At 67.9% G+C, this 57671-nt stretch carries 49 protein-coding genes (2 of these 49 only partly in view); 36 read left to right on the top strand and 13 right to left on the bottom strand.

Annotated elements, in window-relative coordinates; all coding sequences use genetic code 11:
* From brxL to BJ993_RS25150, 8 genes are all read right to left on the bottom strand, one after another.
* Window positions 1-1302 carry the 5' portion of a BREX system Lon protease-like protein BrxL gene (gene brxL / locus BJ993_RS25185; RefSeq protein WP_179652941.1) on the bottom strand. The gene continues 855 nt to the left of window position 1, outside the view, so 1302 of the gene's 2157 nt are visible here — the first part of the coding sequence; it begins with the start codon at window positions 1300-1302; its stop codon lies off the left edge, out of view.
* Between the two features lie 11 nt (window positions 1303-1313).
* Complete coding sequence (pglZ, locus tag BJ993_RS25180) at window positions 1314-3812, bottom strand: BREX-1 system phosphatase PglZ type A (protein ID WP_179652939.1); 2499 nt, start codon at window positions 3810-3812, stop codon at window positions 1314-1316.
* Window positions 3809-7288, bottom strand: a complete 3480-nt coding sequence (gene pglX, locus BJ993_RS25175) for a BREX-1 system adenine-specific DNA-methyltransferase PglX (protein WP_179652937.1) — start codon at window positions 7286-7288, stop codon at window positions 3809-3811. Before pglX ends, pglZ begins: the two co-directional genes overlap by 4 nt.
* A complete protein-coding gene (gene brxC, locus BJ993_RS25170) occupies window positions 7288-10752 on the bottom strand; it encodes a BREX system P-loop protein BrxC (protein WP_179652935.1) in 3465 nt (1154 codons plus the stop codon). Before brxC ends, pglX begins: the two co-directional genes overlap by 1 nt.
* Window positions 10753-10756: 4 nt before the next feature.
* A complete protein-coding gene (locus BJ993_RS25165; protein WP_179652933.1) occupies window positions 10757-11359 on the bottom strand; it encodes a DUF1788 domain-containing protein in 603 nt (200 codons plus the stop codon).
* Complete coding sequence (locus BJ993_RS25160; RefSeq protein ID WP_308645721.1) at window positions 11359-11967, bottom strand: DUF1819 family protein; 609 nt, start codon at window positions 11965-11967, stop codon at window positions 11359-11361. The genes BJ993_RS25165 and BJ993_RS25160 overlap by 1 nt, the downstream gene beginning before the upstream one ends.
* Window positions 11968-12064: 97 nt before the next feature.
* On the bottom strand, window positions 12065-12265 hold the full coding sequence (locus tag BJ993_RS25155; RefSeq protein WP_179652929.1) for a helix-turn-helix domain-containing protein: 201 nt from the start codon (window positions 12263-12265) through the stop codon (window positions 12065-12067).
* A 117-nt stretch (window positions 12266-12382) separates the two neighbouring features.
* Window positions 12383-13675: a DUF1173 domain-containing protein gene (locus BJ993_RS25150; RefSeq protein WP_179652927.1), complete on the bottom strand. Its 1293-nt coding sequence runs from the start codon at window positions 13673-13675 to the stop codon at window positions 12383-12385.
* Window positions 13676-13865: 190 nt separating this feature from the next.
* Here BJ993_RS25150 and BJ993_RS25145 point away from each other — a divergent pair, with 190 nt between their 5' ends.
* From BJ993_RS25145 to BJ993_RS25445, 11 genes are all read left to right on the top strand, one after another.
* A complete protein-coding gene (locus BJ993_RS25145) occupies window positions 13866-19652 on the top strand; it encodes a helicase-like domain-containing protein (RefSeq protein ID WP_179652925.1) in 5787 nt (1928 codons plus the stop codon).
* Window positions 19653-19806: 154 nt separating this feature from the next.
* Complete coding sequence (locus BJ993_RS25140; RefSeq protein ID WP_179652923.1) at window positions 19807-20145, top strand: hypothetical protein; 339 nt, start codon at window positions 19807-19809, stop codon at window positions 20143-20145.
* Window positions 20146-20234: 89 nt separating this feature from the next.
* Window positions 20235-20714, top strand: coding sequence for a hypothetical protein (locus BJ993_RS25135; protein WP_179652921.1), 480 nt, complete (start codon window positions 20235-20237; stop codon window positions 20712-20714).
* Window positions 20715-20829: 115 nt separating this feature from the next.
* On the top strand, window positions 20830-22233 hold the full coding sequence (locus tag BJ993_RS25130; RefSeq protein WP_179652919.1) for a hypothetical protein: 1404 nt from the start codon (window positions 20830-20832) through the stop codon (window positions 22231-22233).
* A gap of 146 nt (window positions 22234-22379) precedes the next feature.
* A complete protein-coding gene (locus BJ993_RS25125; protein ID WP_179652917.1) occupies window positions 22380-23288 on the top strand; it encodes a hypothetical protein in 909 nt (302 codons plus the stop codon).
* Window positions 23289-23337: 49 nt separating this feature from the next.
* On the top strand, window positions 23338-23772 hold the full coding sequence (locus tag BJ993_RS25120) for a hypothetical protein (protein WP_179652915.1): 435 nt from the start codon (window positions 23338-23340) through the stop codon (window positions 23770-23772).
* Between the two features lie 195 nt (window positions 23773-23967).
* Window positions 23968-24267: a helix-turn-helix domain-containing protein gene (locus tag BJ993_RS25115; protein ID WP_506329643.1), complete on the top strand. Its 300-nt coding sequence runs from the start codon at window positions 23968-23970 to the stop codon at window positions 24265-24267.
* The gene (locus BJ993_RS25110; protein WP_179652911.1) at window positions 24267-25610 is read left to right on the top strand and encodes a type II toxin-antitoxin system HipA family toxin; all 1344 of its coding nucleotides are present in this window, start codon (window positions 24267-24269) and stop codon (window positions 25608-25610) included. Before BJ993_RS25115 ends, BJ993_RS25110 begins: the two co-directional genes overlap by 1 nt.
* A gap of 578 nt (window positions 25611-26188) precedes the next feature.
* The gene (locus BJ993_RS25105; protein WP_179652909.1) at window positions 26189-27136 is read left to right on the top strand and encodes a ParA family protein; all 948 of its coding nucleotides are present in this window, start codon (window positions 26189-26191) and stop codon (window positions 27134-27136) included.
* A complete protein-coding gene (locus tag BJ993_RS25100) occupies window positions 27133-27741 on the top strand; it encodes a hypothetical protein (RefSeq protein WP_179652907.1) in 609 nt (202 codons plus the stop codon). Before BJ993_RS25105 ends, BJ993_RS25100 begins: the two co-directional genes overlap by 4 nt.
* Before the next feature lie 502 nt (window positions 27742-28243).
* Window positions 28244-28591, top strand: a complete 348-nt coding sequence (locus BJ993_RS25445; RefSeq protein ID WP_218865381.1) for a hypothetical protein — start codon at window positions 28244-28246, stop codon at window positions 28589-28591.
* Between the two features lie 88 nt (window positions 28592-28679).
* On the opposite strand, the gene BJ993_RS25090 is transcribed toward BJ993_RS25445, so the two are convergent.
* From BJ993_RS25090 to BJ993_RS25080, 3 genes are all read right to left on the bottom strand, one after another.
* On the bottom strand, window positions 28680-29978 hold the full coding sequence (locus BJ993_RS25090; RefSeq protein ID WP_179652903.1) for an ATP-binding protein: 1299 nt from the start codon (window positions 29976-29978) through the stop codon (window positions 28680-28682).
* Between the two features lie 95 nt (window positions 29979-30073).
* Entirely contained in the window at window positions 30074-32344 is a 2271-nt protein-coding gene (locus BJ993_RS25085) for a hypothetical protein (RefSeq protein ID WP_257027734.1), read from the bottom strand.
* A 471-nt stretch (window positions 32345-32815) separates the two neighbouring features.
* Window positions 32816-33223, bottom strand: coding sequence for a hypothetical protein (locus BJ993_RS25080; RefSeq protein ID WP_179652900.1), 408 nt, complete (start codon window positions 33221-33223; stop codon window positions 32816-32818).
* Window positions 33224-33484: 261 nt separating this feature from the next.
* On the opposite strand from BJ993_RS25080, the gene BJ993_RS25075 reads away from it, so the two are divergent.
* Window positions 33485-33919 (top strand): hypothetical protein, encoded by a 435-nt coding sequence (locus BJ993_RS25075; RefSeq protein ID WP_179652898.1) that lies wholly within the window; start codon window positions 33485-33487, stop codon window positions 33917-33919.
* Window positions 33920-34001: 82 nt separating this feature from the next.
* Here the strand turns inward: BJ993_RS25075 and BJ993_RS25070 are convergent, their stop codons facing one another.
* Window positions 34002-34346 (bottom strand): ArsR/SmtB family transcription factor, encoded by a 345-nt coding sequence (locus tag BJ993_RS25070; RefSeq protein WP_179652896.1) that lies wholly within the window; start codon window positions 34344-34346, stop codon window positions 34002-34004.
* Window positions 34347-34757: 411 nt separating this feature from the next.
* Between BJ993_RS25070 and BJ993_RS25065 the strand changes: the two genes are divergently transcribed.
* The 22 genes from BJ993_RS25065 to BJ993_RS24960 all read left to right on the top strand — a co-directional run bounded on the left by BJ993_RS25065 (window position 34758) and on the right by BJ993_RS24960 (window position 55586).
* Window positions 34758-35522 carry a hypothetical protein gene (locus tag BJ993_RS25065; RefSeq protein WP_179652894.1) on the top strand — a complete coding sequence of 255 codons (765 nt, stop codon included), beginning with the start codon at window positions 34758-34760 and terminating at the stop codon, window positions 35520-35522.
* A complete protein-coding gene (locus BJ993_RS25060; protein ID WP_179652892.1) occupies window positions 35501-36472 on the top strand; it encodes a hypothetical protein in 972 nt (323 codons plus the stop codon). The genes BJ993_RS25065 and BJ993_RS25060 overlap by 22 nt, the downstream gene beginning before the upstream one ends.
* A 3-nt stretch (window positions 36473-36475) precedes the next feature.
* Window positions 36476-37255, top strand: a complete 780-nt coding sequence (locus BJ993_RS25055) for an SAF domain-containing protein (protein ID WP_179652890.1) — start codon at window positions 36476-36478, stop codon at window positions 37253-37255.
* A complete protein-coding gene (locus BJ993_RS25050; RefSeq protein WP_179652888.1) occupies window positions 37255-38088 on the top strand; it encodes a hypothetical protein in 834 nt (277 codons plus the stop codon). The genes BJ993_RS25055 and BJ993_RS25050 overlap by 1 nt, the downstream gene beginning before the upstream one ends.
* Window positions 38088-39584 carry a TadA family conjugal transfer-associated ATPase gene (locus BJ993_RS25045; protein ID WP_218865389.1) on the top strand — a complete coding sequence of 499 codons (1497 nt, stop codon included), beginning with the start codon at window positions 38088-38090 and terminating at the stop codon, window positions 39582-39584. Before BJ993_RS25050 ends, BJ993_RS25045 begins: the two co-directional genes overlap by 1 nt.
* Window positions 39584-40459, top strand: coding sequence for a type II secretion system F family protein (locus BJ993_RS25040; RefSeq protein WP_179652884.1), 876 nt, complete (start codon window positions 39584-39586; stop codon window positions 40457-40459). Before BJ993_RS25045 ends, BJ993_RS25040 begins: the two co-directional genes overlap by 1 nt.
* 5 nt (window positions 40460-40464) lie before the next feature.
* On the top strand, window positions 40465-41364 hold the full coding sequence (locus BJ993_RS25035; RefSeq protein WP_218865388.1) for a type II secretion system F family protein: 900 nt from the start codon (window positions 40465-40467) through the stop codon (window positions 41362-41364).
* A 37-nt stretch (window positions 41365-41401) separates the two neighbouring features.
* A complete protein-coding gene (locus tag BJ993_RS25030) occupies window positions 41402-41599 on the top strand; it encodes a hypothetical protein (RefSeq protein WP_179652880.1) in 198 nt (65 codons plus the stop codon).
* Window positions 41600-41646: 47 nt separating this feature from the next.
* Entirely contained in the window at window positions 41647-42060 is a 414-nt protein-coding gene (locus BJ993_RS25025) for a TadE family protein (protein WP_179652878.1), read from the top strand.
* A complete protein-coding gene (locus tag BJ993_RS25020) occupies window positions 42057-42767 on the top strand; it encodes a TadE/TadG family type IV pilus assembly protein (RefSeq protein WP_218865380.1) in 711 nt (236 codons plus the stop codon). The genes BJ993_RS25025 and BJ993_RS25020 overlap by 4 nt, the downstream gene beginning before the upstream one ends.
* Window positions 42764-43189 carry a pilus assembly protein TadG-related protein gene (locus tag BJ993_RS25015; RefSeq protein ID WP_179652876.1) on the top strand — a complete coding sequence of 142 codons (426 nt, stop codon included), beginning with the start codon at window positions 42764-42766 and terminating at the stop codon, window positions 43187-43189. Before BJ993_RS25020 ends, BJ993_RS25015 begins: the two co-directional genes overlap by 4 nt.
* Window positions 43190-43214: 25 nt before the next feature.
* The gene (locus BJ993_RS25010; RefSeq protein ID WP_179652874.1) at window positions 43215-46454 is read left to right on the top strand and encodes a LysM peptidoglycan-binding domain-containing protein; all 3240 of its coding nucleotides are present in this window, start codon (window positions 43215-43217) and stop codon (window positions 46452-46454) included.
* Between the two features lie 320 nt (window positions 46455-46774).
* The gene (locus BJ993_RS25005; protein ID WP_179652866.1) at window positions 46775-47662 is read left to right on the top strand and encodes a hypothetical protein; all 888 of its coding nucleotides are present in this window, start codon (window positions 46775-46777) and stop codon (window positions 47660-47662) included.
* Window positions 47663-47737: 75 nt separating this feature from the next.
* Entirely contained in the window at window positions 47738-47989 is a 252-nt protein-coding gene (locus BJ993_RS25000; protein ID WP_179652864.1) for a hypothetical protein, read from the top strand.
* Window positions 47986-48906: a hypothetical protein gene (locus tag BJ993_RS24995; protein WP_179652862.1), complete on the top strand. Its 921-nt coding sequence runs from the start codon at window positions 47986-47988 to the stop codon at window positions 48904-48906. The genes BJ993_RS25000 and BJ993_RS24995 overlap by 4 nt, the downstream gene beginning before the upstream one ends.
* 18 nt (window positions 48907-48924) lie before the next feature.
* Window positions 48925-49254 carry a hypothetical protein gene (locus tag BJ993_RS24990; RefSeq protein WP_179652860.1) on the top strand — a complete coding sequence of 110 codons (330 nt, stop codon included), beginning with the start codon at window positions 48925-48927 and terminating at the stop codon, window positions 49252-49254.
* Between the two features lies 1 nt (window position 49255).
* A complete protein-coding gene (locus BJ993_RS24985) occupies window positions 49256-50074 on the top strand; it encodes a hypothetical protein (protein ID WP_179652858.1) in 819 nt (272 codons plus the stop codon).
* Window positions 50071-51447: a TrbL/VirB6 family protein gene (locus BJ993_RS24980; protein ID WP_179652856.1), complete on the top strand. Its 1377-nt coding sequence runs from the start codon at window positions 50071-50073 to the stop codon at window positions 51445-51447. Before BJ993_RS24985 ends, BJ993_RS24980 begins: the two co-directional genes overlap by 4 nt.
* Entirely contained in the window at window positions 51444-52979 is a 1536-nt protein-coding gene (locus BJ993_RS24975) for an SCO6880 family protein (RefSeq protein ID WP_179652854.1), read from the top strand. Before BJ993_RS24980 ends, BJ993_RS24975 begins: the two co-directional genes overlap by 4 nt.
* A 123-nt stretch (window positions 52980-53102) precedes the next feature.
* Window positions 53103-53513, top strand: a complete 411-nt coding sequence (locus BJ993_RS24970; protein WP_179652852.1) for a hypothetical protein — start codon at window positions 53103-53105, stop codon at window positions 53511-53513.
* A 172-nt stretch (window positions 53514-53685) separates the two neighbouring features.
* A complete protein-coding gene (locus BJ993_RS24965; protein WP_179652850.1) occupies window positions 53686-54048 on the top strand; it encodes a hypothetical protein in 363 nt (120 codons plus the stop codon).
* Between the two features lie 2 nt (window positions 54049-54050).
* Window positions 54051-55586: a putative type IV secretion/conjugal transfer ATPase gene (locus tag BJ993_RS24960; protein ID WP_179652848.1), complete on the top strand. Its 1536-nt coding sequence runs from the start codon at window positions 54051-54053 to the stop codon at window positions 55584-55586.
* Here the strand turns inward: BJ993_RS24960 and BJ993_RS24955 are convergent.
* Complete coding sequence (locus tag BJ993_RS24955; protein ID WP_179652846.1) at window positions 55583-55891, bottom strand: hypothetical protein; 309 nt, start codon at window positions 55889-55891, stop codon at window positions 55583-55585. The two genes, BJ993_RS24960 and BJ993_RS24955, sit on opposite strands and share 4 nt — an antisense overlap.
* Before the next feature lie 431 nt (window positions 55892-56322).
* On the opposite strand from BJ993_RS24955, the gene BJ993_RS24950 reads away from it, so the two are divergent.
* Both BJ993_RS24950 and BJ993_RS24945 read left to right on the top strand, forming a co-directional pair.
* A complete protein-coding gene (locus tag BJ993_RS24950; protein ID WP_179652844.1) occupies window positions 56323-56925 on the top strand; it encodes a TetR/AcrR family transcriptional regulator in 603 nt (200 codons plus the stop codon).
* Window positions 56926-56961: 36 nt separating this feature from the next.
* Window positions 56962-57671 carry the beginning of an MMPL family transporter gene (locus tag BJ993_RS24945; protein WP_179652842.1) on the top strand. Its footprint extends 1630 nt past the window's final position, so only the first 710 of its 2340 coding nucleotides appear in the window; the start codon lies at window positions 56962-56964; its stop codon lies off the right edge, out of view.

The following is a 57671-nucleotide window of genomic DNA, read 5'->3' as shown; positions in this document are numbered from 1 at the left end:
GGTCGAGATGTCTGAACCCAGCGTGAAGTGCTCCTGGTAGCGGTCGGAGTAGTCCGCGTTGCGCATCGACTTCAGGACTTCGGCGATGTAGTCGACGACGAAGCCGTAGCCCTCGGAGAACATCTCTCCGCGGATGGTGTCGACCTCCCAGCCCGGGATGAAGTGGTGGAGGCGGTCGAGGTACGCCGCGTCGTGATAGCTCTCGGGCAACTCGTCGAACAGGTCGGAGTGCTTGAGCATGTGCGGCACGTTGTGGGACGTGTTGCCGACGAAGACCATCGACGCTTCCGCGCCGAGCGTCTCCACACCACGCGAGAACGACTTGTTCGCCATGTAGTTCTTCATGATGTCGACGAGCGCCTTGTCAGTGCGCTTCTTCTTGCCGGCGAACTCGTCGAACGCGACAACGTCCCAGTAGCCGACCAGGCCGATGCGACCGTTGGAGTTGTTCACGAAGAGCTTGGGGACGGTGACCTCTCCCCCTGAGATCAGCATGCCGTGGGGGGAGAATTCCGAGAAAATGTGTGACTTGCCGGTGCCCTTGGGGCCGAGCTCGACGAGGTTGTAGTTGCGCTCGACGAACGGGATCAGGCGGACGAGCTGGATGAGCTTGGCGCGACGGCCGAACAGGGCAGGGTTGAAACCGATCGACTGGATCAGCAGGTCGATCCACTCGTCGGTGGTGAACTCACGGCGCGAGGTGGCGTAGCTGTCGAAGTCGAAGTTCGAGAGTTGAATCGGCTTCAGCGAGCCGAGTTGCCAGGGCACGACGCGGGCGTCGTCGAAGTGGAAGTAGTCGATGTCGCAGATGCACCAGACGCCGCCGACGAGGAGCTTGGGGTGAGCGTTGATCGTGGCCGACTCCACGATGACTCCCTTGATGCCGAGGTTGGAGAACTCTGCCTCGTACCGATCGTCCTTGTCGTTGAGAGAGACAGAGACCTTGTCGATGATCTTGTAGCGCCCGCGTTCCTTGATCGTGGACTTCACCAGCTCGGACTGGTTCCGTTGGACGTAGTGGTCGGCGAGGATCTTGCGCACGGAGTCGATGCCGGCCTGGATGGTGGCTTCGTCATCGGAGGCCGCGTACTGACCGAGGAGGTACTCCAAGACGTAGGAGGGCACGATCGCGTTGCCCTTGACTGCCTTGACGAGGTCCTTGCGGACCACGAGGCCGGCGAAGTGCTGGTTGATCTTCTTGTCGAGCGCGGACTGCTCGGGGGTCTGGTCTGCCGTCTGCCCCTCGATCGTGCCGTCGAGGAGGTCGGCGGCGATCACGTTGAGATCGGTCTCTTCAGTCATGTCGGCCGCCCTTAGAAGTCGAAGTCCGAGGTGAAGGAGCGCTTGAGGGTGAACATCGCCTTCTCGTACACGCGCCAGCGGGTTGTGTTCGGAATGAGCTCCTCGAGGCGGAGCTCGACGGCGCGGTTGTTGTAGTCGTTGGCGTCCTTGTTGAGCAGCAGTTGGACGCTTTGGTACCGGTCACGCTGCTCGGGCGAGGAGGAGTCGAAGGTCAGCTGGGGCGGCGGGTCGTTGGAGATCAGCGTCTCCCCCACGTACAGCCCCGCGCGCAGCACGCGGGCCTGCACCTTGTCGCTGACGGGCTCGGACTGGAACAACTTCACGACCAGCTGGCCAGTGGTGATCTTGTCGGTGTCGGGCAGCACCTTGACGTTGACCAAGCGGGTGTCGCTCTTGCGCTTCTTGTTGATCGCGAGCACCGGTACGACGATCTCCTGGAGGGTCGCACCGCCGTGGACGAATCGTGTTCCGCCGCCGGCAAGCCTGAGGCGGTGGATCGACTTGGGGATCTGGACCTCGACGTCGCCGTCGAGATTCAGCTGCTCAGCGGTGAACGTGGCGAAGGCGTCGTCGACCTTCAGCCCGTGACCGAGCACGTAGCGTTTGTTGGCGACGAGGATCTTGTCGCCGTGGGCCTTCTCGGAGAGGAAGAACTGCTCGGGCAGCGCCTCGTCTTGGAAGAGGAAGCCGTGGTCGGCGGTCACGAAGATGTTGGTGGCGTTGGCGTTCGCGGTCTTCTTGACGAGGTCCACCAGCTCGGCCAGTGCGAGCTCGGCGCCTTCGAAGACCCGGCGCTCGGTGCCGGGCTTGTCGCCGATCGCGTCGATGACGTCGTGGTAGATGTACAGAACCCGGTTGCTCTTGAACATCTCCCGCCGCTCGTCGGCGGTCAGGGCCCGGAAGGTCTCGGCTTGGATTGCGCTGCCGCCCACGGTCTCAAGCACCTTCGAGCGCGGACCTACGCCGTTGGTGGGCAGTCCGTCGGCGAGCACTGTCTTGCCGTCTGTGGAGTGCTTCAGAATGCGGTGCGGCAGGAGTGCGGCCATGCCGAGTTGGGTGTAGCTCGGCAGGACGCCGAGGACGGCCGCGAGGTCGGCGTTGAACCGGTCCTCCTGGCGGATGCGGGAGCGTAGCTCGTCGGCGACCTCGTATCGGAGGGCGTCGGAGACGATGACCACGGCCTTCTTGTCCTCGCGGAGCAGTTGTTCGACATAGTCGCCGTAGAACGACCGCTGGGAGCGCAGGACGACCGACTGCCAATTGGTTGCTTCGTCGACCTGCTTCTGCCAGGCGTTGCCGAGCTCGTAGACGAACTTGTTGGTGTACGTCTTCTCGACAAGGTCTCGCAACGCGTCGAGTGGGTTCGGTCCCTCGAAGGAGCGGCGGGCGTAGGTGAACTGGCGGTAGAGCTGGTCGATGCGGAACCAGTCGGTTCGGTAGCGCTCAAGTCCCTCGTCGAAGTCCGAAATCGTGAAATCGATCGTGCTCAGCTGCGACAGCAGGTCGGCGGCTGCGTCGATCGCCGCATACAGCTGGCGGTAACCGTCGACCCACACACTGCTCTGGCGGGCCCGGACGACATCGGCCACCTCACGAGCGGTGACGGTTTGTTCCGTCACCGCTCGAGCAAGGTCCGCGATGATCTTGCGGTCGGTCTCCTCGAACAGGTCATCCGCGACGAGGTCGCGGAACGTCGCGTTCTCGATGCTCGCCGTGTAGTCGAGGTCTGCCGACGCCTGCTTGGCCAGGGTCGACATCGCGGCTTGGCTGCGACGGTCGTTGCGGAAGCTGGCGAAGTCGAGCTGGATGTTCTGAAGTCCGCCGGGGCGATCGGACTTGAAACCGCCGAGAGCCGCGCGGAACATCCACAAAACGAAGTCGTCGACACTCGGTGCGGTCGACTCGTATCCATAGATCGAAGCCGCACCGAGCCAGAGAAAGTCCGCGAGTTCGAGATCGACCAGGGCGTGGTACTTCGATTGCTGGCCCTTGGATTTCTCGACCAAGAGCGTCCGCATGATCTCAAGGAGGCTGTGCTCCTTTTGCCCGAGCACCACCGCGGACATCTTGGCGCGAAGGCGGGCCTCGTCATCTTCGGGCGTGAGCAGACCCTTGAGGGTCTCCACGCGCTTCCCCGCGTTGAAGAACTTCTCATGCCGCGCCACGACCGCGTCGATGCCTTCGGCGGTCAGACCGAGCTCTTCCGAGACCAGGGAGCTCCGGTCTGCGGTGAAAACGCCGTACGCGAGTTCGAGATCCAAGAGCCAGTTCCCGATGCCCGTCGGCAGCGGACCCGACCGGTAGATCAAGAACTTGTCAGCGGGCTGCTCGTGCAGCAGTCGGTATTTGACGGCGTACTCGTCGTTTGCGACCCGCAGCGTCGTGACACCCGGCAGACCGAGGATGTCGACGACGGAGGCGTATTGACCCTTCGGGTCGTGCCAGAACACGACTCGGCGGTCAACGAAGCGGCGCTCCAGGTGTGGCTTGATGTTGGCGACGTCAGTCATTCGATCGCCTCCAAGCCGGCGATCTTCTTCAACGCGCTTCCCAGCTTGGGATAGTTCGTCTTCACTCCCTCGTCGAGGTCGATGGCGACGTTCTGCGAGGCCAGCGGATAGAGCACATCGTGCTCGTACTCATCGAGCTCCAGCAGCACCTTTCGGAGCCGATCGGCGTCCTTGGCGTTGTTGGACCGCTCGGCGTGTTCCAGGCTCGCCTTGATCTTCGCCTGATACTCACGGAGGTACTCGTTCAGAACCGTCGAGGCGGTCGACGGCGTGTAGCGGTGCATGTAAACCAGCGCGTTGAACGACCCCTTAGGGCTTGAGAATAGCCAGTAGATCGGGCGCTTCTTGTATCGCTGGACGTGGTCCTTGTAGAAGGACTTCACGAAGTAGTCGCGCAGGCTTTTCACGCCGAGCGACTCGGTTACGAACCGCAGGTTCTCCTCGAAGTGCAGCTCGCCAAACGCCGCGCGCAAGAACTGGCGGAACCGCTCCACGATGTCGTCTTCGAACCAATCACCATCGACGACCGGGATGACGTTGTCGGCGTCGGGTGTGAACGTCGGAGACGGGACCTTCGCGAGGTAGTCCTGCAATGTCGCGCCATGGTCGGCGAGGATCAGACCTGGCTTGTCTAGGCTATAGCGCCCAAACATGCAGCCGACGGCATAGGAGACGAGATCCACAGCAGCTGCTCTCTCGAATGCGCGACGCGCGTCTCCCTGGTTCGCGAGGTTGTCGAATCGGAACCACGGATTGTTGATCAGGGAAACACGGTTGATCGACACCGTCGACGAGACCTCGCCGCCGAGTCCGTACGCCTTAGCGACGACCTCATTGAGCTCAGACTCAGTTCTCTGCATCTCCTCTGTCAGGGAGACCCATGCATCGAGCTCGCCAGCGACCAAGTGGCGTAGTGATCCCTGACCGCGCCGGACAATCCAGCCAGGAGCCTCGAACCCCATCGCTGTCTCTTGGGAGTTCCAGTCCTCCTGTGCGATCTCAACAAGTCTGGCAACCAGGGGCTCGAGCGACTCGGCTAAGCCGATGTCGATCGGAACCTTCGCGATCGAGCCCACCTCGTAGTGGATAGTCGGAGCCAGGACCTCCAACGCCTTCGCCGCAACCGCGGAGTTCAAGATGCCTAGGGACGCCAAGCGAGCCCGCTCGCTTCCGAACAAGCTCTGCCCGACATGTCCGAAGATCACGCCTGGGTCGACCGCGCGGAAGGCTGGCGCGCCGGAGCTCACGTTCGACCATGTCACCGCGGGCTGAAAGTAGTAGTCCAGATTCTGGGGCCGTGCCCGAACACGGCCGTTCTCGCCCGTTGTGGTGCGAATCTCGTGTCCGTCGCGCTCCCAGTTCACGACATGCTCAATGTTTCCGTACCAACGCCTGAAGGCGCCGCCCTTATTGAAGGGAAACCACGTGCATCCGGAGGACGCTGCCTCGGCACGGCTGGGGAGTCCGACACCGCGGTTGCTCGACGCGACTTCATACCAGTACCTCAGGAATCGAGCATCGTTGGCAGTGGCGAGACCCTGCTTCGGGGTAGCCACCTTGGACAGGGGCGGCAGATTCTCGAATGTTGCAAGGAACGCTTCACTGAGCCAGTAGGCGATCGGAGCTCCAGGCACCTCAAGGAAGGCCTGCTGATCGGCGCGATACGAGCCGCGGTCCGACTGAAGAAACAGGCGTCGAATCGTCTCGACCGAGCGAACATCCACGTGTTCTTCGAAGAGCCGACGGTAGACACCGTGATGGCCCTGGACATGCGGCGTGTTGCGTGAGACGAAGGCGACCGATCCGAAATCCGAGCCAAAGATCCCTCGGCCGAGGTGCAACAACGACTCGATGCTCTGCGTGCGTAGGAGGGAGCGACGAAGACCCTCGAACGAGGTCAGGAACATCCAGGAAGGGAGGTTGATCATTCCCCAGTAGCCACCACGCGACGTCAACGCAGCGGCTCGCTCCATGAATGCGGTCATAAGGTCGAACTTGCTCAGGGGATAGTTCTCAGCCAGCCAACTAGACAGGCCGTCACTGATGTTGTTCGACCCCATGTACGGCGGGTTCGCCACGACCGCCGAGTAGCGGCTCGCGAGATACTTTGCCTGCTTGACGACCCGACGTGCCCATTCGATCGAGTCGGCCCTAAGCATGTCCCCGCCGTGCTCTAGTTCCTCCAGGTGGCGCTCGAGTCGATCCGCCAGAGCAGGATCCGGGCGGGTGAGCGAACCCCGCGTGTCGGCCTCGGCGAACTGATTCCAGAAGAGGGCCTCCTCATGCCGGGACCCGTTCTTCGTCACCAGGAAGTCCAGCTCATCAGGCCCGAACGAGATCGGTTCGATGATGCAGATGTTCGGCTCGACCAACTTGGTGAAGAAGGTGCGTTGCTTAGCGCGTGCCTTCATCGTGAGGGCGAAGGCGGCGAGGGCCCCAGCGCGTGGGTCGATCTCGGTGCCATGGAGGTTGTGCGCCAGGATCAGCCCTGGGATCTCCGCTGGGCCGTAACCCTCCTCCTCATAGATTGCGTATAGGAGGTCGAAGGCGTAGGTGAGCATGTGGCCCGAACCGCAGGCCGGGTCGATCACTCGTAGCTCTTCGGGCTTGGCGATCTTGAGGAAGTCGGTCTCCTCATCGACTGGGGCGACGTAATAGTCCATCTGGCTAACCAGGTCCGACGAGGGTCGGTTGAGCATCCACAGGCGGCCCAGCGTGTTTTCAACGAGGTAGCGGACGATCCAGTGCGGTGTGAAGAGCTGCGTGGCGGCAGGGATCTGGTCGGCGCCGGCCTTCATGTTCTTCTTGAACCCGGCGAAGACCTCATCCTTCCGCTCGGAGATGTAGAACTGGTATAGCCAGCCGATGACTTCGACGTCCTTGCAGACGTCCTTCGTCAGAACCATGACGGCGCGGTTGAGGACGGAGTCGTCGGCCAGGAGGTTGGCTGGGATGAGCAGCTCGGTGTAGTCGCCCTGACGCTCGAACATGAAGGGCATGGCCTTGTTCCAGTAGCGGCAGTAGTCCGCGAGCAGGAGCGCGTACGCCTCGCCCTGCGGGTCAGCGCTGCCGCGAGTGCCGTCCAGAAGTCCCGCGACGACTGTCCGGGTGGACTCGCTCGAGACCTCGGTGTCGACGACACCGCGCTTGGCCTCGGACAGGATCTCGGGCTGGCCGACCTCAATTCCCGCCTGCGGAGAGACGATGCCGATGCCTGTGTAACCGTTGGCGTCCATGAAACGTAGCGCGACGATCCGGTTGAACCACGTGTAGGCGACCTTGTCTGCGACGGCAGCACGGCCCTTGTCGCCGCCCCCCGACGCGGTTACCGCCCTCTCTAGTGCAGCGACAGTTTTGGCCTGCTCAACCCGTTCCGACGAGCCCGGCGCGAGCACGGCAGCAAGGCGGGCAGTGACCTCGCGGATGAGCGCGGTACGTGCCCAGGTCGCGAAGTTCTTCAGCGGTGCGGTTTCCATCAGAGGGAGATTCGCTTTCCGTCGTTCAAGGTCTCAATGAGCGCGCTGCGCAGGGCGGTCAGATAGTTGTCGACGTCTGCCGCGGTCTCGAGGACTCCAGACGCGCCTGGCACGAGGACGGTCTTCACAGAGATGGTCTGCTTGACCGGCTCAGGATCGGGGCTCGGGGTGGCCGGCGACGATGCAAGCAGGTCGAGTAGCCCCGGGTACTGGCTGGACTCGAAGTTCGAGCCGATCTGCTGGATGACCGCGACCTGGTTCTCGGTGGCGATCCGGGCGAGCGTCTGGTCGATCTGCTGGACGGCGTGCTGCTGGGCCTCCGGTGTGGCGTCCGTGTAGTACGACGTATCGGTGAGCTCGCTGCGGCGGCGCTCCAAGGTGCTAGTGACGGTCTCACGATGCTCCGCGACCACGCCGTCGATCCGGCTACGCAACTCGTCTGCGGCTTGCTTGAGTTGAGCCATCTTGTTGCCTCGGAAGGCGTTCGGGTCAGCCAGTGAGGTTGTGATGGTCTCGTCGCTGCCGGGAGGAAGGAAGCTGAGGTTGCTTACGTGGGTAGTGAGCAGTGCTGCGGCGGCGTCATAGATCGCTCGCTGGGGACCGCTGATGAAGGACTGGATCGGGTCTATGACGTTGTCCTTGGCTTCAAGAAGGTCGTCGCCAAGGTCGAAGTCGTTGAGGTACCAGTCATCGCTCTTGCCGACCGCTTGCTCCAGGAGGCCGATCGGAACATTGAGTTGCTCGACGAACGGGTAGCGAGAGCCGATCACGGAAGCTCGCAACTCGTCGAGCTTGCCCTTGAGCTTGTCGGCGCCGTGGTGGGCCAGCTCGACGGGGTCCTTTGGCGCACTGGGCTCGTCGAAGAAGTCGACGCAGAACTTGCGGAAGTTCGAGACCTTGCGCTCGTCGAACGTCTTCTGCGGCGCGAAGATCTGGTGTCCGTGCTTCTGGGTGTTGCGGAGCGCGGTCGCGATCTCGGTCCGCTTGAGCACGTTGCCGTCCATGGTCACGGTGACCTTGGAGGCACCGATCAGGGAGGCAACGATCACCTCGATCGAGGCGAGGTCCCATCCGTAGGGCTTGGCCTGGAAGGTGCCGACGATGCTCTTCATCGTGACCTGTTCGCCTTGGCCGGTCTTGCGCAGGATCGCCGAGAGGACCTCTTGGGCGGCCTGGTCAATCTTCATCAATGCTTCGGCATCGAACAGGCCGCTGTCGGGGTTCGCGGCGCCCGCGACCTGCTGCTCGCCGTAGGTGACGCCACCGAGCAGCTTGAGCTGCGTGTAAGTGCGGCTGATGAGCTCCTGGAAGCCCTCGGTCACTCGTCCGAGCGCGTCGGTCGAGCTGGCCGGGACGTCAGCGGCGTTGATGATCAGTCCCGCCTTGCCGACGGCGGCCTGGATGCGCTGGGCGAGTTCCTTTTCGCGCTCTCGGTTGAGGGTCGCTTTGCCTTGGAGGATCTGCTCTTCGATCGCGGAGAGCGAGCTGGTCCGCTTGCGCTTGATGTACTTGTCGGTCTTGAGCAGCAGCCGCAAGTCGATGAGCACGCGGTCGTCGGGGTCGAGCACGACCCGCAACTCGTCCTTTCCGGCGCTGTGCATGCGGGTCTCGTCCGCGGTGTAGGGGTAGTCCGGCGTGATGAAGTGGACCGAGAGTTCCTTCTGCTGTCCGTGGACCTGGTCGTCGAGCTTGAACCCGAACGGGAAGTCCTGGCCGTTCTTGGCGTAGCGGATCTTGTTGGTCCTGATGACGTCGGCAGAGAGGACCTTGAACAGCTGGGAGCTGACCTCGGAGGCGTCGATGTCGACGTTCTTGATTTCCTCCTCGATGACCTGCTCTTCGTTGGTCAGGTACTCATAGACCTGGCCGTTGCGCTGGATGTAGGTCTGCCGCTCCAGCTCTGCGAGCGCTTCCTTGACGTCCTGGGCCAGCGCCGGCAGATCGAGCCCGAAGCGGTCGTAGACGAGCACGGTGAGGTTGCGGGCGGTGGCCTGGAAACTCTCGACGTACTTGACGAGGAAGAGCGCCTTGAGGAGTCGGATGGCCAGCTCGTTGTCGAGGTTGCGCTCCGCGACGAGGATCTGCTGCTGGGCCTGTGCCTTGAGCGAGGCACGGATGCCTTCGAACATGCGGTCAAAGGTGGCCAGCGTTCCGAGCTCGCCGGTGCCGACGACCTTGGCGACGTCCTGGACGACGCCGAGCATGGACCGCTCACCAACGGAGCTGTTGCGGCCTTCGAAGGCGTTGTGGTCGGAGATCCCGATGATCGCGGCCTGGAAGAGCGGGAACTGGTAGCTGACGAAGGGGTAGGTGCCGACGAAGTGCTCTTCGTCGGTGTAGTTGCGGTACTTCTTCGCGCCGTCGACGAAATCGAACAGTGTCTTGAAGTTGGCCGACTCGGTGGCGTAGATATCTCGGAGCGCGACGGCTCCGTCCTCGTTCTTCTCGAGCAGGCGCTTGCGGATCACTTCCTCGACGTCGGCGCTGGTGAGGTGGACGCGGGTCTTGAAGCGGGCCTGGATCTTGGAGAAGTCGTTGCCCTGTTGCTTGGTGCGGTCACCGACGACCTTGTCCATGTCCTCCTGAGAGGTCACGAAGACCCAGGCCCGGCCGCCGCACTTGGTGTTGAGGCTTTCGGCGATCGTCTGGAGATTGAGCATCAGGTGGGTGTTGGACCCGATGAACTGGCCGACCTCGTCGACGTAGAAGTTGAGGCGGTACCCGTCGGGCTGCTTGTCGAGCCATGCCTTGACCTCGTCGGCGAAGTCCTCGATGGAGACCGCGTAGGACTGCTGGTACTGCTTGATGATGCCGTCGGTCGCCTGGCCGTTGATCTCGGCAAAGGCGCGGTCGATCGAGGCGCCCTCCAGGGCGCTCTGCTCGCGGCCCTGGCTCCAAGGGATCTTGGCGATCCGCTCGAAGGCCTCCTTGAACGCCTCGTACTGGCCGCGGGTGTCGAGGTCGCGCTCGAAGCGGGCGACGTGGCCCTGGTTGCCGTAGTAGCCGCGGCTCTCGTCGAAGACCTTCACGAACACCTTGAGCAGGGCGTCGGCCTGGTCCTTGGTGATGAGGGTGGCCTTCTGGTCGATGTTGAACAGCAGGCTCTTGGCCGCGATGCGCTCGGCCTTGGTCAGGAGCGCGGGCAGGAACGATCCGGTGGCCTTGGAGCGAAAGCTCTCCGAGACCTGGGTGCGGTCGAAGGCCTGGCCTTCGACGTCGCCGAGCAGGTGCGCGAGCATCTTGAGCAGGTGTGACTTACCGGAGCCGAAGAAGCCGGAGATCCAGACACCGTTGGCGTTGGTGTAGTTGGCATAGGCCTCCAGCAGTAGCTCGAGGCCCTTGGCCGCCTCGTTCGTCAGGACGTACTCGTCGACCTCGGTGCTCAGGTGTGCAGCGTCGTCGGCCTTGATGACGCCCTCGATGGGGCGCTGGACGTCCTTGGCGAAGGTCTGGTTCAACAGCATCGGGTCACGCTTCCTGTTCCAGGATGTTCTTGGCTCGGTAGTACTGGTCGTCGGTCAACGTGTTGAACAGGACGAGACTCGACCCGAGCGAGTCTGACTGTCGGTAGTCGCCCGGGAAGAACATGAGCATCGGCTTTCCGGTCACGACGCTTTGCAAGTTGTTGAGCACGTTGTGGGAACGGATGTAGGGGAAGACCTCGCCGATGCCGGTGAGGAAGACGATGTCGAAGGCGCCGTCCTGCACCTTGGCCCGCAGCGCCGGGGCGAGGTGGAGTTGCGGGTCGAGCATCGCCTGCAGCATCTCCCGCAAGTCGTCCTTGTCGTGGTCGGGCTCGAAGGCAAGCACTCGCTCCCAGACACCGCGTCCTTTGAGGATCTCCACCGAAAGGTCGTAGAGGTTGACCTCTCGCACCGTGACGCCGTGCTTGGTCGAGAGCTTGGTCTTGATCCGCTTCTTCGCCTGCGCGACCGCGAGGGAGGCTTCGGGCGGGAAGGGATAGATGAAGAACGGGACTTCGTTGCTAAGTCCCTCCATACGAAGGAACCGCTGGCTGCTCAGCACGGCGAGCAGGTGCGCTTCTTGCGCGTTCAGGTCCATCGGCTTCATCAGGCTGCGCTCCGGGTGGGGAAAAAGCGGATGTCGCTCGGCGTGCGGAGATTCAGGAGAGCGAGGAGTCGTTCGGACAGAACGGCGGGCACGATGTGCCCGGACTCGGAGAGCAGTTCGGCCTCCACGAGCATCTTGAACACCGTGGATCGCAGCTTCTGCATGGTTGAGTCCTTGATCATTGCGAGCTCGTCGTGCCACAAGGCCTTGCTCCGGATGAAGCCGTCGAAGTCCTCGTAGGCGAGCGTCGGTGCCAGCAGCAGGAACCGCTCGCGCAGGACCTCTTCGGCGAACTCCGCGATGAGGCTGTAGCGGCGGCAGGCCGCCACCCACATCAGGTGGCCGCGCTCAGTGGCTGTCAGGTCGCCTAGGAGCTCGAGCTCCGGCTCGGTCAGGGCCGAGAGCCGCTTCACCGTCTCGCGGACGAGGCGGACGCCGCTGCGGTGGGTGCGCGCTTGGAGAAGGTTGTCGGCCACGGCTCGATCACGGGCCTTCTCCCAGTCGCGTTCCTCGAGGTAGGCGGGCGCCAGGAGGGCGGCCTCACGGGTTAGGAGCGTGCCGGTGGTGAACGACAACGCATAGCGATCGCTGGTCTCCGCGTCGGTCACGGCTGGCACCTCCTTGCTGGTGTCTCGGACAAAGTCGTTCAGGCTATCGGGGACCGGCGACAGTGTTCGGTCGCGAGCGCCCCGCCGGGCCGGCGGATCAGCCGGTGGTGCTCGGTTCATCTGAGGTCGCGGCGCCTCCTCGGCGCACCCATTCGTCGACCTCGCTCGTCTGGAATTTCCACAACCGGCCGACCTTGTGGGCTGGCATGGCCTTGTCAGCGATCCAGGCGTAGACGGTGTCCTTGGTGACGCCGAGATGCGCGGCGATGTCCTCTGCGGACAGCCATGGTTCGGACACGTCGCGTCGACCTCTCCCTCGGCGAACCGGCTTTAGCCGGGTGTACACGAGCGTAGTAGAGGGTTAGCCCGGTTTTGGCCGGTTCAGCAGAACCGGCGAAGGAGATGGGCTGGGGGTTTACCTGGGGGCGGGGTCGGTGCCCGCGCGGGCCGGGAGGGCGGGCATGTCTTCACCGAGCACCCAGGTCCAGACGGCAGTGCCGGTGTCAGAGCCGATCTGGGCGGCAATATCGCGGTCCTGGTCATTGGTGAGCAAGAACGCAGCGGTCGGGGTCTCGGTATCGGTGAACACCAGGGAGGCCATGGGCTTGTCGGGAGCCAGGTTGTAGCGCAGCGACTTGGTGAACCGCCGTCGTGCCTCGAGCGCGGCGTCGAGCAGCAGCTTGTCGGCCAGGGACTCGTAGGGCAGCCAGTGCTGGTCGGTCATGACCAGGGAGATCTCCTCCGCGGTGGCCAGGCCGGCGCGGCCCACGGAGAAGGTCGCGATCACCATCAGGTGGCCCTTCTCGTTGGCGCGGCTCAGTTCGAGTTCGTCGCCAAACCGCTTGTGGAGGCGGTCGTGCAGCTTGTCGTCGAGCATGAGCGGCGCGTCGGGCATGTGCCTGAGAACGAGCTTGTGTCCGAACCGCGCGGGCTCGATCGCCTTGAACTCGCCGATGAGCATCATGAACTGCTGGCCGGCGTTGCCGTGCTGCTGCATCGGCGCCCATGCAGAGAGCCGCCGCGCGGCGATGTCGATCTTCTTCTCGACGTTGAACGGCTCGGGGACGTAGAGCCTCGTGGCGAGCGGCTTGCCCTTGGTGAACTTCCCCCGGGCGGCCTGACGCAGGTACCAGGACACGATGCGCCAGTTGCGCTTGCCGTCCATGCCGGGCGTCCACGACGCCAGGTCGGCCTCTTGCCACAGGTAGTGCAGCACGGCGCGGAGAGTGAGGCGGTTGGGGTCCGCGGCGACGGAGTCGGCCACTCCCCCGCTCCCGGCGCCGGTCGGCGCGGCTCGCTCGGCCTTGGACATGCGGAACCCGAGCTTGATGGCGGTCAGGCCGCTGTCGGCTTCTTCGGTGATCGCACTGCCGAGGACCTGCCCAAGTCCGGAGAGCTCTTCGGGGGGTAGGTAGGACCCGCATCGGTGTGCGTGCTCGAGCCCGGAGGCGGGCATCCGTTTGATGACGTGCTTGTCGGGCCCGATCTTGGCGACGTACATGGCGACGCCGTCGGGGCGGCACAGGCACACGGGCCGGACCCGGTCGGCGTGCGCGGCCGCGAGGAGCTGCTGGACGTCGGGGTTGTTGGTGTGGGTGATCCGGTGGCCGTAAAGCTCGAAGGTCTGCCGGTCCCGGTCCCGGTCCCGGTCGTGGTCGCTGGCGTGGTCTGCCCGGCCGCTCGGCGGGGCGCTGTGTGTAGCGGTCATACCCGGAAAAGCAACGAACCCACGAGCCGATCGGACGCCATCAGCGATGCCGGTGGGAACTTTTCCACATTTTCTCGCCGAGCTGTCCGATCTTCGACCCGGGTGGGTGCCTTTCGTGGTGAGGGCGGTGGTGAGCCGTGGCGTGGGTGTCGCGGCCGGCGTCCTCACCAGATGGTTGGAGGTGCCCGGCGTGGCGCGACGGCGTGCGAGTGTTGCTGACTCTGATCAGCTGACGCTGTGGGATCTTGGTGAGGAGCCTGGTGACCCGGCCGGTGAGGTCACCAGCAGCGGGGGTGGGGGCCACGTTGTCGGCTCACAGCAGGTCGTGACGGAGGAAGGGGCTCGGGATGAACCCGTACGGGACGCGGATGCGGGAGCACTACGCGAAGCATCGGGCCACGGAGTTGGCGGCGATCGCCGATCCGGAGAGCTTTTTCGAGGATCTGGGGCTGCAGATCGAGACAGAGATCGACATGTTGGCGGACCGGATCGCCGGCCCATCGGACCCGTCGGAGGGCTACCTGGCGCGGGTGGGCCGGCTGACCGAGGCGAGAACGACGGCGGAGTCGGAGGTCCTGCGGGAGCACATGCGGCCGGGCCTGAGGACTCCCCCGAACACGTAACAGCTGGGACAGACCGCGGCGTCGACGTAAATGCGACGGCCGCGGCCGCTCCGGCAGTGGAGCCGGCCGGCCTGATTCCTTCTGGGGAGTCGTTGCGGTTCCGGCCCGGCTCGCAGCGGGATCTGGCGCCGTCGACTCCGCGGGAGCGGCTGACCGCGAACGTGGCTGTGCTGGAGCTGATTGCCCAGCTCGATGAGGAGAACCGGCTCCCATCAGCTCACGAGCAGGGGGTGTTGGCGCGTTGGTCGGGCTGGGGGTCCCTGCCGGAGATCTTCGACGACACCGCCCACCACAACGAGGCCGCCGCCAGAGCGAGGGAGCTGTTACAGGGCCGCGCCCGTGCGACGGCGGCGCGCACAACACTGAGCGCGCACTACACCGACGCCGCACTGGTCAAGGCGGTTTGGTCGGCGTTGGGCGCGGCTGGGTTCGACAAGGAGGTGGGCGGCCGCGTCCTGGAGCCCGGCTGTGGGTCGGGCACCTTCATCGGGTTCGCGCCTGACCATGTACGCGACGTGGTCGGCATCGAGTTGGACCCGACCACCGCGAGGGTCGCTTCCCTGCTCTACCCGGACGCGGACATCCGCGGTGAGTCGTTCGCCGAGACCCGCCTGCCCGACGGCAAGCGAGACCTCGTGATCGGCAACGTTCCCTTCGCCGACGTCGTCCCGCACGACTCCACTCATAACCGGCTGGGGCTGAGCCTGCACAACTACTTCATCTACAAGAGCCTGCACCTGGTCCGCCCCGGCGGTGTGGTGGCAGTGCTGACCTCACGATGGACGATGGACGCGGCGAACCCGGCCGCCCGTGACGCCTTCGCTGCCATGGCCGACCTGGTCACCGCGTACCGGCTGCCGAGCCAAACGCACCGCCGGGCCGCCGGAACTGACGTCATCACCGACCTGCTGGTGTTCCGACGCCGTGTCGAGGGCGAGGAACCACTGGACCTCACGCCCGGGTGGCGGAACCTGGAGCGGTTGCCGGCGTTCCGGGCCGGGACCGGGCTCGAGGACGCCGAGGTCAACCTCAACACTCTGTTCGTCCAGCAGCCGGCCCGGGTGTTGGGTCGTCTGACGTCCCGCTCGGGCCGGTTCGGACCCGAGGTCGCCGTGGAGGGACTGCTGACCGGCGAGGGGCAGAGCCTCGCCGAGCGGGTCGCGGTGGATCTGGAGCGGCACCTGGCCTTCGACCTGTCCAACTACGCCGACGTACGGCCGCTGTTCACCGCGCCCCCGGCCCCGACTCGGCCTAACCGCACTCCAGCGACCCCGCCCACGCTGACCCCTGCTGCAGGTTCATCGGCGCCGGGTTCGCCGGTCCACCGCCCTCGTCGCAGTCCTGGCCATGAGGAGCCGCTGGTGCTGCCCGGGGCGGTGGTGCGGGCCGAGGGCCACATCAGCGTCGGCGAGGACGGCGGCTGGCTGCACGTGCGCGACGGCGTCCCCGAGCCGCTGGAGGTGCCGAAGTCGCAGACGAACGAGCTGCGGATGCTCACCGACCTGCGTGACACGGTCGTCACGCTGTTGGAGGCCGAGGCCACCACGCCCCTACCCGGTGACCTGCCGACCGCCGCCACCTTGCCCCAAGGACCGGGGGTCGCGGGCGAGGAGCGGATGGGGGCACTTCGTGAGCGGCTGAACCGGCAGTACGACGCCTACGTCAAGCGATACGGCCCGATCAACCGGGTCACCGCCCGCAACACGGGCCGGATCGACCCGAAGACCGGTGAGCCGGTGCTCGCGCAAGTGCGGCCGCGGCAGGGCGGGTTCCGGGGCGACCCCCACTCCCCTGCCGTGTTCGCGCTCGAGCACTACGACTCCGCGAGCGGCACGGCACGCAAGGCCGACATCTTCACCGAGCGAGTCGTCGCACCCCGGGTGCTGCGCACGCGCGCGGACTCTCCCGCCGATGCGGTGTCGCTGTGCATGGACACCTACGGCGAGCTGCGCACCAGCGAGGTCGCCCGGCTACTCGGGGTCGACCAGCACCTGGCCGAGACCGAGCTCGAGGCCTTCGCGTTCGTCGACCCCGACACCGTCAAGCGCACCCAGGACGGATGGACGGCAGCCTGGGTCCCCCGCGCAGAGTTCCTCTCCGGGAACGTCCGTGCCCGGCTGACCCGGGTCGGAGAGGTCCTCGAGCAGCTCGTCGAGGGCGCCACCGCAGCCGGCGATGAGACCGCCCAGCCAATGGTGCGCCGGCTCCAGGCCGCCGAGGCGGCGCTGACCGAGGTGCTGCCCGAGGACCTCGGGCCGACCGAGATCGTGGCCCAGCTCGGCGTGCCGTGGGTGCCGGCCAAGACGGTGGAGCAGTTCCTGCGCGAGACCCTCGATGACCGCACGGTGGAGGTGGAGCATCCGGGCGGATCGGTGTGGTCGGTGCGCGGCAACCGGCATTCGGTGGCCGCCCGGAACACCTGGGGCACCGAACGTGCCAGCGCGATCGACATCGTCCAGGCGTGCCTGGAGCAGCGCCAGATCCGAGTCACCGACGAGACGCCGGACGGGCGGCGAATCCCGAACGAGACCGCCACCTTCGCGGCTCAGGAGAAGGCCGAGGAACTGCAGGAGCGGTTCGCGACCTGGCTGCGGGAGGACCCCGAGCGGTGTCAGCAGCTGGTCCGCACCTACAACGACAAGCTGAACGCGATCGTGCTGCGGTCCTACGACGTCGACGAGGACAAGCACTACCCGGGCATGGCCCGTGTCCATGAAGGACGTCCGCTGCGGTTGCGTGCGCACCAGCACGCCGCGGTGGCACGAATGGTGGCGCAGCCCTCCGTGTTGCTGGCCCACGAGGTCGGAGCCGGCAAGACCCTCGCCGCAGTGACCGGTGTCTCGGAGCTGCGACGGTTGGGCCTGGTCCGCAAACCCGCGGTGGTGGTGCCCAACCACATGCTCGAGCAGTTCTCTCGGGAGTGGCTGCAGGCCTACCCACAGGCCCGGATCCTCACCTGTGGCACCGAGGACCTGGTCAAGGACAAGCGGCGACTGTTCGTCGCCCGAGCCGCGACCGGCGAGTGGGACGCGGTGATCATGTCCCGTTCGGCGTTCGAGAAGATCCCGGTCTCCAAGGACACCGAAGAGGCCTACCTCGACGAGCAGATGATGCAGCTGCGGATGTGGCTGGCCGCCTCGAAGTCCGAGCGCGGCCTGTCGGTGAAGCGGCTGGAGGGCACCCTGGCGCGGGCCGAGGAGCGGCTGAAGAAGCTGCGCGACGTCGAGCGCGACCCCGCGATCAGCTTCGAGGCCACCGGGATCGACTACCTGTGCGTGGACGAGGCCCACGGCTACAAGAACCTCCGGCTGGCCTCCAACATCCCCGGTGTCGCGGTGGAGGGGTCGAACCGGGCCACCGACCTGGACTTGAAGATGTCCTACCTGCGCGGGCGCCACGGCCGGCGGGTCGCGACCTTCATGACCGCGACCCCGATCGCCAACAGCGTGGCCGAGGCGTACACGATGCTGCGCTACCTCGCCCCCGCTGACCTGGAGGCGGCGGGGATCAGTGACTTCGACACCTGGGCGGCCACGTTCGGGCAGGTCGTCACCGACCTCGAGCTCTCCCCCTCGGGGACGGGTTTCCGGATGAAGGCCCGGTTCGCGAAGTTCAACAACGTCCCCGAGTTGTTGCGGCTGTGGCACCAGGTCGCCGACGTCAAGACTGCCGACGACCTCAACCTGCCCACCCCCGACCTGGAGGGCGGCGCAGCGGAGACGGTCGTGGTCCCGCCGAGCCAGGAACTGGTCGACTTCATGGCCCAGCTGGCCGCACGGGCCGACTTGGTCTCCTCGCGGGCGGTCGACCCGAGCGAGGACAACATGCTCAAGATCAGCGGCCACGGCCGCGCGGCCGCACTCGACCTGCGGCTCGTCGACCACCAGATCGACGGCCTGGGCGCATTCTTGGACCGGGAGCCCTCCAAGGTCGACGCGGTGGCCGAGCGGGTCGCTGGCATCTACCACGACCACGCCGATGTCGCCTTCGGCGCCGACCCAGAGCCGGGCGCCCTGCAGCTGGTGTTCTGCGACCTGGGAACACCGACCGGGTCGGGGTGGAACGCCTATGAGGAGCTCAAGGCCCAGCTGGTCGCCCGCGGGGTTCCGGCGCCGAAGGTGCGGTTCATGCACGAGGCCAACAACGACCGCGCGAAGGCCCGGCTGTTCGAGCAGGCCCGTACCGGCCACGTCGCGGTGCTCATCGGGTCGACGGAGAAGATGGGCGTGGGCACCAACGTCCAGCGTCGCGCGGTCGCGTTGCACCACGTGGACTGCCCGTGGCGGCCCGCCGACCTGGCGCAGCGCGATGGCCGGATCATGCGGCAGGGGAACCTGAACGAGTCGGTGCGGGTGTACCGGTATGTCACCGAGTCCAGCTTCGACACCTACCTGTGGCAGACGGTGGAGCGGAAGGCGAAGTTCATCAACCAGCTGATGCGCGGCCGACTGGATGTGCGAGAGATCGAGGACATCGGCGACTCAGCCCTCTCCTACGCCGAGGTGAAGGCCCTCGCATCCGGTGACCCGCGGATCATGGAGCTCGCCAAGGCCGAGACAGACGCGACCAAACTGGAGCGCCTGGAGCGGGCGTGGTCGGCAGCACAGCGCAGCCTCACAGCGACGATCCGGGAGGCCGGGCCACGTTTGGAAAGGCTGGCCACCGATCGTCAAGAGCTCTTGACGGCGATGCCGCTGCGGCGTGACACCGACGGAGACGCCTTCTCGATGCGGATCAACGGTGCGGCGTACGGCAAGCGGGCCGATGCCGCTCCCGCGCTGCAGCGGGCCCTGGTCGCGGTTCAGCCCTATCAGCGCGACCCACAGCCTCTCGGCGATGTCGGTGGCCTGCACCTGCAGGTGTCCGCGGACTCGTGGATGGGCCAGCCTCGGTACGTCGTTTCGCTGGTTGAGGTCCCGCGGGTCCACCTGCTCGTCGAGGCCGGCGACGTGCGTCAACCGAGCATCGGCCTGGTGACCCGGGTCGAGAACCTCCCCCGGCGCCTGGAGCGGGTGCTCGATGACGTCGAGATGGACACCACCAAGATCAACCGCGAGGCAGAGCGGGCCCAAGCGGGGCTGGTCGAGATGTTCCCGCGCGCCGGCGAACTCGCCGAGGTGCGAGCAAAGCGCGACCGGCTGGCGGCCGAGCTGGCCGCCGACAGCGCCGAGAAGGCCGCCTGCCAGGAAGCCGCTCAGCAGCCCTCCGCGCCTAACGGTTCTCAACCTCACACGCCTGATCCTGGCCCGGCCGGCCCGATGGGTCGACCCGCGATCGCGCCTCCACCCCCTCCCCCACGACCGCGGTCTGATGAGCGTCCGCGGCCGCCCATCACTCCGGGGTGGTCGCGATGATCACGGCCCGAGGTCCGGTTCTCGTCCACAGGCCGCCCCGCGGGGCTGTTCTCCACTGGTTCGGCGGCGTCACACCCACCACGCTGGCCGACTCTGCTGCACTGGGTAGCGGGGTCGGGCCGCTGCCGACCTCTCTCGAAAGGACCACACCGCAATGACTGTTCCCACCGATCGGGCTGGTGACGTTTACGACGCGACCCCCGACTTCGTTTACGCGGTCTCGCTGATCGCGGCGCTGGAGGACGCGTCCGGACAGGACGGGCACGCCATGGTGCTGCCGTTCTTGGGTATGGCCCGCGCCGAGCTCACCGACTTCGGTCAGCGACGTCCCGCCGGCTACGTGCCGGTGCAGATCGACGACCTCCGCGCCGGCCTGGCCGACCTCGAGCAGCGTCTGAGCTCGTTGCTCGCGGACTCGCAGGTCCTGCAGTACACCCTGCGCCTGGACTCGGCTCGCCGGCTGCTGCGCCGCGGCGTGGCCGCCGTCGCCTAGGAACAACCCCAAAGTGTCCGCGGTCCGGGTCCGCGAGGTCGCCGGCAACCCGTGTCCGATCTGACGCCACGGTGGTTGCTTCTCCGGGCGTGACGAAACCGCTGCCTCGCGATGCGACCTGGACCGACTACGTCAACGCCCACGGGGGATCCGAGGCGTCGGGGTGGTGGGTCACTCTGCGTTGGTACGCCGACTCCGAGCACCCGCGCCCTGAGGTCGTCGGGCCCTACTCCTCCCACAGGCAGGCGGTGGCCGCCATGCAGGACTCGCTGCTCATCGACGGCTTCGCTGAGGACACCAACCGTGACGAGTGGCTCGATGACGTGTACGTGGACCCGGTTCCTGCCTCGATCGCCCGCATGTGCGCCGACTACGGGAACCGGGTGACGCTGATCGACCCCGGCGACCCGAACCACTTCGGAGACCTCGACTCTGAACCGACGGCCCCCGATCGCAGCGGGAGGTTGCAGGCCGGCGTACTGCACGCGACCCGGCCGCAGACCAACGGCCGGGCCGCAGGTGAAGGTCCGGACCCGGCAGAGCGCTCCCCCGGCCCACCGGGCGTGTGAGTCGCCATTTTCTCCACAAGCAGTTCCGCCGCGGTGTCCGATCTGGCGCCGCGGCGGTTGCTTCTCCGGGCATGGCAACGACTTGTCCTCACCCGCGAGTGGCCGGTGGCCCGCGATGACGGTCTCCACCTACGGCGAGCACGCCGAGAACGCGGCTCAGGCGCTCAACGTCCTGGTCCGTGAAGACGTGATCCCGGCCGATGAGTACGCGGTTGACCAGTTGCTGCACTGTCGTGAGGCCGTGGTCGACGCGCTACGTCAGCGGCTCTACGACGTGGGTCAGGACAGCTGGTACCCGCCGCCGGACCATCTTCCGGCACCTACGCCGAAGCCGATGCTGGCCGGGTTGGACGAGAAGCTGGCGAGTCTGGTGGACAACATCGCCTTCGCCCTGCCCACCCTGACGCTAGACGAGCGCCGACCGCCTGCGGACTTCCTCACGCCGGCCTCGGAGGACCCGACGGTCGAGGCGTGGCGGATGGCGGCGATCGAGCTGATGTCGGCCTCCCATGCACTGTCGGCGGCCGAGGAACAGCCGTGGCGCACCGATCCGGGCGCCGCCTGGTGGGTGATGCGCGACGTGGCGGTGGCGCTGGAGGCGGTCCTGGTGCTCGACTCCCGCCTCGAGGAGGTGGGGCTGCTCGCTGAGCATCAGCGACCGGAGTTCGCGATGGGGCTGGACGAGAAGCGGATGGTGCTCTCCCAGACCGCACGGGTGGCGACCTGGCATGCCACGAGCGCGAGCCCCGAGGAGGCCGCACCCCGGCTTCGGCAGGTGGCTCCGTCGACCGTCGTTGAGCCGGTGTCGATGGTCTCCACGCCCGCCGATCTCGCGGCGGCGCAGCAGCGGCTGGCACGTTTCCTCCGCCCGATGCTCGCCTCCGACGCGTTCTATGCCGGCGAGCCGGAGATCACGGCCGACTCCGCACGGCAGGTCACGGCCAGCCAGCTCTACCTGTGCCGGACGTTCGCGGAGGCCGCCGCCAAGTCGGCCAAGACCAGCATGTTCGCGGCGTTCTTCTCCGGGCGCGCCGAGGTGCTGGAGTCGTTGCAGCCCCAGATCAGCCACCTCGCCGACGTGAGGGCCGACCAGGAGCCGAACATGCGGCGCTTTTGGCAGCAGAGCGAGCTCACCACCGCGGTGGCCCGGATGGAGGACAACGGGATACCGATCAAGCTGCAGCCCACGCAGATGGTCGAGCTGGCCAAGGAAACCCACGCGGTGACTCACAACTTGGGCCAGGCGCTGCGCCGCGAGCTGCTGCGCGGCAACAGCAATCTGGTCGATGCCCACCCACGGCACCGAGACGGTCCGGTCCGGGTGGGTCGCCGGTCGCGGCTGGAGACCACGCTTACCGACCTGGTGAACCTGCCGGCTCCCAGCGAGCCGGTGGCCCGGTACAGCCACCCGCTGCAACGGGCCGCCCTCCAGCAGTCCCTGACCCTGACGCCCACCGCGTCGTCCCGGCCACCCACGCCGTTCCCGGCGGCGCGTAGCGCCAGCGCCCCGGCCTTCTAACAACTCCACAGCTTGCCCGGCCCCGTCAAAGCCGTCGGTCATACGGCGAAGGGCACCCACAATCCCTGCACTTCCGAGACTCCCGGGGAGGTGTACCTGCGGGGCCGGGCACACCACTCCCCTACCCAGCGACAGGAGCTGCAGAGATGAGCCAGCACCCGACCCCTCAGGCGGCCGCCGCCGAGCCCTCCCCTGTCGAGGAGGCTCCGTGGCGTGATGATCCGAACTATCCGCACCGGATCGAGAACCACGTCAAGGTCTACCTCCACCTCGTCGAGGAATCCTCGACGCAACCCGTGATCGCAGCTGAGGACAGTGCGCCCCCCGGCACCCGGGTCTACCGCCGCAGCGGCGCCGGCCGAGTGCAGTACGGAACGGTGACCGGCTGGACCACCGATGGAACCTGCGTCTTCTTGTCGTTCGACCAGGGCGGAACCTACTCCGGTCCCACGTTCCAGTCGCTGTTTCTCGCCGAGCCCAGCGAGGGGCACGCCGGCGCCAGCAGATGGGCCGTCTCGAGCGCGACGGTCGACGGGTACCCCCTCGACGGTGTCGAGGACGGCCACTACTGCGATTACGAAGGGCACCCGCCGGGCGCGCGGCCCGACTGGGACCGCCAGCACCGAGACGCTGCCCAGGTGCAGCTGCCCACCGCGGAGGAGCTGCTGCCCCTGCTCGCCGCCGCGCTGGGCAGGAGCGTCGACGGGCCCACCGTCGACCAGGTCCGTGCGGCATCCGACCTGGTCGCTGAACATGCCCAATGGCGGGCGCAACGAGCCGAGCTCTCTGCCGGGGAGACGGTCGGCGACTTCCCGGCCTCCGCGGACTGGCACACCAGCGATGACGCCGGATGCGACCTCGCCGACCGCGCCATCGCCCTCCTCGCAGAGGTCACCGGCCAGATGAGCCCCACAAGTCAGCCGACGGCGCCAGCTACGCCATCGGGCGTCTCGCTGATGCGCTCGGCGCTCAAGTCATCACCGGACACCCCATCGCCGCAGCCGAGTCCTGACTCGACCTCGACGTCCCAGCCGACCTCCGGTCCGGCCCGCTGAACCACGAGCCAACCGGCGACCGGCGACCGAAACGACTCTAGGAGAACTGATGAAAGACGACGAGCCCCGACTCACCGACCCGGTCGCCGCCGTCGACCACGTCCGGCGCCTCGCCCGGGAGACCGCCGCGTCCGAGGGGTACCGCGCGGCCGCGGACGCAGTGATGAATGCGCGACGTGAGTACCGGATCATGCCGCTGAAGCGGAGCGAGGCGCCGCCGGATCGCCTCGCGACCTGGGACGCGGTGCGGCTCGAAACCAGGTCGCTCGTTCCGATGGCGATGGGCGGCACCAAGGAGCACGCCCTCTTCGACGAGCGGGTCGCAACTCCCGGTGGCCAGCCCCTCCCCCAGCGACCCGGGTGGGCGCCGGACCCGGCGGTCGCTCTGCAGGCCGCCGCGCTGCGGGCGCAGCACGCTGCTGAACCCTCGCGGCCTCCGGCGACCTCGCCAAGCCCGGTGACCGACCGGGCCCCACGCCGATGAGCCACTCACCCGTCCGATGACCGCGCTGCCCGCGCGATGCACCTGTTCCGGTTCCACAGCGCCCGCGGCGATGAGCTGAGGGGACGCCGGCGCCGCCACACGGCCCCGCCGACAGACTTAATAGAAAGCAGACTTTCAGTTGTCGGCTATTCTAGAAGGGTTGCTTTCGGTATGAACTGGGATGGAGTGGTGGCGATGAAGCGCCCGAGTCCAGCGAAGGTGGGTCTGGCGGCCGAGCGGATCGGCTCTCATGTCGTGACTTGGCGCCGCCTGCTGGGCCTGACTGCCGAGCAGGTTGCTCAGCGGGCGGGGATCTCTGCCCCGACCCTACGCAAGCTCGAGCACGGCGATCCCTCGGTGACGTTGGAGACCTACCTGAACGTGCTGCGTGCTCTGGGTCGGCTCGACGACGCGGTGACCGCGCTCGACCCGTACGAGACCGAGCTCGGCCGTGCCCGTGCTGATCAGGTGCTGCCGAAGCGGGTGCGGCGCTGATGGACACCCAGCTGGAGGTCGACCTGGACTTGGGTGGGCGGGGCGTCCACGTCGGCACCGCTCACTTCACCCGCCGCGGCCGCGCGGTTACGACAACCTTCACCTACTCCCCCGCCTACCTGGCGCGGCCAGACGCCTACGCCGTCGACCCGGCTCTCCCGCTGGATGTCGGCCGCGGCCACACCACCGGTCTGCCCGGGGCGTTCGCCGACAGTGCCCCCGACCGGTGGGGCCGCCGACTGATTGAGAAGGTCTGGCCCGGTCCCGCGTCGATCAGCGAGGTCGACTACCTCGTGGGCGTCTCGGACCACTCCCGGCAGGGCGCCCTGCGCTACCGACGCGCCGACAGTCCTGTTTATGTCGCCGACGGGCACGAGATCCCGCGCCTGGTCGACCTCGGCCGGCTGCTGCATGCCTCTGACCAGCTCGCTCGCGGAGGCCGCCGACATGACGAGGAGGAGATGCACGCAGTGCGTGAGCTTCTGGACGTCGGTGGCACGACCCTCGGCGGCGCCCGCCCGAAGGCGTCGGTGATCGATGCCGACGGAGCCCTGTCGATCGCGAAGTTCCCGCACCCGGGCGACGAGTGGGACGTCATGGCATGGGAGAAGACCGCGCTGGACCTCGCCGAGCACGCGGGACTCGACGTGCCCGCCCGTCACCTGACCAAGATCGAGGGCCGCAGCGTCCTGATCCTGCGGCGCTTCGACCGCGACACCGCCGGGGGCCGGCTGGGCTATGCGAGCGCCATGACACTGACGGGACTCAGCGACGGTGACCCGGCCGACTATCTGGACCTCGCCGCGGCGATCGCAGATCACTCCACCCGGCCCGACGCCGACCTGGCCGGCCTGTGGCGACGGATGGCGGTCTTCACCGCTATCCACAACATCGACGACCACTTCCGCAACCACGGCTTCCTCCACTCCCCCGGCGGCTGGATGCTCGCGCCGGCGTTCGACGTCAACCCGAATCCGGATCCGAACCAGGCCCGGGCAACCTCGATCAGCGGCGCAACGTCAGCATCGGAGGAACGCGAGGCACTCCTTCAGGCCGCGCCGTACTTCGGGATGACGGCCGACCGGGGCGTCGAGGTGCTCGCCGAGATCGACTCCGCCGTCGCGTCGTGGCGCACCATCGCGGCCGGGAACGGCATCCCCGAGCATGAGCAGCGGCTGTTCGCGGATGTCCTCCCCCACCCGCCTCGGGCTGGCGGTGGCGGCACTGCACACCGGTCCGCCGTCCTCCAGGCTGGCGCCCTGGACACCCCGGCAACGTCAACACCCGACCCCGCGACGGGACCCGGTGCACTCCCCCGGCCACCGAGGTCGTTCAACATCTGATCGCGAGGTCCTCGACCTCGCATCCGACCCGAGGGTCATACCCTGTCCCACAGGCCTCACCAGACGCCCTAGAACGGGCCTCAGAGCGCCGAACAGGGTCGCGGCGGGCAAGACCACGCCTCACGAGACCAACGCCCGAGAAGGCCTGCACCCAGGTTCGGCACCACTGCGCTGCGCTGCCGCACAACCCTGCCGCCGGGCGCTAATGCAGCGCACTACCGCACGCCACTACCGCGCCGCAATGGTGCACAGCAGGACCGCGTCGCGTCATTGGGCGGCGGTGCCGTCGAATCGGACTGCTCTCACCATCGCAGGGTGGCAACGCGGCGCGGTGGTTCTCCGCGTTACTCACGCGCGTTGGTGGCACGCGCTGCCGTGTGCGTGGGTGCCGCGCGGCGTTGTCCCGCCGTATTGCGCCGCGTTGCCGCTGACCACCGCCGCACGGACGTGACGCGGTGCGGTGGTGTGTGCACTACCGCACCGCGCTACCGCGTGTCGCTACTGCGTTGCGGTGGTGCGCTGCGGGATGATCGGACGCGTTCCTAGTCCTGGATTTCGCACAGAGAGGCTCTTCCCCTATGGCCTTGACCCAAGATGTGCTCAGCCGAGTCATCGCGTTCGCAAACGGCAAGGGGGGCGTCGGCAAGACGTCCACGTCGGCCAATTTCGCCGGCCTGAGCGCGGCTGCGGGCTGGCACACGCTCTTCATCGAGTTCGACGCGCAGGGCGATGCCGGCGACGATCTCGGTTACAAGCACACCCCGGACAACGACCGCGGCGCCCACATGCTCGAGGTTCTCGACGCGCACCAGCCGCTGAAGCCGGTGCTGCGCGAGATCCGCCCGAACCTCGACGTCATCCCGATGGGCCGGGACGCGCTGAAGGACATCGAGGACGTGCTGTTGGGGAAGGAGCGCCGCGGCACCGAGTACCGGTTGATGCTGGCCGAGGCGCTGGCGCCGCTGGCACGCGATTACGACCTGATCGTGATTGACACGCCTCCGACCCGGCCGATCATCTTGCAGTTGGTCCTGGGGGCGACGAGGTGGGTGGTCGTCCCGACGAAGAGTGATCGGTCCAGCATCGGCAACCTCGCGGAGCTGGCCGCCGAGCTCACCGAGGTTCGGCGGGCCAACCCGCATGTCGAGGTTCTCGGTGTGGTCCCGTTCGACTTCGACACCAGCGGCGCCCGTATTCGTCGCAACGCCGTCGAGGACATCAACGCGGTGCTCGACGGTGCGTCGAGCTTGTTCCTGGACCAGGAGGGCGAGGTCATCACGATTCGCCATTCCAGCGCCGCGGTCGACGCCCGCAACGCCGGCAAGCTGGTGCACGAGCTCGCGGAGATCGCGAAGGAGGAAGAGGCCGGCGAGCCGTGGTGGAAGGCTCTTCGGGAGGGCCGACGACCGGAACGTATCCCGGGCAGCGTCGGGGGACTCGCCGATGACCACCTGCTGCTGACCAATGCGATCTTGACCAGGATCGACAAGCTCGAGTCGGCGAACCGCGAGGAGGCCAGCGCATGAGCCGCCGCGAGCCGATGGCGCCGATCGCAGGCTTGAAGAAGCCCACGGACCTGCCTGCCCCGAGCGCCCGCCCCCAGACCTTGCAGGTGGTGCCAGCGCCGAGCCCGGACCCGGCCCAGGAGGAGTCGCGGGATCTCGCCCCGACCGCTGCACCGGCGACGGACACGCCGCGAGCGACGGCGAAGGCCGAGTCGACCTCCAAGCCGGCGGGTCGGGCCCGGAAGCCCCGCACCGAGAGGGCGTCGGCCCGCAGCGCGAGTGCGGAGACGATGAAGCCGGTGTCGGTGTCGGTGCCGCTGACGATGGCGGAGGCATGGCGGGACCGGGCGAAGCGGGACCGGACGTCGCAGGTCGACGTGCTGCTGGACGCGCTCGTGGCACATCAGGACGAGTTGACGGACCTGGTGGCGGCACGGAGCGAGAAGCCGACGGTGAGCGACGGCCTGTTCGACCGGACGCCTGGTGCGAAGGGGGAGAGGTTCGTGGGGGTCTCGTTGCGGATCAAGGCGGGCAACCTCGAGGTGATCGATCAGTTGACCGACAAGCATGGCGCCGACTCGCGGTCCCAGCTCGTGGCAGCGGCCCTGTCGGCGTACCTCAGCTGAACACTGGAGGGGAGTGCACGGTGAGCGTACGAGTCGACGAGGCGACGACGCGGGTCGGCATGCGAGGCGTCCCTTGGGCAAGCCGTGTCGGGCCTGCGGGTCGACCAGCACCTGGATCGAGTGGCGTCACGAGGACGCCCAGGCCGGGCCGGACGGAGCGGGGGAGTGGCCCTACGCCGTCTGCCAGGCCTGTGGTCACGAAGTCAAGGGAAGGCTCGCGCAGTCACGGCCGCCTGACCGGCCGGCGCCAACCCAGCCCGCGGCGCCAACCCGGTCAGCGGGGGCGGCGTCTTCGGTTGAAGGGGGCGCCGCCGACCGGGCGGAGGTTGGAGACGGGTCGGGCGGCGGGAGGCCACCGCGCCCGAAGGCGTCCGACGAGCGGGTCGGGGAGCTGCTGCAGGCGGCCGGGTACAACCGGGTGGTCACGCCCGAGGTCCTCGCTGCGTACCGCCGGTTCGCGACGCATGCCGGGAAGCCGGGACTGCCTCGGTGGAAGGCGGCGGTGGCGCTGCTCAACGGTGCCCAGGGCCGCGACGAGGTGCCGCATGTGCGGGAGATCTACGCCGAGGAGAAGCGGCGCAGGGATGTGCAGCGGCAGCGGGCCGCACAGCGCCGGCAGCGGGCCGGCGAGCTGGCCGACGAACACGCCGAGGCGTCCCGGGAGTACGTCGCGCGGGTGTGGGCCGAGACGGGGGAGGGGCCGACCTGGCGCGAGTTGGCCTCCGCTCTTGGCGTAGAGGGGCCGCTGGCGTCGGCGATGATCGACACGCTGCATCGCCGTGGGGTGCTCACCTCGACTAAGGAGCCCCGCTCGCTGGCCGTGACGCCGGGACCGGCCGACGACGAGTGACCGCCCCGGCTGGCGTAGAGGTCCGCATGCCTGCCGGTCACCTCTCCGCGGGCTGCCCCCGGCGTGGGAGCCGGGCTGGGTCGCCTGGCTACCGGGAGGGACGCTGCGGCGGTGAGCCGGCGGGAGGATCGTGCGGCGGGATGGCGGGGGAGCGGTCTGGGTGGAGGGCCGGCGTCTGGTGACCGCCTCCGGGCTCCTTGGTGCGGACCCAGTCGGCGAACCCGGGGATGGTGAAGCGGAGGATGCCGCGGCGGGGCGCTTCGATGATGCCCTTGCTGATGAGACTGCGCCGTGTCATGCCGAGGGCTTCGGTGTCGACGCCGAGCTCGGCCGCCACGGCGCCGCGTTCAGTCTCGGTGTCGGTGAGGCTGGCCATGGCCTTGAGCATGTCTCGTTCGGCCTTGGTCGCTACTTCCCATCGGGCGCGAAACAGTGAGGCCAGGTCGGCGTCGCTGGTGGCTCGGCCTTCGTTGAGGTGGGCGAGGGTGAGGGTGTCGCCCTCGTCGGGTTGGGCGGCGTCCCAGGTGGCTGAGCCGATGATGTGCAGGGACTGCGGGTAGCCGCCGGCCGCGGCGAGGGCTTCGGTGAGCGCGTCGTCGTCCCACCGGACGTTGAGTTGCTCGGCTGGCTCGACGAGCACGGCGCGGGCGGCGGCCTGGCCGAACTCGTGGAGGACGAATTCGTGTGTGCGCTCGCCGAAGGTGGCGGCACGGGTCAGGTAGGCCTTGGTTTCGGGCAGGCCGGCGCCGACCACCCCGAGAGGGAACTTCTCGCGTTCGCCGTCCATGTTCTGCACGGCGTTGAGGAGTACGGCGGCGTCAAGGACGGCTCGGGGGTCTGGTTCGTACTCGCGTTCGCGACGCGACAGCAGCGGCGCGTGTAGCTCGTCGATGATGATGAGCAGTCCGGCGCCGCCGGCTTGGCGTACGAGGTTGGATGCGCGGTGGAGGAAGTCCTCGAGCGGCCCGACCAGGGCGGGGGATCCGTCGGTGGCCTCGTCGGTGCGGGTGATCTTGGCTGAGACCTTGGCGAGGCCCACGCCGACCTCGAGGCCGATCTCTTGGAGTTGGTGGCGTCCGACTTTGGGCAGTTGCTCGGCCGCGCTGAGGGATCGGGTGACGCGGTCGACGACGTCGGCGAGGAAGGGCTGGTGTTTGAGGCCGGACGCCCAGGCGACGACGAAGCCGGAGGCCTCGGCCTGGGCCTGCATGTCGCGCATGAGGGAGGTCTTGCCGAGTCCTCGCGGGCCGGTCGTGACGGCGAGTGGGCCCATCATCTCCCCGTAGGCGACCACGCGCGCGAGTCGGTCGCGTAGGCGCCGACGCTCGGTTTCGCGGCCGACGAATACCCGGGGGCGGCCGCTCGGGGTGTAGGGATTGGGGATCACTGGCCGAGCTCCCTACTGTTGGTTACAGAGCGGTGCAACTGTAACGCCCGGGCTGCATTCTTTACAGAACGACCCGCCGGGGGACACCCGTCCCGCTAGCCGGCGACCTGATGTTGATCCTGCTCGAGGAGGTCGCCTTGGCGTTCGAGGAACGCTGCATCGCGTTCGGCCGCGCCGTCGGGGAGCAGAGCTGCTCGCTCGGCGTCGGGGGTCGCTGGCCGCTCGTCCAGGGGCGGCGTGGCGAGACGCTGCGCGGTGAGGCCGTAGCGGAGCCGGTGGCGATCCCACGAGGCGACGGACGCGCCGCGTTCGGCGGGGGAGAGGTCCTGGAAGCGTTGCTTGCGTTCGAGGCTCCGCGCGACGTATTCGTCGGCGGGCAGGGTCCGTAGCCAGGTCTGGTATGTCTCGAGCTCGTCGAGGCCGGCGCGGATGCGTCGTTCGGCGAGGCGGGCCTTCAGCGCTGCCTGCTGGCTGATCGACATCTGCTCGAACTCCAGCCGCCTCGTCGCGACGCGAGCGGCTTGGGCGGCGGGGGAGAGGTGGTCCCACCAGACCTTCTCCTTCGCCCTCTGTGCCTTGATCGCCCGTGCCCGCCCGGCGGTCCAGCTCGACGTCGTGCCGGCGCGGTACGCGGCACGTTCGGCTTCGATCGTCTCCAGCTGGCGGGCGTACGCCGCGGCCGCATCGCGCTCGATCTGCACAGACCGGGGTCGGGTCGCGGCCTGCCAGCGTCCATGCTCGTCGACCCGGACCATCCCTGCCCTACTCAGAGCCACCAGAGCCGCCTTCGCGGTCGAGCGCTGGGACTTCGACGGCTCATCCGCACCGTCCTCCACCAGCCCTGCCTTCACTGCCAGGTCAGCCAGGTCCAGCGGCCCCGGGCTGGTCAACAGCGTGCGCCAGAGGCTGTGGCTGGCCCGGGGGAGGATGAGCCAGAGGCCGCGGGGGGTCGGGGGTGGGTCAAACACAGGTGGGGGGATTTGCCGTCCCTCCCCGTGCGGAGCGGAGTTGATTTCGAACTCATAGCTCGACGAGTCCCGCTCGGTCAGAGACAGGCAGTCGGTGTGCAGGGTGCCGAGGCGGCCGTTGAGGCGGGCGAGAGCCGCGCGGACGGTCTTGCGGTCACCCAGGCCGGTGTCGAGGAGCAGATCCCGCTCCGGGCAGGGGACCCGCAGCTTCCCCTTACGCAGCACCCGGTCCAACAGCTGGTGTCCGACCAGCAGCAAGGCAGCACGCTGACGGGCCGGGACGGTCCACTTCAGCCGGTCGAGCTCCTGGCGGGCGGCCGCGACGGCCTCGAGGACCTCGGCCGGCGGCGCTTCGACCTTCCTGGGCTTCCCGGGGGTGGTGTTGAACTCGCTGGCGGAGCGGACGAGCTCGTTCCACACGTAGCCCAGCCACCACGAGTAGCCCTGGTGCTTGGCCTTGGTCATCGCGGCCGGATGCGACTCACGGATGATCCGCCAAGCCATCTCCGGGTCACCGATCGCCCACACCATCTCGCGGGTGCAGGCCGCCTCGACGAGGGACCGGTCGACCTCGACCGCCGTGCGGGTCTTCGTCGCGCCGGCCGCCCACGACCCCGCCGGGATCTCGCCGGTCAGCAGATAGGTGCGCCACTCGGTCCGCAGCTGACGCTTCCACCGCTGCAACGCCAGCGGCACCACCAGGCCCGAGCCGGCCGCAGCGGCGGACTTGTGGCCAGCGTTCGTGGGCTTCACCTTGACGCGAGGCCGCAGTGGCGAGGGGGCCGGCGGGTCCGGGAGCAGCCGCTTCAGGCCGCGCAGAGCCTCACGTAGGTCACCCTTCGGCCTGGTGACCGCACCGAACCGGTGAGGTGAGGACAGGGGCCGCACCGCATCGCGCAGGTCAAGCTCGTTGCGGGGGACCTTCACGTCCTCAGCCAGCGCAGTGAGGTAGCCGCTCACCGCGGCCGCGAACCCACTCCGGGCAGCAGCCGGGGCGTAGTGGAAGTCGGGGTGGGCGAAGAAGATGTGCCAGCGGCCCTTCGCGCCGCCGGAGGGCCGCTCCAGCACCCAGCAGTCGCGCCGGGACAGCCAGTCGGAGACCTCGGCCGCCAGGAAGTCACCGAGCGGACCGGGCACGTCGACATCGACCACACCGACGCCGTCACGCAAATGCCCCACCAGTGCGGCGATCCGGCCCCTGCCGACCAGCTCGAGCCCGTCGGCCAGCGACGGCACCACGGTCCGGGGGACAGCAGTGTTGCCGGAGTCGATCACCAGCCACTGCGACGCATCAGGGTTGAACAGGTGCTCATCGAGCGCCAGCAGTCCCGGCGGGACACGCCGACCTGCATCAGGGTGTGCGGCATCGCCATGCGACGCCGGTACAGTTACCGGCAACAAGTTGCTCTACCTCCTTCCAGAGGCACCCACCGAGGAATCCAGTTGGCGCTGGCTCCCGGTCACTAAGACGGTCAGGTCCTGTTGGCGCAGGACCTTTCGTCATTTCTAGGGCGATCCACGCCCGCTACGGCTACCGCCGGCGGCGCCCACCTCCCTCCACGAACGACAGGTCAGGAAACTCGTGGGCCGGGTCACGGCATCCAGCTCATCGACCAGGCCGGCATCGGTCCGCGAGCCGATCGCCAGCGCAGGGGAGGGGACTGTGCATGCGTGGCGTGCGTCGACACGCCCGCGCGGGAATGACTTCCGTGCGGTGTCGCACTGCTCTAAAGTGGGCAGCACAAAGCCTCCTCTGGCGTTCTCATAACTTCGCGAATCCGGGCGGCAACCCGGTGGAGCATCCGACTTGGCCCCGCGGCAACGGGGCCTTCGTCGTTTTCAGGGCACTGCCCTGACCCGGTCAACCGGTCATGCGGCTCCTTGTCGGGCGGAGCGAGTTGTGCTGGCCTCGAGTGACTTCTTCTTCACCCGAGCGGTGAAGGGGACGCCGAAGCGTTCGCACACGAGCTCCGTGACAATGTCGCCCATGGTGGCGCCGCGGGCGTCGGCCACTTCGATGACTACGTCGGCCGCAGGTCGCGGCACCATGGCCGGATAGCGCATACGGCCGTCGAAGGCAGGAGCGGGATCGGGATGATCGCTCACCTCACCCACCGGCGGGTCCATCACGATGCCCACCTGGTCGGCAACAAGCCATCCGAGGTAGTCGCCGACGTAGCAGCCAAGGGTTGCGGCCTCGGCCTTGACCAGGTCGGCCACTGCTGGAGGCATGCTGGACACGACCTTGTGACGATCGCCCTTCGCCTTGCGTCCCATGTCCTTCATCCAATCGTGGAGGTCGCCAATCGGTCGGGAGCCCGTCCCTGCGTGTCGAGAATTTCTAGAAATCCACGACACGTGGCGAGCTGGGTCCATTGTCGCGAGCAGGATTTCCGCGCAGGTTTATTTGGTCGCATGGCGGCGTGGTGCTCCCCAACTCGCGACGCAGGATGGCGCGGCGTGCGGGGCTGACCTGCAGCGCCGCTCTAGAGTGGTGCCTGATTTACGCGCGATTATTCACCTTCGAGGGGAGTGGACATGGCCGAGCGCCGCGTCATCGACCTCGCCGAGCGCGAAGGCTTGGGCCTCGGAGGTCAGCAGGCCACCTGCGCCAACCCTCGATGTGACGAGCAGTTCATCCGTACATCGACGCGCGGACGACCCAAGGACTTTCACGACGAGGACTGCCGCCGCGCGGCCGAACGCGATCTCCGGCGTATCCAGGCCCAACTCGCGCACCACGAGCGACAGGCTGAGCAGCTCCGTGCTCGTGCTGGCGCCTACCTGCGGACCAGCGGCGAGACTGGTACCGATCCAGCTGGTGGCGCCGGTCCCACCGCCGAAGAGATGCGCGTGGCGCGCGAAGCGATCGCCGAGGTCCGCGGAATGTCTCGATTCCTCGACGGACACCAGGATGAGTTTGCGCGTGACCTGCTCAAGCTCTGGCAAGCCGTCGAACCGCTCGTGCGGTAGCGAAGTTCCACGGCTCAGTGACCGCCCAGCGAGTCAGTCGGCCAGCTACGGGTGGCGAGCCATCTCCCGCGCCGTTCGCCATTTACCCAGGCAGGTTCGTCTGACCGAGGGCGTATGTCCGCCACGTGTTGGCGACCTCGTTGACCCTCTGCTTGTTGGTCTCCCACATCACCACCCGGCCCTTGGCGCGACGATCCCCGCGGGGATGATCGGCGGCCACTAGGCCCATGTCCTCGAGTACCTCGAGGTGACGTCGCACCACGCGAGGGTCTGCGTCGATCACCTCAGCCAACTCCGTTGCGTTCATCGCCCGGAGCGAGAGGTGCCGCAGGATCTCGGTCCGCGTGCCGTTTCCAATCGCGTCGATGATCGCCACCACCCCCTCAGGCATCGCGGGCGGCTTCGACAGACGTGGCACGCGCTGCATTGTGCCGGACCCCGAAACACGCCGAACTCTTTTAGTTATGACGGACATTTAGCGTCCGTCATGTGTCATGCTCAGGGTAATGCAGAACAGAACCCGATGGTGGGAACCACGGGTCACGCCCGGAGCGTCGGACTTGACGACGCAACGGACAATGGAGGCCCCCGGTTCGGGCCGGGGCGGGAAGGGCGCTGGTCTTGGGGATGCGTCAGCAGAGACGACCGGGGAAACTGACACCCCGGCGGAAATCGGTGCGCCAAACTCCGCAAGCGCTGCACCGCGTTGAGAAGCGCCCCGCCGTCCGGACAGCCGGTTGCTGCGGCCGATTCGCCGCACGCAGTGCCTCTTTTGGCGCCGGCGGCGCCCTCGCATCTGAGGCGCTTGATCGCGCGTCCCGAAGATTGTTCGCCGGCGGTGTCCGATCTGATCCGTCGCCGGTTGCCTTCGCTGTTAGAGAGCCACGCCAAGAGGGAAGGACTTCACCTTGAACCCGACTCGCAGTACGGCGCGGTCGGCAAGCCGTCGGCCATGTCGTCAAGACTGGTGCCCAAGGCCCGTGCATCGGGCGACTCGGGCTCAGGAAGGACGCTCATGAAGCGCACTCTGATCGCTGCCATCGCCATCGCGATGGCCGGAACCCTCTCCAGCTGCGGTGACGACGAGCCGAAGGCGGACCCGACACCAACGAAGTCGGCCTCGCCCTCGAGCTCGGCCACCCCGACACCAGAGCCGACGTGGGACGACAAGTACAGCCCGGCGCAAATGAAGAACTACCGCGCGGCCCGGGATCGGTGGCTCGAGTTCTGGGAGGCCTACACGGAGGCCGCCCGTACCGGCGCTGACACTCCTGGCCTGAAGGCAATGTTCGAGAAGTACTCGCTAGCCCCGTTGGGCGAGCGCTCGCAGTTCCTGGACACCTACGTCCGGGGCGGCGCCCGGATGGAGGTTGCGCCAAAGGTGCTGTGGACGAGCGCGACCAAGATCAAGCCGAAGACGGTGATCTTCAACTACTGCCTCGATTACACAGACGCTCGCATCACGACCAACGGACAGGTCAACAAGATCGACGACCCGAGCCGCAGGCTCGTCGAGGTCCAGATGGAAAAGACGTCAGAGGGCTGGAAGAAGCGTGGATACGTCAACAGTGAGGTGAAAGCATGCCCCGCCACAGCGCCCTGACGAGGATTCCTGCCGCGGTCGCCGCATGTCTGGCGGTTGTCAGCGCAGTTGCAAGCGCATCTCTGCTGTTCGCGACTGCCACGACTGAGCGTGCCTGGGCCGACGGCCCCGAAGACTGCCCGCCGGGCACCGGCTGGAACGCAGATCTCGGTGCTTGCATTCAGATCAACATCCCCGGCGAGACCCCTGGCCCTGGCGAGACGCCCAACCCTGGCGGCGGCGAGCAGGTTTGCCGCGACAAGGACGGCAGCGAGGTCCCGTGCACGAAGGACGGGTTGACGTGGTGGGGCGGCCCGCACTGGTGCTACGCCGAGCCGGACAATCCGCAGGATCCGCCCCCTCGGGGCCACGAGGATGAGAACGGCCTGTGGTGGACCTGTCAGACCGGCGCGAGCGACACCGCGGAGAGTTTCGCGGTCTGGTGGGTGAGCGGTGGCCTTGCGCCGGTGGATGGTGCGGCGGTTGCCCGTCAACTGGTGGTGACGATCCCGTTCGAGCTGGCTGACGCGAAGATTGCGCCCCCGCCGACGTATCACACCTACATCTCGTACAAGAACTGGCTGTGGATCGAGTCGGGGCAGTGGCGCACTGTCTCTGCGACCGAGTCACTGCGTGGCGCAACCGTCACGCTGACCGCTACGCCTTCCTACGTCGAGTGGGACATGGGCAACGGCGACACACAGTCATGTGTCGGTCCGGGTCGCGAGTGGGTGAAGGGGATGCCGGAGAACGCTCCGACGAACTGCTCCTACTCCTACGACGAGATGGAAGACCCCAAGGGCGACACGTGGACCGTGTCGGCGCAGATCAGCTACACGCTGGCGTGGACGTGCACGGGCAACTGTGGCGGCGCGACGAGTGGAGACCTCGGCTCGCAGCTCGCCGCTGCCGGTGACTCGACGACGATCACGGTTTACCAGCGCCAAACGGTCAACAAGAACGGCGGATGACAAGTGACCTCTCTGGATTCTCGGACCTCGGGCCGCGCCAACGACCGGCGTACGGCACCTCTGCCGGGGGGCCTGCCTGGTGCGGCCTCGCTGTCGAAGGCGGTGTCGAAGGCGCCCCGCAAGTACGGGCAGATGCTGATCAGCGCCCTGGTCGTGATCGCGGCAGTGATCGCGGGCGGTTGGCTCTACGTCAACAAGGGCGGCGTGGAGGAGGTGTTGGTGGTTGCCCAGCCGATCCCGGCCGGGCACCCGATCACTGAGGACGACGTCCGCACCTCCAAGGACCCGCTGTTGGTCTCGCGCAGCGTCTCCGGGATCGACGGGGCGATCCCGGTCTCCGAGGTGGACTCGGTGTTCGGGCAGCGCACCACGGTGGCGCTGCTTCCTGGTCAGGTGCTGACCGAGGACTCGCTGACCAGCGACCTTCTGCCGCAGGCGGGCAAGCGACTGATCGCGGTGAATCTCCCGGCCGGTCGCGTGCCGGACACCCTGGCGCCCGGCTCGGTGGTCGACGCGATCGCGGTGCCGCAGGAAGGCCAGTCGGGTGACCCGAAGATGCTCGACGACCCGACGGTGATCTCCGCCGGCGCGACGGTCTACTCCTCGAAGAAGTCCCAAGACGGCACCGTGGTGGTGACGATCCTGATCTCGGAGACCGACGCGAAGACGGTGGCCGCGTACGGGGCCGTGGGGCAGTTGACGCTGCTGCAGGCCCCGATCACCGAGGGTGACCCGGCTGACTCCGCTCCCCAGAACGACAGCGCTACCGGAGGGCAGGGCTGATGCTGATCGCTGTGTGCTGCGACCGCGGTGCCCCGGGGTCGACGACGACGTCGTTGGCGCTGGGCGTCTCGACGCCGGAACCCACGATCGTCGTCGAGACCGACCCGTATGGCGGTGACCTCGCGCTGCGGTGTGTCGCACCCGGAGGCCATGGGGAGGCGTTCCCGCCGACTCCGACGGTCCTGACTCTCGCGACCGAGGCTCGCACGTCGGTGACGCCCGGCCTGGCGGCCAGCAAGGCCCATGAGTTCACGGGCTCGACGCGGATCGTGCCGGGTCACTTCTCGGCCGAGCAGGCCGCCGGAGTGAAGAACTGGGCTCCGCTGGCAGAGGCGTTGTGGGCCTCCGCATCACGGGTGGTGGCCGACCTGGGGCGGATCCACTCCAGTTCACCGACGATCCCGGTTGCCGCCGCCGCCGACGTGGTCGTGATGGTCACCCGCCCGGAAGTGGGTGCGGTGATGCACCTCAAGGACAGGCTGGAGCGACTCGCTCCGGTGCTGGCGAACATCCGCAACGCCCCTCCGGTGGTGGTTCCGGTGGTAGTGACGTCAAAGCGGCACGCCGGCGGGGTGGTCGAGGAGGTCGGTCGGATGCTGGCGCCGAGCAACGCCGCCGGCGTCATCGCCGGGATCGGATGGATCGCACTGGACCCCGCAGGGGTCGAGGCGATGCACGCCGGCCAAGTCGGCGGCAAGAACGCGCGTACGCCGCTGCTGAAGTCCGCTGGCGTCCTCAACGACCAGATCAACCAGGCCGCTGGTCTCGGACCGTACGGCGCGCATGCTGCCGCAGCGGCGGAGGCGTACGCCGGCCAGGGGGGAGAGGCGTGATGGAGAGCAACGGAACCAGCTCGAACGGCCGCGGCACGCACCTGAACGGGATGCACCTGAAGCAGCTCGTTCCCGTCGACCAGGTACTGGTCAAGCGCCTCCAGTCGCGCGTTGGCGCACGTCGCGGGAAGGCGCTGGAAGAGTTCCGCCGCAACGGCCAGCCGGTCCCCAAGGGCGAGGACGCCCGACAGCACACCGAAGCGCTGCTGGCCTCGGTTCTGACCGAGTACGAGTCCGACCTGGTCGAGGACGGCCGTACCCCACTGGAGGAAGACGCTCGGGCCCGACTGGAGGCCGCGCTCAAGGCCCAGTTGTTCGGGGCGGGCAACCTCGACCAGCTGCTGGAGGATCCCGAGGTCGAAGACATCGTGATCAATAGCTGGCAGAACGTGTTCGTCACCTACGCCGACGGCAGCAAGGCACAGCTGCCGCCGGTGGCCTCCTCGGACAAGGAGCTGGAGGAGATCGTCAAGACGATCTCGGCTCACGACGGCCTGTCCACCCGTCCGTTCGACCTGATCAACTACAACGTCACCCTCAGGCTGCACGACGGTTCACGCCTACACGCGGTCCAGGGAGTGAGCGCCAACGGGCTGTCGATCTCGATCCGCAAGCACCGCCACAAGAGGGCGACACTCCTCCCGGTCCCTGGGCTGGCCGAGCGGGAACGCGCAGCCGGCGTGCCGGCGTCGCTGCGCACCAAGGACCTGCTGAGCGAGGGGACCGTTGATCACGACCTCGCGGCCTTCCTGTCCGCGCTGGTCAAGTCGCGTCAGAACATCATGGTCGCCGGAGCCGTGAGCGCGGGGAAGACCACGCTCGTGCGAGCGCTGGCCTCCGAGATTGACCCGATGGAGCGGCTCATCACCGTGGAGCGGTCGATCGAGCTCGGGCTGCACGAGGACCCCGAGCGTCACCCCGACATCGTCCCGCTCGAGGAGCGGCTGGCCAACGTCGAGGGGGAGGGCGCGGTATCGCTGGCTGACCTGGTCCGCAACTCGCTGCGGATGAACCCCTCGCGGGTGATCGTGGGCGAGGTCTTGGGCGACGAGGTCATCACGATGCTCAACGCCATGGCCCAGGGCAACGACGGGTCGCTGAGCACGATCCACGCGAACTCCTCGCGCGACGTCATCGGGAAGATCCAGACCTACGCCCTGCAGGCAGAAGAGCGACTGCCGTTCGAGGCAACCAACGGCCTGATCGCCAACGCCTTGAACTTCATCGTGTTCCTTCGCCGGATCCGCACCGAGGACGGTCGTCAGCGCCGCATCGTCGAGTCGATCCGTGAAGTCGCCGGACGCGATGAGGACGGGGTGAAGACGACCGAGCTGTGGAAGTTCAACAAGGCCACAGGCCGCACAGAGTTCACGCGGAAGGCGATCATTCGCGAGGAAGCCCTCCTCGATGTCGGCTGGGACCCCGACGGCACAACGGACCTGAACAGGTTCGTCGAGCCCAGCGACAACGCCGGCGATGCGGGGTGGCAGATCTGATGACGCTCTTCATCGGCTGCGTCCTGGCGGTCTGCCTCGGCATCATCGGGATCATCCGCACCGCGCGCGGCAAGAGCCTGCTCCCGGCTCGGGTGACCACGGCCCGGCGCAAGGTTGCCGATCCCCAGCAGACGGCCCGGCAGGTCACGATCGCGCTGATCGTCGGCGTCGTCGTCGGGATCTTGACCCGCTGGCCGGTGGCCGGACTGATGGCGGTCGCCGTGGTGATCTTGTGGCCGAAGCTCGCGCGCTCGGGTGCGATCGAGAAGCACAGCGTGGCCAAGATCGAGGCGATCGCGAACTGGACCGAGTCCCTGCGCGACGCGGCAGCCTCCGAGTCGGGTCTGGAGCAGGCGCTGCCGGCCACCCTGGACGGGGCGCCGGCGCTGCTGCGCCGGCCGCTGCGGAACCTGGTCAACGCCCTGGACCTTCGTACCCCGCTGCCGGTCGCGTTGGCTCAATTCGCCGACGAGGTCGACGACCGCGGAGCCGACAAGGTCGTCATCGCCCTCTCGCTGACCGCACAACAGCGTGCCGGAAGCCTCAAGCGGGTGCTCACGACGCTGGCCTCCAACACCCGCGCGGAGCTCGAGATGCGCCGCAAGGTGCTCACCGAACGCAACGGCGTACGCCGGCAGTCCAACCAGGTCGCGCTCGGCCTGCTCGCGCTGGCCGGGCTGCAGGCAGTCTTCCTGCGCGGCTGGGTCGAGCCCTACAGCACGGTGTACGGCCAGATGGTCCTCGCAGTGCTGGCCGCGGTCTACGTGGGCCTACTGGTCCGGCTGCAGCGTCTGGCCGCGCCTGAGCCCCACCCACGGTTCCTGTCCGGCGCGGACGCTCTGGCACAGGCCACGGGCAGGCAGGTGGCCTGGTGATTCCGATGCTGATCGTCTCCGCGGTGGCGGGCGTCGCGCTGCTGCGGCTCCACCGGCTGGCGTTCCCCGCCGCCCCGCCGCTGGCCGACCAGGCGGCGCGGTGGGAGCGGGCACGCGCCCGGGCCGGCCGACGCGCCCGCCTCGACATCGCACCCGAGGACCAGACCTGGTCGAAGCGGGCCGCGGAGTGGTTCGCAGAGCATCTGCGCAACCGACGGCCCGACGACATGCAGACCTACGAGCGCGACCTCGCCGTCACCGGTCAGCCCACGGAGGAGTGGCTGGCCAAGCTCTTGGTCTGGTTCCTCATCGGCCTTCTCGGCCCGGTCGCGCTGGTGCTGCTCGGCAACGGCGCCGGGCTGGGTATCCCGATGCTCGTCGCTCCTGCACTGGGGCTGGTGAGTGCCGTGGTCGCGGTCATCGGCGAGGTCCGCCAGCTGCGCGAGATCGCCGGCAAGCGCCGCGAGGAACTGTGCGACGCGCTCTCGGACTTCCTCGACCTGGTCGTGATGTCGATGGAGGGCGGCCGCAGCCACGCCGACGCGCTGCCCACCGTGGCCCAGATCGGCACCGGCTGGGCCTTCCACACCCTGTACGACGCGATCGACAACGCTCGACCCAACGGCATGACGCCATGGGAGGCGCTGGGCGAGGTCGGTGAGCGATTCGGCGTCGTCGAGCTGATCGACCTCCGCGCCTCGTTGAACCTGGCCCAAGACGAGGGCACCAGCATCCGCAACACCCTCATCGCCCGTGCTCAGTCGATGCGCGATGCCCGACTGGCCGATGCCTACGCCCGGGCGAACAAGTCCACCGAGGCGATGCGCAACAACCTGATGGTCATGGCGCTGGTGGCCGCCGCCTACGTGATCCTCGCCCGCGTCCTGTTCCTGTTCTCCGCCTAGTCCCAACGTCGTTTGCTTGAAAGAAAGGAACCCACACATGAACGAGTTCACCCACCTGAAGATGGCGATTGAGTACTGGCGCTCCCGCTGGGAGGTCGCTCGCCGTGACGAGCGCGGGGCCTCGGCGCCGGAGTACCTGGTGCTGCTGCTCGGCATCCTGGTGATCGCCGGGCTGGCGATCGTCGCGGTCCGCACGTTCGTCACCAACAAGGGCAACGAGCTCAACGGCCGGTAGGGCCTCGAGATCCAGCTGTTCCTGCCATCGAGAGCGAGAAGCCAGCCATGACCATCGCGAAGCGCCTCCGGCCCCTTTGGGGCCTACGGTTGCGCCGCCGCGACGAGCGCGGCCTCGCGGCCCCGGAGTTCGTGGTCGTCATGCCGGTGGTGATGCTGATCTTCCTGACGCTGGTCCAGTGGTCGGTGCAGCTGTACAACGACCGGATCGTGCACGCCGCGGCTCGTGAGGCAGCAGTCGACGCCGCCGCCTGGGAAGGAACCGAAGACGCCGGCCGGCAGACCGCCAACGAGTACCTGGCCGACTCCGGCAGCGACCTGTCCAACACCAGCGTCAGGATCAACGTGGGGGCGACCGAAGTCACCGTCACTGTCTCCGGCGACGTAATGACACTCTTGCCCGGCTTCAACAAGCGGGTGTCGGCCACTGCCACCGTGCCACGGGAGAGGTTCGCAGAATGACACGGCCGCCGACCACAACAGACTGGCGAGACGCCATCCAATACTTCAGCCACGACGGTCCCGGAGGCGATGAAGCACTCGCAGCCCAGCACCCCGACCTGGTGGCTGCCCTGCACACGCTGAGCCCCAGCGACGAGCCGTTGACGATCGGCCGCCACAGCGTCACCCGCCAAACCGATGGGGCCTGGCGAGTCGGGAACGACCGGAACCTTGCCTCACCGTGGGTCGTGGTCCAGTCCCTCCGCGCCGCCCACCACCGTCGCCGCGACCGCAGTCTCTTCCGTGAGCGGCTCCGCGCACCCCGCGACGAGCGCGGCTACACCGCCGTCGAGCTCTTGGCGATGACCACCGTCCTTGTCGGCTTCATCACCGTCGTCGTTGGCGGCGGCCGGTTCGTCGACTCGAACAGCCAGGTTGATGACGCCGCATACGCGGCCGCGCGAGCCGCATCCCTGGAAACGAACTTCGAGGCCGGACAGATGGCAGGCCGCAAAGCGGCTGCCGACGCGCTGGCCGATCGGGGCAAGGCCTGCACACAGCTGACGGTGTCGTTCGCGGGAACAGATTTCCGGACCTCGGGTCACGTGAGTGTCGAGGTCACCTGCCACGCGAACCTGAGCGACGTCGTCGGTTTCGGCCTGCCGGGCGCCAAGGACTTCACCAGCACAGCCGTGGTCCCCATCGAGCAGTACCGGCGGCTGCCATGACGTCGCGACTCATCCGACGGTTGCGGGCCCGGCGCGACGAACGAGGAGTGGTCTCTACCTGGACGATCCTCATGGCCTCGGGGGTGTTCCTGGTGCTCCTCGGACTCGTCTATGACGGCGGCAACGCCATGAACCAGCGCATCGCTGCCCACCGCGCCGCGGAACAGGCCGCGCGGGCGGCCGCCGACGAGATGCGCGGCGTCCGTGACGGGACCGAAGGCATCAACCAGGCGACCGCGACCGCACGCGCCAACCAGATCCTGCAGCAGGCCGGCTGGAGCGGCACCGTGAACATCAACGGGCTCGACGTCACTGTGAGGGTCACGGGAAAGTCAGACAACGCGTTCCTCAACGTCCTCGGCTTCGCAAGCTTCCCGGTCGACGAGACCGGCACCGCAACGTCCATCACGGGCCCGAACTAGGTTCCCGGGAGAGAGAAGAAACACCATGCTGGGATTGGTCAAGCGACTCGGAGCCCTCGCACTGCTGCTGGGGCTCCTCGTCGGGTTCCCCGCCCTGCTGATCGCGGCCGTGGGCAACCCCTGGCCCGCTGGCGGGTTGAACGAGCTCTCGCTCATGAGCAACTCGGCCGTGCTCGGGATCATCTCGCTGCTGGGCTGGTTCGTGTGGGCGCAGCTCCTGCTGTGCACCCTGTGGGAGATCCCCCCTGCGCTGCGCCACGAGCCCCAGGGGGCCCCGAGGCTGCCGATCGCGGTCGGTGGCCAGCAGAGGTTCATCCGCATGCTGGTCCACACCGTGCTCGCGGTCGGCGTCACCTCGACAACTCTGCTCGGATCGCACGCAGCCACCGCGGAGGCTGCCCCTGCCGCACCCCTGCGGCCCGTCACCCATGTCGCACACCAGTCGCCGGCCGCGCACCCGGAGACGAGCCCCACAGCCTCACCGGTCCAGGCCGCACCGGACACCACCCAGGACCACCGGGCCCACCCTCCGAAGATCGTCACCGACAAGGGCGACACCTTGTGGGGCCTGGCCGAGAAGCATTTGGGAGACGGGTTCCGGTGGCAGGAGATCGCGGACCTGAACCAGGGGCGGGGCATGGCCGACGGGCGCACCTTCAGCAACCCGCGCAGCATCGAGCCCGGCTGGGAGCTGCTGTTGCCCGCCGATGCGACCGACCTGCCCGGCGACCAGAGCTCCGAGACCGAGCACGTCGTCACCCCTGGAGAGACGCTGACCGGGATCACCGCGGAGACCACTGGCGACCCCGACAACTGGCAGGCGCTGTACGAGGCCAACAAGGACGTCATCGGCAGTGACCCTGACCTCATCTACCCCGGGCAGGTCCTCGTCCTGCCGGGCACTGGCGACGTTGCCCCGGGCACGGACCGGGCGCCGCAGCGAGAGCCCGTCCCCGTGCCCGACAAGTCCACCGGTGGCCAGGACGAGCAGTCGGGCGACACGGGGGCCGACGGATCCTCGGGAACCGAGAATCAGGCTGGGCACGACGAGCAGCAGACCCCCGAGGAGCCGGCCACCCCGATCGCACCGTCGCAGGAGTCGGGTCAGGAGGCACCGGGAAATACGGAGCAGATGCCAACCTCAGCCGACGGTGCCGAGGAGGCCAGCGACGAAAGCGGGATCACGGGCCTGCGCGCGCTGCTGGCCAGCGCTGCGTGTCTGTCGGTGGGAGCCCTGGGGATGGTGGCCGCCAACCGGCGACGCCAGTTCCGTCGCCGCCGGATCGGCCGCACGATCGCCTCGACACCTGACGAGCTCGTGGAGGTGGAGCAGGCGATCATCGAGAACGGCTCCGAGGCGCAGGAGGATGTCACGTTCCTCGACCGGGCCCTTCGACATGTGGCCGCGTGCTGCAAGGTGGCCGGTCAGCCGCTGCCTCAACTGGGCGCCGCCGTACTGGGCGATGAGGACCTGACGCTGCTCTTCACCCACCCCGCGCCCGGCGGCGTGCCGGAGGGCTGGACCGCGACCGATGACGCCCGAGCCTGGATGCTGCCGCGCTGGACCTTCCTCGAGGAGGACCTGGAGAACCAGCCGGCCCCGTACCCGGCTCTGGTGACCATCGGCCAGGACGAGGGCGGTCGTACCTGGCTGCTCGACCTGGAGACGCTGGGCATGTGCGGGATCTGCGGCGATCCCGAGCAGGTAGCTGACCTGGCGCGGTTCCTGGTGGCCGAGCTTGCGGTCAACGCATGGTCGGAGGGTAGTGAGGTGCTGCTTGCCGACCAGTTCGGAGCCGAGACGATCGGTCTCAACCCGGCCCGTCTGCGGCAGGTGCAGCGCAGCGACGCTCTGGCTCGGGCAGCGGTGCTGACCGGTGAGATGGGCGAGGGTGAGCAGAACCTGGATGCTGACCTGCTGACTCGTCGCCGAGACGGGCTGCTGCTGGACAGCACCAGCCCGGTGGTGGTCGTGGTGTCGTCGCGACCCGAGGGCGAGTTCGTCGCCGACATCGAGGGCCGGGACCGCTCCCGGGTCGTGGTCGTGCACGGCGAGGAGGAGTCGCCGGCCGTGGAGCTGGCCGGCGACGGGATGGCGTTCCTGCCGATGTGGGGCATCAGCGTCAAGGTCTTCACGCTGCCGACCTCCGAGGCCGAGGCGATGGCGGCGCTGGTGGCGTCGACACGCAACCTCGAAGACGAGCCGGTGCCGGACACGCAGTCTGACGAAGGGCCGCTGGGCAAGTACGCGCGTGCCGACGGCTCATTGCGCGAGGAGTACACCGAGCCGCGGCGCACCGATGGCAACGACCCCTCCTCGATGCTGCCCGATGCCGACGAGGTCTACCTGGCCACCGCGGCCACGACCCCCGAGGACCTCGCTGCGGCCGCGCCCAGTGTTCCCAAGGAGGTCCGTGCCGAGATCGCGGCACTCGACCCGACACTGGACCAAGACGTGGCTGATTGGTTCGACGAGTCCTCGCCGCGGCCCAAGGTGCACCTGCTCGGTCCGGTGTCGGTCAGTGCACGTGACGGTGGCGACCCCGCGGCGATCGACAACGCCGGGGGCACCGTCTCCTTCATCGCCTACCTGGCCGTCCAAGACCATGGGGTAACCGGGGAGCGGGCCGCCGTCGCGTGCGGGTGGAAGACGCAGAAGACGGTGCAGAACCGTGCCACCAACGCCCGCTTCCTGTTGGGCACCCGACCCGACGGCAGCGACTGGCTGCCGGACGCGAGCATGAGCGCCGGGGCCCGGCGAGGCACCAGCCCCACCTACGAGCTCGTGCGGGGGACCGGCGGGGTCCTGAACAGTGCGGACCTGTTCGTGCGGCTCAAGCACCGCGCCGAGCGCCGCGGTGACGAGGGCTGTGAGGAGGACCTGGTGACCGCGCTGTCGTTGGTGACTGGGGCACCATTCGAGGCGGCCACCGAGCACCGGTTCAAGTGGCTCTTCAAGCCGGGGCAGCAGCGGTGGGACGAGATCCTGGTGGGAGCCATCCACGACGCGGCCCACATCTTGGCGACGCGGGCGGTCACGGCTGGCCGGACCGACCTGGTCAGGGTGGCCTGCGACGCAGCCCGTAAGGCCAGCCCTCACAGTGACATCGCGTGGCTCGACGAGGCCGCCGCCACGGAAGCCGAGAGCGGTCGTGACGCCGCTGGCGAGCTCATCCGCGAGCAGGTCCTCGACCGGTACGACGAGGACCTCCCGCCGCGCTCGGAGGCCGTCGTGGAACAGCGCGAGTGGGGTGCCACCGGGTAGCTCGCCGCAGGCTCCGGATAGGGCCCTCGAGGGCGGCTTCGGCCCTGTCTCACCTGGATGGTGGGACAGGGCCGAAGCCCGTTTTGGGGTCGTCCACGGGGTGTCCGCAACCGGTGCGGACGAACTTTTTTGACTTTTTCTCCGAGGGGCCTGGTGAGGCCGCCTCACCGGCTCTGACCTGCGGTTTTGCAACTTGGTGAGCGGGTTGGTGAGCGGTCATCGGGCCGGTCGGCGGGTGGGGTGAGCGCTGTGGTGAGCGAGGTGGTGAGGGGTCGGTTCTGCAGTAGGCGCGTCCTGATCGCCTCTCTCGGAGGACCGCCATGTCGGCCAATCACCCCGCCCACGAAGTCACCATCGGCGCCGCAACTCGCACCACGGCTCCTGGCCCGTCCTGGAGCGACGCCCACCACCAGCGCCGCAGGGCACAAAGCGCGCTGGCCACTTCGGTCATCAGCAGCCTGGAGCGCTCCGGGAAGTGGGCCGAGTGGCAGCAGGTCGAACCCCGTCTGGCCGGGTTCACCAGCCTCGAGGAGGCCCGGGAAGGGTGGCGTCGACGCGATGAGCGCTGCTACCAAGTCGTCGCCGGCCTGACCGCCCTCGGGTCCCACCGCGGAGGCGATGACGACGACGCCGCGCTGGCCGTGGCGGTGCTGCTCGAGGAGGGCGTAAACCGGGTGGCGATGACCCTGACCGACGTGTGCGAGATCGACGACGTCAACGCCACGGTGTGGGAGGAGGTCAAGGGCGCCGAGCCGCAGATGGGCTGCCACGCCGCCACGTACCTGCTGCGACGCGCCCGGCAGCGCCTCAGCCGCCCGGCCGCCGGAATGGTCTCCCGGGTCGACACGACGTCTCTGGAAGCGCGGTCCGAGCGGATGAACTCGTTGGGGATCGGCAGCGATCCCGGGTCGGGCCCGGTCAACCTGGTCCGCGACGCGGTCCTCACGGTCCCGGAGGTCGAGGACCCGGTCGAGGACCTGGCCGATCTGCTCACCTGGGCGCGCGAGGTCGGCGTCATCGACACCGACGAGATCGACCTGCTCGTCGAGCTCCTCGCCGCCGAGAACGACGGCATGCCCCGTGAGGAGGCTCAGCGGGTCGTCGGCGAGCGCCACGGCGTCGCGATGCGGACGATCCGACGCCGACGCGACCGCACCGCCGCGCGGCTGCGCGACGCCGCCCCGAAGTACCTGGCCGCCATCGCCTGAACACCTCAGTCTGCATTCTCGAAGAATTTCCCGCGCCCTGTCCGATCCGGACAGGGCGCGGTTGCTTCTCCAAACATGAGCGAGCAGGCACACACCGCAGTCACCGTCTCCGAGCCGACCCCCGAGGTCGTCGCGCAGCTGCTGGACGTGGTGGCCGACCACAGCGTCGACCACGCGCTGTCCGACATCGAGCGGATGGTTGCGCGCCTGCGCGCCGACGCCGAGGAGGCCGCGGAGGCACGCGAAGTGCTCCGCAACACCCCTGCCGCCGTTCTCCGTGAGGCGCTGCGGCTCCGGGCGGCGGCACGGATCGAGGCGGCCCGATGAGCACCAGCACCGTGCCCCGCTACTCCACGCGTGAGCTCCAGGCCGCGGCTGCCGCACTGGCAGCCGGCACGTTCTCCACCACGTCCACGCGAACCGCGACAGCGGACGCGGCCGAGGACCAGGACTCGCAGGCGATCGCGGCGCCGCCGGCAGCGGCCGAGGATCGGGGCCGGGCCCCCCGAGGCACCGACCGCACGCCGGACGAGGCCGTCGCGGCGACGGGGGCGCTGGTGCGGGTGCGTGCCGCCAACGCTGGCGCCGGGGCCTCGACGATCGCCCTGGCCCTGGCCGATGCCGCAGACGCCGCAGGTATCCGCACCCGCGTGCTTGATACCGCAGCTCCGGCCTGGTCGGGACTGCTGGGCGCCACTGTCACCGAACTCGGCGCCGCCGAGGGCTGGCGCCGCGGCCGCCGCGGCGACGGTGTGCTGATCGACCGTGTCGAGGACCCGGTAAGAGTCCTTGGCGAGGTGCCCCGCCCGCGGTCGGTGGATGGCGTCGACCTAACGGTTCTGGACGCCGGCTGGTCCATGCGTGAGCTCGCCGCTTCCGGGGCGGGCTCTTGGGTCGCCACGACGCCGGCACGCGCAGAGGTCCTGGTGACCCGGCCGCACGGTCTGGCATTGAGCCAGACCGAGGCGGCGCTGGCCGACGTCGAGGACCAGCTCGGCCGCGACGGGGTCGTGGTCGTCGTCGTGGGTGCAGCCCGCTGGAGCGATCGCGAGTTCGCGGCCGCCGGCCGGCTGCTGCGCACAGCGCGCCAGCAGGAGGCCGTCCTGTTCATGCCGTTGCTACCCGCCAAGGCCCTGCCGGGCCTGGGCCCTGACCCGCTGCCCAAGCAGCTCACAAGCCCCTCTCAGCGCCTGCTGGAGCGGATCACCACCATCACCGGCCCGCTGACCGCGAACCGGACGTGAAAGGAAAGAGAGAAGAAGATGATCATCGAGACCATCTCGGAGGTCGCCACCCAGATCGCGGCCGCGGGACACATCAGGGCCGAGGGTGTCGGCGACGTCTGCGCCCAGGCCCCGACCGGCGTCAAGCCGTACGTCAACGACATCCTCGGCTGGGTCAAGTACGGCGTGATCGCCATCATCATCGGCGCCGGCTTCGCCTCGTCGGGCGCACTGATCGTGGGGAAGTTCGGCCAGATGGGCCGGGCCGCTCAGATCGGCGCCTCGGGGCTGTTCTGGACCGTGATCGGCGCGATCGCGTTCGTCTGCATCTACGCCATCCTCAACGGCATCGTCGGGAACGGCTGCTGACATGTTCGACCGGACCCGACACGTCTACCAGGCAAAGCTGGTTGACCCCGACACCGAGTGGACCCGCCGCAGGCTGCAGATCCTGCTGGGGATCGCTGCCGTCGTCGTCCTCGCCATGGCGGCGGGCGGCGTGTGGTCGGTGGTCAGCATGCTCACCGGCTCGTCATCCGGAGACGGAACCGGGTCCGATTCGGCTGTGTCCGCCCAGGACCAGCTCGCCGACAAGCAGTTGCCCGACGCGCCCCTGGAGGCCGCGCAGCCCGGAAGCCTGTCGTCGGGCGAGACCGGCACGATCGAGATTCCGGCACCAATGGAGGTGGGGGAGGTCGGTGTTGCGACCGGGTTCCCGCACACCCCGGAGGGCGCTCTGGCCCAACTCGCCGCGATCGACACGACCGCGCTGACGTCGGCGTCGGTCCGAGTGGCCCAGGAGGTCATCACTGCGTGGTCCGCACCCGGCGGTCCGACGGCCGAGAGCTGGTCGGGTGTGCAGGGCCTGGCCGCGCTCCTGGAGTCGGCCGGAATGTCCTCGGACGCCCAGAACACCATCACGATCGGCGCAGAGCCGAAGATGGGCTTCATCAAGGGCACGGTCGGTGACGACTTCGTCATCCCGTGCATCGACTTCATCATCACCGCCACTACCGCGTCGGGCCGGCCACAGCAGGTCGCGGCAGCCGACTGCCAGCGCATGGTGTGGCAGGACGACCGTTGGGTGATTGGCGAGGGCGAGGAGCCGGCGCCGGCGCCGTCGCTGTGGCCCGGCTCCCAGGCCTCGTTCGACGCCGGCTACCAGTGGCTGGAGGTGCCGCAGTCATGAGCACGCAGACCATTGCGGGCATCGTCCCGATGATCGATCTCAACCCCTTGAACTGGCTCGGAGACAAGGCCAAGGAGGGCCTGGCCGACGGCTTCACCTCGATGATGATGTCCATCTGGTCAGGCGCACTGTGGCTGCTCAAGACCGCGTTCGGACTGATCGACAACTTCACCCCCAACGTCGCCGACCCCGACCTGGCCAAGCTCTACTCCGTCACCTTGTGGATCGCCCTGGTGATCGCCCTGGTGATGGCGTTCGGCCAGATCGGGCTGGCGGTCCTCCGGCAGGACGGCCGCGGTTTCGGCACCTTGGCCGCGGGAGTGGTCCAGTACGGCGCAGTCCTGTCCTGCTGGATCACCGTGAGTGCGGGATTCATCGCCGCCGCGTCCGGGCTTACCAAGGGCATCTTGGACACCCTGCTCGGCGTGGACAGCTTCTCCGGCTACGCGGCCGGCGACGGGTTCGTCGACCGCGTCTCGGGCACGACACAGGCAGCCACGCTCGGGATCTGTGCGCTGTTCATCCTGATCCCGGCGTCCTTTGGTCACATGGTGATCATGATGGTGCGCTCGGCGGCGCTGCTGATCCTGGTGGCCACCATGCCGATGTCGGCGGCGGGAGCGTTGTCGGAGGGCACCAAGTCGTGGATGTGGAAGTCGATCCGCTGGTTCATGGCCTGCGTGCTGATGGAGCCGCTCCTGGCGCTGGTGGTGGGGATGGGCACACAGTTCGCGTGGGCCGGCATGCCCGACGGCCAGGAGCAGGGCCTCGGCGACAATCCGCTGCACTTCAGTTCGACGTCAGAGAACATCGGCATGTCAGTGGTCGGGTCGATCATCATGCTGGTGGCCTGCTTCATGCCGCTGGTGTTGTTCCGGATGCTGGCCTTCGTAGACCCCGGCACCGCGTCGGGTGCCTCGTTCCGCTCGACGATGGACGCCAACGGCGGCGTCGCCGGACTGTTGAAGGGCAAGGGCGCAGGCGCCCAGGCGTCCGGATCCGGTGCCGCGAGCGAGACCGCCTCGGACGGCCGCACGACCTCGGAGAACGGTGCTGATGCCGAGACCGCGAACAGGTTCCAGTCCTCGGGGTTCAAGAAGTTCGGCGGCAAGGTCGGCGGGGTCGTCGGTGGTGCCATGGAGAAGACCGGGAAGGTCGCCCAGGCCGGCGCCTCGATGAGTGTCGACGTGCTCGGCCAGGCCGGCATCGGCAACCAGGGCTACTACCCGACCGACCACACCCCCAAGCAGAAGCGTCAAGGACAGCACGGCCAGCAGCGCCGGCCGTTCAACGACACCAACGGCGACGGCGTCGCCAACGACATCCCACCCGAGGCCCAGGCCGCAGTCGAGGACGGAGCGTTCGTCGCATGAGCGTCTACGGAGCATCCGCAACCCGTGACCGGCAGGCCTGGCTCTTCGGACTCACCGGACCCCAGTTCTTCCTGGTGCTGGCCGCCGGGTTCCCGACCTGGATGGCGATCGCCATCGGGCAGTGGCTCGCGCTGCTGGGCCTCGTCCCGATGTGGGGCCTGGTTGCGCTACTGACCTGCCTACCGATCCGAGGCCACTCGGCATTCCAGTGGATCGGCGTCCTGTTCCGGCACCTGGTCGGCGCGGCGTTCGGCTGGTCCCGGTTCCAGTCCAAGGCCGCCGCCGGCGACCTCGACCTCGGCGACGAGGACGACGAGGACGACGGCGAGGCAGGCGAGGCGGACCTGCCCGGCATCCTGTCCAGCATCCAGATCCACGACGGCCCGCCGATGACCGGGCAGACCGCACGCCCCGCGATCATCCAGAACCACGCAACCCGCACGTGGGCGGCCACCGCGCGGGTCGTCCACCCGGGCATCGGGATGAGCGACGACGCGGACCGGTTCCGCATGGGCGCCGGCCTCACCGAAATGATGGAGGCCGCAACCGCTGGCAACCAGATCGACCTGGTCGTGGTGCAGGTCCGCACCATCCCCGACGACGGCACCGAGCGCGACGAGTGGGTGCGTCACAACGCGAGACCCGACGAGCCGGAGGTTTCGGCCCGGGTCAATGCCCAACTGGAGGCGATGACTGCCGGCGCGGCGGTGCGCCGCGAGGCGTTCGTGACAGTGGTGGTTCGAGAAGACGTCATCAACAAGGACGCCAAGCGCGCCGGGCGCGGCGTGATGGGCCGGGCGAGGATCCTGTACTCGGTGCTGGCCGAGGTCGAGGCCCGGCTGACCGGGTCGATCGGCTGCACGCGGGTGAACTGGCTCGATAGCTCCGAGCTCGCCGTGGCGATCCGCACCGGCTTCGAGCCCGGTGATGCGCCCGCGCTCGCGGACGCGGCGATCCATCACCGTGACGACCCGTCGATCGCGGCCGGTGTCCCGCTTGGCGCCGCTGGTCCCACGAACGCGTCGACCGCGATGCGGTCCTACCGGCACGGCGAGTGGGAGTCGATCTCCTCCACGATCCTTCTGCCCCGCAAGGGCGCCCGGATGGGCGCACTGGCGCGGGTACTGGTCCCCTCCCAGCCCGGCGAACGGCGCGCACTGACGGTGTTCTACCGGCCGGTCTCGCAGCAGGCGGCGGACAGGTCCACCGGCCGGGCGCAGATGTCAGCGTTGATGGCCGGCACGCTGCGTGAGAAGGCTGGCAAGGTCGAGCGGGCCAAGGACCGCCAGTCGGTCGGCAAGCTGCACGAGCGTGACGAGAAGCTCGAGATGGGTCGCTCGCTGGTCAAGGTGTCCTCGGCGGTCTCAGTCACGGTTCCGGCCGGGTGGAACGTCCAGGACTTCGGCCGTCGTCTCGACGCCTCGATCCGTATCAGCGGCTTCACCCCACTCCCCCTGGACGGGGCACACGACGCGGCCTTCGCCGTGTCCGCGATCCCCCTGGGGGCAGGCATACCGAAGAAGCGGCGCTAACCCGAGAAGCGTCGCAGTTCGGCCCCGGCCTGAAACAGCCCGGTCGTCAGATGTCCGATCTGGCGGCCGGGCTGTTGCTTCTCCGGGCACAACCCCACCCGCATGAGAAACGGAGATCCCCGTATGAGCACCAATGATGGCTTCACGGTCTCCTCATCGCCGTCGGGTCCGCAGAACGTCAACCGCCGCATGGCGCGAGAACTTTGCCGCAACACCACCTGGTTGCTGGCCGCGGCCGCGCTCGGTTACGCAGTGGCCTGGCATACGTTCCCGTCCGCAGACACCGGCCTGGCTGATACCGCCGTCAGCCTCGTGCCGCTGATCCCGCTGATGTTCGGCGTGATGTGGCTGTCCCTGCTGGGCCTGCCTGTCACCGTGCTGCTGGTTCGCACGCTCGGAGTCCGGTCCGGCGACTGGCGGAAGGCGCTCGGGTACGCGGCCCTGGCGAGTGTCGTTGCCCTGGCCATGGTCGCCGGGGCCGTCACCGTCTTGACGTCCGTCCTCGAGCCGCTGTGGAGCCGCTGGCCCCACTGAGGCACATCGGATTCAAAGAGCCCGGCCACCAGATGTCCGATCTGAGGGCCGGGCTGTTGCTTCTCCGGGCATGGAGCACCAATCCGCCCTGTCGAAGGAGTCACCCGTGTTGCCGCGATCGAGTAACCGCACCCGGACGTCACGACCGCCGCTGGTTGGTCGCCTGCACGAGATGGCGACCACGCGCGTGCCCACCGCGCCCGCGTCGCAGATGTGGTGGCAGCCTCCGCGCCTGGCCGGCCAGGCGCTGATCCAAAGCCGGCAGACGACGGTGCTGAGCCCATTGGGCCAGCACCGCAAGAGCGCCGTCTCCGTATCGAACAGTTGGCTGCGGCAGGACGGCAGCAAGACCGCACTGATGCGGTGGCTCTGCATGGACGCGCTGCGGTTCTCGGGACGGCCCGTGGTGGTCCTCGACGAGGCTGCGGCCTTCGAGCCGTTCGACTTCTCCACGGTCAGCGACGTGACGATCAATCCGCTCGCGTTGGGGTCTGCGACCTCGAGCTCACCGCACCACGACACAGGGGAGTGGTGAGCGTGGTCGCGACCAAGACCCGTGCTCGTGGCGGGTCGAAGAACGCGCGTCCGGCGTCGCGGACGATCGACGACCTGTTGTCGGACTTCGGGACCACGATGCCGCGGAAGTCGGCGCCGGTCGCAGAGCCGCCGGCGGAGAAGCTGTTCCCCGGCTCGGTCAAGGCCAACGGCGTACGCCGGATGGGACATGGGTGGGCTCCCACGATGCCGCCGCTGGCCGGCTACCAGATGACATCTGAGGAGACCCCAGTCCTGTGGCCGCTGATCTCCGGTGACGGACTCCCTCCCTGGGGCGCGGAGATGGGCTACGACGTGCTCTCGGGTGGCAAGTTTTACTGCGACCCGATGGGCTGGGTGCTCGACGACTCGATCCCGGTCACCAACCCCAACATCTTCATCTTCGGCAAGCCCGGCCGCGGCAAGTCCGCGACCGTCAAGGCGTTCATGCTCCGGATGATCCGCTACGGCTACCGGTCGCTGGTGCTCGGCGACGTCAAGGACGAGTACGAGGACCTGGCCCGGTTCCTCGGCGTCGACCCGTTCCGCATCGGCCCCGGTCTCGCGGGCAGGATCAACCCGCTCGACCTCGGCCCTCTCGGCGTGGACTGGGAGAAGCAGTCCCGCGAGGAGCAGCACCGCCGCGCGAACGTGATCTTCAACCGATGGCTGTTCCTGATCCGGGGCCTGATCGGCTCCCAGGGCGTGACGTTCACCCCGACCGAGGAGCGGGTCATCAACAAGGTGCTGCGGCACCTGACCGGATGGTCTGTGGGTGCCTCCCGGCTCAAGCCGGTCACCATCCCGCAGGTCTGGGCCGCACTGGATTCGCCCACCAAGGAGCTGGTCGACGACTGCCGCTACGAGAGCCCGCAGGCGTTCTACAACGGCACCCGGCCGCTGCGCGACGCGCTGGGTGCCCTCTGCGAAGGATCGCTGCAGGGCATGTTCGACACCGAGTCGACCTTCAACCCCGACTGGCGTGCACCGATCCAGACGCTGTCGCTGCGCTCGCTGCACGAGACCGGCAACAAGGTCGCCGTGGGCATCGCGCTGATGTGCCTCAACTCCTGGGGTCAGGGCATGCGCGAAACCGCCTCGGCGGGCGATCGGCGGATCGTGCTCCGAGACGAGGCATGGCTGCAGACCCGCCTATCGCTAGACGCGGTGATGGCGCTGGACGCCAACCTGCGGCTCTCCCGCACCGAAGGTGACATCCAGCTGGTGACCTACCACAAGCCGTCCGACCCGCTCTCGGCCGGCGACCAAGGCAGCCAGGCCGCCCAGATCGCCAAGGACCTGCTCAACCTCTCCGACGTCCGGATCCTGATGGGCCAGGACGAGTCGGTCGCCGACGAGCTCGGCCGCCTGATGGGGCTCTCGGAGATGCAGCAGAGCGTCATCACCAACTGGGCGATGCAGGAGAAGGGACGCGCCCTGTGGATGGTCGGCGACCAGCGCTACAAGGTGCAGACGCTGCTGACGCCGCTGGAGCGGCGGCTCACGTACACCAACGACGCGATTGACCCGGCTCTTTAGAAGTTCGCGCGTATTTTGACGGTTCTGCGACGAACCTGAGCATACGCAACGTCCTCGAGCCTGTGCGGACACTCAGGTTCAGAGACGCCGCAACGGGAAGCGTGTGCCGGATCGGGAGCCGTCACCGAGAAGGTCACCGGACAGGTGATCCGGGACCCTTGAGCGGCGGCGAGCGCGCCGGCCAGGCGGCCTCGGAACCCCGTACCAGCCCAGCCGAGCCCTTCCCACTCCATCAGGTCGCGCAAGGCACCGGAGGCACAGTGCTCGGCCTGACGGTGCGGATAGTCGAGGACCACTTCGGCCATGACCTCACCCTGCCTTCATGCGGCTCCATCACTCGCGGAAGCAACGGGAGCGCAGTCCCCATACATTTATGCACGCATGTAACCCGCGGAGGTGCACCTGCGTTCAGATGCGAGGAGGACCGCTCGGCTGCAGAGCGTGGCGTCCTCCCGGATGCCACCATCACGTGCTTGGTCGAGCTCGGCTGCGCCGGCACCGCTGGCGCGGCGGTTGCGCAGAAGGCCGGGCTGTCGCGGGGCGCCCAGCCGCACCATTGCGGGGACCCGCGACCAGTTGGTGGTCGCCGGGTCGAGCATCTGGCGCAGAAACGGCTGCGGCAGGTGCACGAGCAGGCGACTGAGCTGGCGCGCTCTGCGGAACCGCGCGCGGAGGCGAATGCGAGCTGCGCATTGGGCACTTTTGCTCATTGGGTAGGGACGGGCATACTGGGGGCGTGGATCGTGGGTTGCGGGATCTCAAGCGCGAGGCGACTGCGGAGGCGCTGGCCAAGGCGGCGTTCGATCTGACCCGTGAGCGCGGCTTGTCGGGGTTTGTCACTGCGGACGTGGTGGAGCGGGCGGGGTACTCGCGCCGCACCTTCGCGAACCACTTCTCCTGCAAGGAGGAGGCAGTTGCTTCGGTCGCGTTCGGTGGTGTCGAGGACGCGAGTGCGATCCTGACCGGCCTTCCCGCTGATCTGTCCCTGCTCGATGCCCTGCTGGCCGTGATGAGGACGCAGTTCACCGCAGACGCGTTGGTGAGGATGCGCGAGCTGATGGCGATGGCGCGGCAGTACCCAACCCTCGAGCCCTACGTCCTCAGCGTTCAGCAACGCATGCGCCACACCGCCCAGGAGCTCTTGGGGTCCGCAGCAGGGGACCGCTATCCCGCCATCTACGTGCCCCTGCTGTTCGGCGCCGTCTATGGCGCCGTGATGGCCGCCCTCGAGGGGACCCTCGATGTGCACCTCGGCGGTGAGAGCGACCTCAGCTCTACGTCGATGGACTACAGCTCATTCCTCGATATCACATTCGACTACCTGCGCCACGGCTTCTAGACGCCGCCCCACTTGCCCTCAAGGAGCACCAGGCCCATGTCCACTTTCTTGTACCGGCTCGGACGAACTGCGTTCGGCAAACCGTGGCTGTTCATTGCGGGCTGGCTCGCCGCCCTCGCAGTGGTAGTCGGCGCGGTCGCTATCAATGGGGTGAGCGTCAGCTCGGAGATGAAGATTGAGGGCACCGAGGCCCAGACCGTGCTCGACCGCGTAGCCGACGAGCTCCCCGCCGCCTCGGGGGGCCAGGCCAGTGTGGTCTTCACTGCCCCGGACGGTGAGCGGCTCGACACTCCGGACCGACTTGCGGTGATCAGCGGCACCGTCGGCGACGTCTATGACCTGGAGAAGGTCGTCAACCCCCTGGACGCCGCTCTGGGTACCGGGGAGCAGGGCGGACCGGGCACTCCTCAGGAAGATGCGCCGGCCGATCCCCCAGCCGGGTCGGACCAGGGGCAGGCGCCTTCCTACCAGCCGCTGGTGGTGGACGGGACCCCGGTGCCCGGCGTGCTGGTGTCCACGGACGGGCAGGTCGCGCTGTTCCAGTTCCAGTTCACAGTCGCCTCGACCTCGTTGACAGCTGACGACGTCACCTCGGTGGTCGAGGTGGTGGAGCGTGCCGAGGAGGGAACGGGGATCACCGTGCTCCCGAGCGACTCGCTCAAGGCCATCGAGATCCCGGTCGGAATCGGCGAGGTCGTCGGTCTCGCCGTCGCCGCCCTGGTGCTGGTGCTCACCCTGGGCTCGCT

It is taken from the genome of Nocardioides aromaticivorans (genome assembly GCF_013408525.1).
GTDB classification, from domain to species: domain Bacteria; phylum Actinomycetota; class Actinomycetes; order Propionibacteriales; family Nocardioidaceae; genus Nocardioides; species Nocardioides aromaticivorans.
Note: the sequence above shows the minus strand (reverse complement) of the source record. Positions and strands in the feature narration are given on the sequence as shown.

Coding starts and splice junctions, on each gene's coding strand:
- pglZ (WP_179652939.1), bottom strand. CDS start 3,812: ATGACTGACGTCGCCAACATCAAGCCACACCTGGAGCGCCGCTTCGTT.
- pglX (WP_179652937.1), bottom strand. CDS start 7,288: ATGGAAACCGCACCGCTGAAGAACTTCGCGACCTGGGCACGTACCGCG.
- brxC (WP_179652935.1), bottom strand. CDS start 10,752: ATGCTGTTGAACCAGACCTTCGCCAAGGACGTCCAGCGCCCCATCGAG.
- BJ993_RS25165 (WP_179652933.1), bottom strand. CDS start 11,359: ATGAAGCCGATGGACCTGAACGCGCAAGAAGCGCACCTGCTCGCCGTG.
- BJ993_RS25150 (WP_179652927.1), bottom strand. CDS start 13,675: ATGACCGCTACACACAGCGCCCCGCCGAGCGGCCGGGCAGACCACGCC.
- BJ993_RS25140 (WP_179652923.1), top strand. CDS start 19,807: ATGACTGTTCCCACCGATCGGGCTGGTGACGTTTACGACGCGACCCCC.
- BJ993_RS25130 (WP_179652919.1), top strand. CDS start 20,830: ATGACGGTCTCCACCTACGGCGAGCACGCCGAGAACGCGGCTCAGGCG.
- BJ993_RS25125 (WP_179652917.1), top strand. CDS start 22,380: ATGAGCCAGCACCCGACCCCTCAGGCGGCCGCCGCCGAGCCCTCCCCT.
- BJ993_RS25120 (WP_179652915.1), top strand. CDS start 23,338: ATGAAAGACGACGAGCCCCGACTCACCGACCCGGTCGCCGCCGTCGAC.
- BJ993_RS25115 (WP_506329643.1), top strand. CDS start 23,968: ATGAAGCGCCCGAGTCCAGCGAAGGTGGGTCTGGCGGCCGAGCGGATC.
- BJ993_RS25110 (WP_179652911.1), top strand. CDS start 24,267: ATGGACACCCAGCTGGAGGTCGACCTGGACTTGGGTGGGCGGGGCGTC.
- BJ993_RS25105 (WP_179652909.1), top strand. CDS start 26,189: ATGGCCTTGACCCAAGATGTGCTCAGCCGAGTCATCGCGTTCGCAAAC.
- BJ993_RS25100 (WP_179652907.1), top strand. CDS start 27,133: ATGAGCCGCCGCGAGCCGATGGCGCCGATCGCAGGCTTGAAGAAGCCC.
- BJ993_RS25080 (WP_179652900.1), bottom strand. CDS start 33,223: ATGGGACGCAAGGCGAAGGGCGATCGTCACAAGGTCGTGTCCAGCATG.
- BJ993_RS25075 (WP_179652898.1), top strand. CDS start 33,485: ATGGCCGAGCGCCGCGTCATCGACCTCGCCGAGCGCGAAGGCTTGGGC.
- BJ993_RS25070 (WP_179652896.1), bottom strand. CDS start 34,346: ATGCAGCGCGTGCCACGTCTGTCGAAGCCGCCCGCGATGCCTGAGGGG.
- BJ993_RS25060 (WP_179652892.1), top strand. CDS start 35,501: ATGCCCCGCCACAGCGCCCTGACGAGGATTCCTGCCGCGGTCGCCGCA.
- BJ993_RS25050 (WP_179652888.1), top strand. CDS start 37,255: ATGCTGATCGCTGTGTGCTGCGACCGCGGTGCCCCGGGGTCGACGACG.
- BJ993_RS25045 (WP_218865389.1), top strand. CDS start 38,088: ATGGAGAGCAACGGAACCAGCTCGAACGGCCGCGGCACGCACCTGAAC.
- BJ993_RS25040 (WP_179652884.1), top strand. CDS start 39,584: ATGACGCTCTTCATCGGCTGCGTCCTGGCGGTCTGCCTCGGCATCATC.
- BJ993_RS25035 (WP_218865388.1), top strand. CDS start 40,465: ATGCTGATCGTCTCCGCGGTGGCGGGCGTCGCGCTGCTGCGGCTCCAC.
- BJ993_RS25030 (WP_179652880.1), top strand. CDS start 41,402: ATGAACGAGTTCACCCACCTGAAGATGGCGATTGAGTACTGGCGCTCC.
- BJ993_RS25025 (WP_179652878.1), top strand. CDS start 41,647: ATGACCATCGCGAAGCGCCTCCGGCCCCTTTGGGGCCTACGGTTGCGC.
- BJ993_RS25020 (WP_218865380.1), top strand. CDS start 42,057: ATGACACGGCCGCCGACCACAACAGACTGGCGAGACGCCATCCAATAC.
- BJ993_RS25015 (WP_179652876.1), top strand. CDS start 42,764: ATGACGTCGCGACTCATCCGACGGTTGCGGGCCCGGCGCGACGAACGA.
- BJ993_RS25010 (WP_179652874.1), top strand. CDS start 43,215: ATGCTGGGATTGGTCAAGCGACTCGGAGCCCTCGCACTGCTGCTGGGG.
- BJ993_RS25005 (WP_179652866.1), top strand. CDS start 46,775: ATGTCGGCCAATCACCCCGCCCACGAAGTCACCATCGGCGCCGCAACT.
- BJ993_RS25000 (WP_179652864.1), top strand. CDS start 47,738: ATGAGCGAGCAGGCACACACCGCAGTCACCGTCTCCGAGCCGACCCCC.
- BJ993_RS24995 (WP_179652862.1), top strand. CDS start 47,986: ATGAGCACCAGCACCGTGCCCCGCTACTCCACGCGTGAGCTCCAGGCC.
- BJ993_RS24990 (WP_179652860.1), top strand. CDS start 48,925: ATGATCATCGAGACCATCTCGGAGGTCGCCACCCAGATCGCGGCCGCG.
- BJ993_RS24985 (WP_179652858.1), top strand. CDS start 49,256: ATGTTCGACCGGACCCGACACGTCTACCAGGCAAAGCTGGTTGACCCC.
- BJ993_RS24980 (WP_179652856.1), top strand. CDS start 50,071: ATGAGCACGCAGACCATTGCGGGCATCGTCCCGATGATCGATCTCAAC.
- BJ993_RS24975 (WP_179652854.1), top strand. CDS start 51,444: ATGAGCGTCTACGGAGCATCCGCAACCCGTGACCGGCAGGCCTGGCTC.
- BJ993_RS24970 (WP_179652852.1), top strand. CDS start 53,103: ATGAGCACCAATGATGGCTTCACGGTCTCCTCATCGCCGTCGGGTCCG.
- BJ993_RS24965 (WP_179652850.1), top strand. CDS start 53,686: ATGGCGACCACGCGCGTGCCCACCGCGCCCGCGTCGCAGATGTGGTGG.
- BJ993_RS24955 (WP_179652846.1), bottom strand. CDS start 55,891: ATGGCCGAAGTGGTCCTCGACTATCCGCACCGTCAGGCCGAGCACTGT.